Here is a 56,807-nt window from a genome sequence, read left to right on the forward strand (position 1 = left end):
ACGGCCCCGGCACCGACGCCCGCGCCCAACGGCTGCAGCTGTTCGCCGATCGCTATCTGCCCGTCGACGCCGAGGGCATTCCCTGCGCCGAGCTGACGCCGGTGGACGGCAGCGGCATGGATTTTCGTCAACCGAAAACGCTGCTGCAGGATTTCCTGCGCGATCGCGACCAACAGCGGGTCAACGGCTACGATCACGCCTTTCTGTTGCACCGCATCTGCGGCGCGCTGGAAAGCCCGGCGGCCCATTTATGGTCCGCCGACGGGCAGGTGCAAATGAGCGTGTTCACCGACGCGCCTGCGCTGCAACTCTACAGCGGCAATTTTCTGGCCGGCACGCCGGCGCGCGACGGCGGCAGCTATGCCAACCATGCCGGCGTGGCGCTGGAAAGCGAGTTTTTGCCGGACAGCCCGCACCATCCCGAGTGGCCGCAGCCGGATTGCTGGCTGCAGCCGGGGAGCCGCTACCGCAGCGCCACGCATTATCAGTTTTATCCTATCTAACCCGCCATGCCCCTCGCCGTGCGGCCGGGGGCGATTTGTTATAAATGCTTACCTTTTAGCCCTATCCCCCCGCCGGCGCCCACCTTCCCTTATTCCAAAGCGCGCACTACACTCAGGCTACCGTGATAAGCACAACGCCTTGTGCAACGTCACAATTTTCGGCCGATGGCGGCCAATCAATAGCTGAAGGAACACCTATGCGTCTGATTACTGCACTTCCATTGCTGGCGGGCTTAATGCTGAGCACCAATCTGATGGCGGCCGACGCGACGACGGCGACGAAAACGCCTTCGCCGGCGCAGGCGGCCCAACAGAAACGCATGACCGATTGCAACCAGCAGGCATCCACCAAGTCGCTGAAAGGCGCGGACCGCTCCACCTTTATGAGCACCTGTCTGAAATCCGAAGGCGCCGCTGCAACGGGCAAAACCCTGACGCCGCAGCAGCAGAAGATGAAAAGCTGCAACGCCGACGCCAAGACCAAGGATCTGAAGGGCGACGCGCGTAAAACCTTCATGAGCAACTGCCTGAAAAAATCGGCCTGATTTTCCCTCTGCCACGGCGCGTCCGAAGCGATTCCGACGCGCCGTTTCTCCCCCTTCCGCCCCAGCCTGAACGATTCAGCTTTTTCCTTTCTCCAGCCCTTACTTTGCGGCAAGAAATTGGCTATGGTTAGACACTATCGATTGCCGAGCCCCGGCCCGCGGCAATATAATGATTTTCGTTATCATTGAAATGTCAGATTATTAAGGAGTTAAGCTATGGCTGTAACTAAGCTGGTTCTGGTGCGTCACGGCGAAAGCCAGTGGAACCAAGAAAACCGCTTCACCGGTTGGTATGATGTTGATCTGTCCGACAAGGGCCGCACCGAAGCGAAAGCAGCAGGCAAGCTGTTGAAAGAAGAAGGTTTCACTTTCGACTTCGCTTACACCTCCGTACTGAAGCGCGCGATCCACACCCTGTGGAACATCCTCGACGAGCTGGATCAGGCCTGGTTGCCAACCGAAAAATCCTGGAAGCTGAACGAACGTCACTACGGCGCGCTGCAGGGTCTGAACAAAGCCGAAACCGCTGAAAAATACGGCGACGAGCAAGTGAAACAATGGCGTCGCGGCTTCGCGGTGACCCCGCCGGAGCTGACCAAAGAAGACGAACGTTACCCTGGCCACGATCCGCGCTACGCCTCGCTGAGCGAGCAAGAGCTGCCGCTGACCGAAAGCCTGGCGCTGACCATCGATCGCGTTATCCCTTACTGGGACGAAGAGATCCTGCCACGCATCAAGAGCGGCGAACGCGTGATCGTTGCGGCGCACGGCAACTCGCTGCGCGCGCTGGTGAAATACCTGGATAACCTGAGCGAAGACGAAATCCTCGAGCTGAACATCCCAACCGGCGTGCCGTTGGTGTATGAGTTCGACGAGAACTTCAAGCCAACCAAACGTTACTACCTGGGTAACGCCGATGAGATCGCTGCAAAAGCGGCGGCCGTGGCGAACCAGGGTAAAGCGAAGTAATTTCGCCGGTTCACGAAAAAGCCCCCGGTTTTCACCGGGGGCTTTTTTATTTCTGCTGCGCCATCGCCTCATTTACCGCATCCAGCCGTTCCTGCATCGCCGGATGAGTGCTGAGCCAGGCAGGCAGCGCCCAGTCATCGGTCTTTTCTCGTTCAGGCGCCTGCGCCAACGCGCGGTAGATCGCCGCCATTTCCGCCAGCGAACGCCCCTGGCGCTGCATTTCCGCTATCGCAAACGCATCCGCCTCACGCTCCATCCCGCGAGAAAACTGCATCTCATTTACGAAGGATGCGGACTGCAGCAACGTGTCGCCGATGCCGCTGACGTCACCCGTCATCCACATCAGCGTCAATGCCACCAGTGACGAGCGCACCAACATGCTCATCGGATGGCGATAAGCGTGATGCCCCATTTCGTGCAGCATCACCGCCGCCAAGCCATCGTCGTTTTTCGACAAGGTGACCAGGCTATCGCTGAGCACCAGCGTGCCGTCCGGCAACATAAAGGCGTTCGGCGCGCCGGGCGCCGCCATCAACTTCAGCGAGAGCGGCGTGCGCTCTTGGCGCATGTCGGCCGGCATCACCTGCCGGAACAGCTGCTGCAGCGCCCGTTGCCGTTCGGCCGGCAGTGCCGAGGGCGCGAAGCCACTCTGCTCCAAGAACGTCTGCGTATGTTCGCCCAGCTTCTGTTCCACCGAGGTGGGGATGCGCATGGCGATCTCGCTGCTCGCCCACGGCAGCACCACGTAAACGTAAGTCACTACCGCCAGCAGCGTCATCAGCAGCGCCAGGGCGACGCCGCGTTTATGGCGTTCCAGGCGATGCACCCAACCCGGCGAACGGCGCTGATAGAACCAGCGGCGAAAGGCCGCGTCGTCATCGGGCACAAAACGCCCGCCGCCCTTGAAGGTAAGCGTCAGCGGAATATTGCCCAGCGCGGCAGAAACGGTGATGTCCGTCAGCGGGATGTAACGCTGTTCATCCTGCCGCTGCAACGTCACGCCTTCGCCGCTTTCGTTCACCAGCAGACGAGCCGCCTCACGTGCGGCCCGCCCCGGCAACTGATAAGCGCCTTCAAGGATCATCGGCGCCTCAGAAGCTGCCGCCCAGATCCAGCGCCTGCACCGCTTCTTCGGCCACCGCGCTGTTGGCGGTTTCCTGATGCGCCGTAATGTCCAGCAGCGCCAGATCGCCTTCAACCGCCGTGCACGCCGCCAGATAACGGGCATGACGCACTTCCGCCACCGGCGCCGCCAAACCGAGCGAGAACAGGGTAATCAGGGTATTGGTGATCAACAATCCCATGTACGGCAGCGTTTTCATTGAGGAATGCAGCTTGATGTCGCCGTTCAGCCTTGCCTGGTTAAACAGGTAGTTGCGTTGGGCGACAACCTGGTAGCTGCTGGCCACCAGGGCGCCGATCAGCAGCACCACCATCATCAGCAGAAGGCTGCTGATATTGTCCAGCACCAGCACATCGATGGCTTCGTTGGTCAACATGCCCATCAATACCATCTGATAGAGGGTAAAGAAGAACGAACCGATGCACACCAGCGCGACCAACATGAACGGCAGGAATATGAGCAGGCCGATCAAGGCAAATTTGATAAAGGCCGATTTCTTCAGTTCGGCAATAAACGGCGTGTTCCCGAAAAACAGGTTATTAACGTACAAATCATGCTGCAGTGCGCTAATAATGCCGTTTACCGCCGCAAATGCCGGCACGGCCAAAATCAGCGTCAGCACCAGCATAAATGCGATGGCGTTGATGCTGCCAAGACCGCTGCCAATGCCGAGCAAGACGATCAGACCGACATACAGTCCGATAATCAGCAATAACGGGCAGAATAGCAAAGCCCAATAGGCGCGCCCGGTGCGGCAGACATAATTAAAGCGCACGCCGCGATAGCTCGACATAATCGCATTGTAGCGCCAGCTGCGGATAACGATCCACGGCAACAGGGCAAGCAATACCAGCAGCGCCAACAGCCCCAGCAATGGCGTCACCGCCAGCAGGAAATAAAATACGATGATGCCGCCGATCACCAACAGCCGTCCTTTCAGAATTTGCAGCGGCTGCGCATGATAATCGAAACGATCGCCGTCCAATTCCGTGTTGCCGTAAAAATAGCGACGACGACGCACCGTCGCCCAGGCGGAATAGATGCCCAGGGTCAGAGCGGTCAATAACGCGTTGACTAACCAAATAGCGAAGTACTCACCACCTTTCCCATGGAATTTAATCCGGTGCAGCCCCAGCGGCTGCGAGGTATTGTTTGTCATAATTCTTTCATCCTGAAAGGAATAAGGTCATACCACTCCCCACTTATTAGGCCTGCGGGGTTTATGGAATAAAAAAGCGTCTTATATAAGCACAATGCCGAGAGCGGTGACAATTATTCTTTTATTAAATAGGAATAATGCGAATACGGCCGCTTAAAGATTTAATAAGCCTATTGACTGTAGGCCTTAAATTGACAGGAGATATAAAATTTTAAGGTAAATAGAAAAAGGGCCCGCTGGCGAGCCCCTCTTTACGCGATTAACCGCGGCGCGCTTTCACCGCCGCCGCCAGATCGCGCAGCACGGTTTCGGTATCCTGCCAGCCGATGCAGCCGTCGGTGACGCTCTTGCCGTAAACCAGCGGCTCGCCGCTTTCGAGGCTCTGGTTGCCTTCCACCAGGTGGCTTTCGATCATTACACCGATAATCGCTTTTTCACCGCCGCCAATTTGCCCGCAAACATCGGCGCTCACGTCCATCTGTTTTTTGAACTGTTTGCTGCTGTTGGCATGGCTGAAGTCGATCATCACCTGCGCCGGCAGCCCCGCTTTGCTCAGACCAGCTTTGACGTCCTTCACATGCGCCGCGCTGTAGTTTGGCTCTTTGCCGCCGCGCAGGATAATGTGGCAGTCACCGTTGCCGCTGGTGTTAACGATCGCCGAGTGGCCCCATTTGGTCACCGACAGGAAGCAGTGCGGCGCGCCGGCGGCGTTGATGGCGTCGATCGCCACCTTGATGGTGCCGTCGGTGCCGTTCTTGAAGCCGACCGGGCACGAGAGACCAGAGGCCAGTTCACGGTGCACCTGCGATTCCGTGGTGCGCGCGCCGATGGCGCCCCAGCTCATCAAATCCGCCAGGTACTGCGGCGTGATCATGTCGAGGAATTCGCCGGCGGCCGGCAACCCGCTGTCGTTGATCTCCACCAGCAGCTTGCGCGCCAGGCGCAGGCCGTCGTTGATGTGGAAGCTGTTGTCCATTTGCGGATCGTTGATCAGGCCTTTCCAGCCCACGGTGGTGCGCGGTTTTTCGAAGTACACGCGCATCACCACTTCCAGCTCGCCGCTCAGTTCTTCACGCAGCGCCAGCAGGCGCCCCGCGTACTCTTTGGCGGCTTGGGTATCATGGATGGAGCAAGGGCCAATCACCACCAGCAGGCGATCGTCGCTGCCGCGGAGGATATTGTGAATTGCGCTGCGGGCCTGGGACACCGTCTTTGCCGCGCGTTCAGTGGCCGGGAATTTCTCCAGCAAAGCCACCGGCGGCAGGAGTTCCTTAATATCATTAATGCGTAAATCGTCGTTTTGGTAATTCATAGCTTTTCCATTCGGTATCGTGGGGTATTTCGCAGTGCGTAACGGTGTAGATCCCAACAATCTAGCCTGTGAGAATGGCGCTGTAAATCACCTTTGCCCCCCGCCGCTGGAACCGCCAAATTAACAGCAGATTGTGCTGTTTCATCTGGCGAGCGCAGAGCCTCCTTTTTCGCTATGCTAGCGATCAGAATATAAAGTGACCCGAGTTGAACATGCCCTCTCTGCTATTAGTTGATGACCACCCGGTGGTTCATGTCGCACTGGAAGCGGCGCTAATGAAATCATCCCGCCCCTACCGCCTGCAGGCGGCGCAGGATGACGTACAGGCGCTGGCCCTGCTGGCCGAGGCCGCTTTCGGCCTGGTGATCCTGGATATCGGCCTGCCGCAGGTCGACGGGCTGCAGCTGTTGAAAAAAATCCGCCGCCGCTATCCGCAACAAAAGATCCTGATCTATACCGCGCAGGAAGCCGATGTCTATGCGCGCATGGCGCATGCCGCCGGCGCCGACGGTTTCGTCAATAAAGGCAGCTCGCTGGCGGAGTTGGTGCAGGCGATCGAACAGGTGCTGGACGGTGAAATCAGCTTCCCCGCCGCCGCGCTGGCCGAAGAGGCGCCGACGGCGGACGGCGGGCTGCTCACCCCTAAGGAGCTCGAGGTGCTGGGCTTGCTGAGCCAGGGGCTGTCCAACCTGCAGATCGCCGACCGGCTGCACATCAGCAACAAGACTGTCAGCACGCACAAAAAAAACATCCAGCGCAAAACCGGCGCCGGCAACCTGCTGGAACTGGTGGCGGTGTTTAAAGAGCTGGCGCCATGATGCGCCGCGCCCTGCTGCTGCTGATCCTGTGGTGCGGCCTGGCGCAGGCGGCGGAGCCGGTGCGCTATCAGCTGGTCAGCAACCTGAATACCCCCGAGAATATGCTGATCGTCGGCGAGAAAAATCCCTGGCGCGATCGCACGCTGCGCGTCGGTATCATCAGTGAGAACACCAGCCCGTACAACATCATCGTGGACGACGATCTGTATGGGCTGAACGCCGACTACCTCGGCTATATCCAGCAGGTGACCGGCATCCGCTTCGCCATTTACGGCTTCGCCGATCTGACCCAGCTGGAACAGGCGCTGCACGACGGCAAGGTCGACCTGCTGTACGGCATCCCGCAGAGCGAAGCGCTGCACGGGCTGGAGATCTCCCAGCCTTACTACACCAGCAACCTGCGCGTATTGCGCGATCGCAGCAACGATAGGCCGGTGATGCTCAATTCCGCCAACGCCCGCGTCGCGATCGGCGCGCTGACCGACATGCAGTCCGGCGGCGCCCTGCAGGCGGTGGCGTCGCAGATCCAGCGCTACGACAACAACCTGCAGGCGGTCTATTCGCTGCTCAACGGCAGCAGCGACTACTTTATCGCCGACGAGGCCAGCGCCAGCTTTATCATCGACCAGCTGCAGCTCGGCCAGCTCTATCAAATTGAAAGCAACGAGAACCTGGGCAACCTGTCCTTCGTGTTCGCCGCCGCCGATCCGCGCCTGATAGACACGCTGGACACCGCCATCGCCGACGCGCCGATGGAACTGATGAATGCCCTGCAGAGCCGCTGGAGCAAAAAGATCCCCAGCTACCTCGATACCGGCAATGCCGATCTGACGACGATGGAGAAGAATTGGGTGGCGAGCCACCGCGTGGTTTACTACGCCGCCATCGAGAACAACTTCCCGTTCGCCTACCGCGGTTCCGACGGCCAGCCGCGCGGCTACGCCATCGATATTCTCAACATCATCGCGCAAAACACCGGGCTGCGTTTCGCGCCGCTGTGGGCGCGCAACGCCGAGCAGGCCGATCAGCTGGTGCAATCCGGCCAGGCCAGCTTCCGCGCCGCCCTGCCGCTGGCGCGCGGCGTCAAGGCGCGCTATGGCGCCAGCATGCCGATCCACCGTTCGCTGTGGGGCGTTTACGTCGGCCAGTATGCCAACGGCGTCTCGACCTGGAGCGATCTGGCCGGCAAGCGCATCGGCGTGCTGCAGGGCGATTTGGCGCAGGGGCTGGTGCCGGAACAGGAACAGACCGTCAGCTTCGCCGACAGCAAGTCGATGTACGACGCGCTGGCCAACGGCCAGTTGGATGCGCTGGTGGATAACGTCATTTCCGCCAACTTTTTGGCGCTGTCGCGCTATTCCGGCGCGATCAAACTGGCCTTCGCCGCCAACAACATCCCCTATCCGGTAGCGTTCGGCGTACGCCGCGATCAGCCGCTGCTGCTGGCGATCCTCGATAAGAACCTGATGCAGATCCCGGCGGATACCCTGCAATCGCTGCGCGACGAGTGGATCGTCGACCGCAGCAACCTTATCGACGCGGTGAACGACAACCGCATGCCGCCGCAGACCACCTGGCTGCTGGCGCTGTTGGCCGCCGCCACCGTGTTGCTGTTGGCGCTGACGCTGCGCCGTTTCATGCTGCAGCGCCGTGAAAAACGCGAACGCGAAGAGCTCGAGCAGGCGCGCCGCCGCGCCGAAGCGGAAAACCGCATGAAGAGCAAATTCCTCGCCACCGTCAGCCATGAACTGCGCACGCCGATGCACGCCATCCTTGGCCTGCTGGAACTGGAGCTCAAACGCCAACCGGCGCCGGAAGGCCTGCCGGTGATTTACAGTTCGGCCTCATCGCTGCTCAACCTGCTCAACGACCTGCAGGATCACGCCCGACTGGAAACCGGGTCGTTGACGTTGGCGCCAAAACCGGTGGCGCTGCGCCCCTGGGTCGCGCGCATCGACGCCCTTTACCGGCCGCTTATCGGCGAACGGCCGTTGACGTTGAAAGTGGCGGCAGATCCGGCGCTGCCGGAGGCGGTGGTCATTGATGGTGAGCGTTTACTTCAGGTGGCTAACAACCTGATAAACAATGCGATAAAGTTCACGACGCGCGGAACCATTCAGGTCGAAGTTGGCTGGCGCGCGCAGGATGAACGACGGGGAGAGTTGCAGTTAACGGTGAACGACAGCGGCTACGGCATCGCCGCCGATGAAGTAGGCAAGCTGTTTCAACCGTTTTACCGCGCGCGCGGCGCGCAACGCATCTCGGTGCAAGGTACCGGTTTGGGCCTCTCTATCTGCAAAGAAATCGTCGAACAGATGGGCGGCCGCATAGAGCTGCACTCGCAGCCGGGCGTCGGCACCCGCGTCGAGGTAGTGATACCGGTCGAGCTGAGCGGCGACGCGCCGACTGGCGCCCAGGAGGAGCACACCTTTGCTCTGCCGTCTTCCGCCTTGCGTACCGCGCTGATCGACGATCATCCCACCAATTTGTTGCTGCTGGAACGCCAACTGCGCCACTTCGGGCAGCAACCCGCCCGCTTCGAACAAGGCTATGCGCTGCTGAAGGCCCAGCGACGGCAGCCGTTTGACCTGCTGTTTATCGACTATAACATGCCGCGCCCGGACGGCCTGACGCTGGCCAGGCTGATCCGGCGCGACGAACAGCGGCTGCAGCGCCCGCCTTGCCGCATCGTGCTCTGTTCGGCGGACGTGCAGGAGTTTACCCGCATCCCGCCGGGGCTGGTGGCGATCGATCACTTCCTGACCAAGCCGATTTCGCTGACGGCGATCGGCCAGGTATTGGCTCAGCAACCGCAGGCTCAGGAAGAAAAGTCAGTCCTTACTGACCTACGGCAAACGCTGGCCGACATGGCGGGCGGCGATCGCGCCATGCTGCAGCGGCTGGCGCAGACGCTCGGCGATACGCTGCGGCAAGACCGGCAGCGGCTCGCGGACGCCGTCGCCGCGAACGACTGGCCTCGCCTGGAGCAGGCGGCACACCGCATCAAGGGCAGCCTGCTGATGCTGCAGCTGCCGGAAGCCGCGCAGCTGTGCCAACAGCTGGTGGATACCGCACGTCGGGGCGAGCTTGCCGCCGCCGCTTATACTAAATTAAAGGCGTTAGTGGCGCAGATAGAACCGGAGCTGGACGCTCTGCTCACCGCCGCCCCCTCTTTCGCTATGCATAAGGATGAATAATGTCGGACACTCCACACGTACACCTGCCGAAAGACAGTAATAGTAAACGCCTACTGACCGCTTTTTTAGTCACCGCCGTCTTTATGGTGGCCGAGGTGGTCGGCGGCCTGTTGTCCGGCTCGCTGGCGCTGTTGGCCGACGCCGGCCATATGTTGACCGACGCCGCCGCGCTGCTGGTGGCGCTGATGGCGGTGCACTTCTCCCAGCGCAAACCCAACGCGCGCCACACCTTCGGCTACCTGCGCCTGACCACGCTGGCGGCCTTCCTCAACGCCGCGGCGCTGCTGGTGATCGTGGTATTCATCCTGTGGGAGGCGATACGGCGTTTCTTCGAACCGCAGCCGGTGATGGGTACCCCGATGCTGATCATCGCCATAGCGGGGCTGCTGGCGAACCTGTTCGCCTTCTGGCTGCTGCATCGCGGCAGCGAAGAGAAAAATATCAACGTGCGCGCCGCCGCGCTGCATGTGCTGGGCGACCTGCTCGGCTCGGTGGGCGCTATCGTCGCGGCCATCGTTATTCTCGCCACCGGCTGGACGCCGATTGACCCGATCCTGTCGGTACTGGTCTCCTGTCTGGTGCTGCGCAGCGCCTGGCGGCTGCTGAAGGAGAGCTTCCACGAGCTGCTGGAAGGCACGCCGCAGGAGGTCGATATCGCCAAGCTGCAAAAAGACCTGTGCCTGAACATCCCGGAAGTGCGCAATATCCACCACGTACACGTCTGGCAGATCGGCGAACAGAAGCTGATGACGCTGCATGCGCAGGTGATCCCGCCACATGACCACGATGGGCTGTTGCAACGCATCCAGGCTTATCTATTGCAACACTACAAGATCGGCCACGTGACCATTCAGATGGAGTACCGGCACTGCGAGACGCCGGACTGCGGTATCAATCGGGCGCCGGAGCCGAGTGAACACTCACATGCCGAAGCGCATTCGCACCTGGGGCATCGCCACTAAGCCAGGAGGGCGCCATCACGGCGCCCTCTGCGTTGTTACGGAGCGGAAGATAACGGATTGGAATGGTTGCGCCCGGCGCTCTTGATCCACAGCCAGGAGCCGTTCAGCGCGATCAACGTCAGAATGACGTACTCCAGCGCCATCGCGTAAACGCCCTGGTAAGCGAAGATCGCCACGCTGATGACATCGATCACCACCCACAGCAGCCAGTTTTCCACGTACTTGCGCGTCATCAGGATCATCGCCACGATGGACAGCACCATCATCGCCGAATCCCAGAACGGGAAGGCGTCCGGCTGCAGCGTCGGCATCTGTACGTTCAGCCCCAGCCCTTGCATCACCGCCACCGCAATCTGCGTCAGCCAGGCGAACACGCGGTCGATGTTAAAGGTCATCAGGCCAATGCCGATGACGCACACCGCCGCCCAAGCCAGCGCTTTCGGCAGCGGCAGCCAGCGGATCTGCAGCTCAGCCTGATTATCCTGCGTCTGGCGGCTCCAGGCATACCAACCGTAAATGTTGGCGACGAAGAAAAACAGCTGCAGCAGCAGGCTGGCGTACAGCTGGATCTGGAAGAAAATCACCGCGAACAGCGTGACGTTGATCAGGCCGAACAGGTAGTTGACGATTTTTTCCTTGCTGGCGTACCAGATGCACAGCAACCCGAACAGCGTGCCGATGGCTTCGATCCACGACAGATCGTAACCGCCCGCGCCAAGCGGAATGTGCACCAGAATATTGCTGGTACTGAAGAAGCTCATGAGGTCATCCTTTTAAACGGTTAAGCGTTGCCTTTAACCTGCATCTTAAGCTGAGCGGCGAAATCCAGCATGCGGTTCAGCGGTACCAGCGCCTTTTCACGCAACGCAGCGTCCACGTGGATCTCATGCTGTGCACCCCCCTGCTCCAGCCCTTCGGCAATCGCCTTCAGGCCATTCATCGCCATCCACGGGCAATGCGCGCAGCTGCGGCAGGTCGCGCCTTCTCCGGCGGTCGGCGCTTCGAACAGCTCCTTGTCCGGACAGGCCTGCTGCATCTTGTAAAAGATACCGCGATCGGTGGCAACGATCAGCTGTTGATGCGGCAATGTTTTCGCCGCCTGAATCAACTGGCTGGTAGACCCCACCGCATCCGCCAGCTCGACCACCGCCTGAGGCGATTCGGGATGCACCAGGATAGCCGCCTGCGGATAGAGCGCCTTCATGCGCCGCAGCGCCTGGGTCTTGAACTCGTCATGGACAATGCAGGCGCCTTGCCAGCACAGCACGTCGGCGCCGGTCTGCTTCTGCACATAGCTGCCGAGATGGCGATCCGGCGCCCAGATAATTTTCTCGCCCAGGCTATCCAGATGCTCGATCAGTTCGACGGCGATGCTGGAGGTCACCACCCAGTCGGCGCGCGCTTTGACCGCCGCCGAGGTGTTCGCATAGACCACCACGGTGCGATCGGGATGGCTGTCGCAAAACGCATGGAACTCCTCTTCCGGGCAACCCAGGTCAAGCGAACATTCGGCAAACAGGGTCGGCATCAGCACCTGTTTTTCCGGGCTGAGGATCTTGGCGGTCTCCCCCATGAAGCGCACGCCGGCCACCAACAACGTGGAAGCCGGATGGGCGCTGCCGAAGCGCGCCATTTCCAGCGAATCCGCCACGCAGCCACCGGTTTCTTCCGCCAGCGCCTGGATTTCCGGATCGGTATAATAGTGGGCGACCATCACCGCGTTGCGCTGCTTGAGCAGGGTTTTGATCTTTTCGCGATAAAAGGCTTTTTCGGCTACGTTCAGCGGTACCGGTTTAGGCGGGAAGGGATACACCGCCGCATTGACATCAAACATTTCACTCATCGCTGCAATCTCATGCTAGGCTGGGCGCCTGCCGCTTGAATATTGCCTGCCGCAACGCCCTTCGTTTTATATACTAAACAAAATACCTAAATCAGCGCGAAAAGTCCGCTGATATTTTCAATTTTGCGCACCTATTGTTTAATAGATTAAAAACACTGGAATGAGCCGCGCAGAACACAGCGGATAATGGCCTGGCGAAGACGCATAACGCCCAGGGAAGACCCGGATGCCGATTAGCGCAGAGTTGAAACGAGAAAGCAGGGATTCAGGTTGGGGTGCTGCATAGGCGAAAAAAGCGCCAAAAGGCGCTTTTCTCTGAATGGGTGGGTCGTGCAGGATTGATTCGGCCTGTGGCCTCACCCTACGGGCAACGCTGCGCGTTGTCGTATCGCTGCGCGATGCTCGAACCTGAACGCAGGATCTCACCCGCACGACTCAGTGGGCTATGTCAGCAAGAAGATAAAGGCAGAGCCAGGTAGGCGCAGATGCGAAAAAAGCGCCAAAAGGCGCTTTTTTCTGAATTGGTGGGTCGTGCAGGATTCGAACCTGCGACCAATTGATTAAAAGTCAACTGCTCTACCAACTGAGCTAACGACCCGCAGTGTGGTGGGTGATGACGGGCTCGAACCGCCGACCCCCTCCGTGTAAAGGAGATGCTCTACCAACTGAGCTAATCACCCACTGCTGTGGTACTGCTATTTTTCACACCTTGCTCTATTAAAGAGTGGTGGGTCGTGCAGGATAACTCGGCCTTTGGCCTCGCCCTTCGGGCCATCACCTGAGTGATGTTGTCTCGCTTTGCGAGACTCGAACCTTTACGGTTCTCATCCTGACGATTTAACACCTTGCTCTATTAAAGAGTGGTGGGTCGTGCAGGATTCGAACCTGCGACCAATTGATTAAAAGTCAACTGCTCTACCAACTGAGCTAACGACCCACTGATGTGGTTTACTGCTGATGGCGAATAGGTTATTGGAACCGACTCGCGGAAAACAAGGATGGGGATGTTCAGGACAACTCGACGGGTACTCGACTCGGACCTTTACTTGCCACATCAAACCGATTCTGAAGCTGCCATTCTCAAAGAATGGTGGGTCGTGCAGGATAACTCGGCCTTTGGCCTCGCCCTTGCGGGCCATCACCGGAGTGATGTTGTCTCGCTTCGCGAGACTCGAACCTTTACGGTTCTCATCCTTTACGATTCTCTATCGCAGCCATTCTTAAAGAATGGTGGGTCGTGCAGGATTCGAACCTGCGACCAATTGATTAAAAGTCAACTGCTCTACCAACTGAGCTAACGACCCATAACAGTGGTGGGTGATGACGGGCTCGAACCGCCGACCCCCTCCGTGTAAAGGAGATGCTCTACCAACTGAGCTAATCACCCACTGTTGTGGTTACTGCTACTTCAGAAATTGGTGGGTCGTGCAGGATTCGAACCTGCGACCAATTGATTAAAAGTCAACTGCTCTACCAACTGAGCTAACGACCCAATTTCCCTGCCGCTTTAACATCTTGCAAGATGTCTTGGCAACGGCGGCATATATTACTAATTTATCTTGGCAGCGCAACCTAAATTTTTTACCGATGCGTTCAACTGCTTGTTCTTCACGCGAATGAGCCCAGAAATCGGTCAAATCGACTAACTTCTGGGCTCATTTTTCTAGCCGTTAACCGCCTACGCGACTTTTCGCCTGCTTGGCCGCCGCACTGGTTGGGTATTGTTTAATCACCTGCTGGAACACGGCCTTGGCTTTATCAGCCTGCCCTTTTTCCTGCATGATGATACCCACCTTGTACATGGCGTCCGGCGCCTTCGGTGATTTAGCGTAATTCTTCACCACCACCGCAAAATAGTAGGCCGCATCGTCTTTTTTACCCTTGTTGTAGAACAACTGGCCCAGCCAATAGTTGGCATTGGGCTGGTAAGTGGACTTCGGGTACTGTTTTACGAAGGACTGAAAGGCGGAAATCGCCTGGTCATACTGTTTTTTTTCCAGCGCCAGAGAAACAGCGGCGTTGTAGTCACTGTTCTCATCACCGCCGCTCGGCGTTGCAGAAGCGGCTGCAGGCGCGCTGCTGCCCGCATCGGAAGATGCGCCTGCGGCTGCCCCGCCGGCAGCGCCTGCTGCCGCAGAGGCGCTCTGAGCGCCGCCCTGGCTGAGGCTATCCATCTGTTGATAGATTTGCTTCTGGCGTTCAACGACCTGATTCAACTGATACTGGCTTTCCTGGATTTGTCCACGGAGAGAATCAATGTCGCGTTGATTGTCAGAGAGTTGCTGCTGGAGTTGGTTTAAAAGCTGGCCTTGAGCATTGCTGATGCGCTCAAGCGAGGTGACACGGTCTTCGACCGAGCCGGAGCCGACATTACTGATTGGCGCTTGGGCAGTAGCGGCCCAAGGGGCCGCTACGCCAACCAGTAACGACAGACTCAACAGGTGACGTCTGAAGTTACTGTTCATGCGATTCTCTTAGTAAACCAGAACGGCACGACGGTTTTTAGCATAAGCCGCTTCGTCGTGGCCCAGTACTGCTGGTTTTTCTTTACCGTAAGAAACGATAGAGATCTGGTCAGCGGAAACGCCTTTACCCTGCAGGTACATTTTAACGGCGTTAGCACGACGCTCACCCAGAGCGATGTTGTATTCCGGCGTGCCGCGTTCGTCAGCGTGGCCTTCAACGGTCACTTTGTAAGACGGGTTGTTACGCAGGAATGCAGCGTGCGCGTCCAGCATCTGAGCGAATTCGGAGCTTACGTCATACTTGTCCAGGCCGAAGTAAACGATGTTGTTCTTCTGCAGTTCTTGCATCTGCAGACGAGCTTGTTCTTCGGAAGACAGGTTGCTGCTGCCGTTTTCCATACCAGTGCCGGCGCCAGCGCCCATACCAGATTGGTCGTTGTTCGCGCTTTTGTTAGAACTACAAGCTGCTACAGCCAGAACTGGCAGTGCCAGCAGAAGCCCTTTCAGCACTTTGTTCAGTTGCATTTCTTTGATCCTTTTATAGTTTGCCATACATATTTACACATGCATCACAGATACGGCGACCAGGCAGGGAATTTGACCTGTCCATCAGTTGCCGGAAGACGCGCTTTGAAACGCCCATCAGTTGACACCAACTGCAGCACGGAGCCCATACCTTGCGTGGAGCTATAGATCACCATGGTGCCGTTTGGCGCAATACTAGGCGTTTCATCCAGGAAGGTGCCGGTCAAAACCTGAACGGCGCCTGATCCAAGATCTTGTTTGGCGATGTGTTGTGCACCACTGTTGGTGCTCACCATCACCAGGAATTTACCATCGGAGCTGACTTCAGAATCCTGGTTCTGAGAGCCTTCCCACGTCAGACGCTGTGCGGCACCGCCGCTGGCGCTGATTTTATAAATCTGCGGACGCCCGCCCTGGTCGGAGGTAAACGCCAGAGACTGGCCATCCGGGAACCAGGTCGGTTCGGTGTTGTTGTTGCGGCCATCGGTCAGCTGCGTGATCTGGCCGGAGCCGAGGTTCATCACGTACAGGTTCAGGCTGCCGCTCTTGGACAGCGCGAAGGCCAGCTTGCTGCCGTCCGGCGAGAACGCCGGCGCACCATTGTGGCGCGGGAAGGAAGCGATCTGGCGGATGGCGCCGTTAGCCAGGGTTTGCACCACCAGCGCGGAACGGCCGCTTTCGAAGGTCACGTAAGCCAGTTTGCTGCCATCCGGCGACCAGGCCGGCGACATCAGCGGCTCAGGCGAACGGTGCACCGTGAACTGGTTGTAACCGTCGTAATCCGCTACGCGCAGCTCGTACGGGAATTTCCCGCCGTTGGTCTGCACCACGTAGGCGATACGGGTGCGGAACGCGCCCTTGATGCCGGTCAGCTTCTCGAACACTTCGTCGCTGGCGGTATGGGCAGAATAACGCAACCACTGTTTGGTCACTTTATACTGGTTCTGCGCCAATACGGTGCCCGGCGAACCCGAGGTGTCCACCAACTGGTAGGAGATCAGGTAGCTGCCGTCGGCGCCAGGTTGAACCTGACCGACCACTACGGCGTCGATGCCCAATGCAGTCCAGGCCGCCGGCGTCACTTCAGACGCGGAGGTCGGTTGCTGCGGCATGCGCGCCACGTCGATCGGGTTGAATTTGCCGCTGTTGCGCAGATCCGCGCCGACAATCTTGCCGATATCTTCCGGCGGCGTGCCTGGGCCCGCCCATTTAAACGGCACCACGCCAATCGGACGAGCGGAGTCGACCCCTTGGGTGATTTCAATGCGAACTTCCGCGTGCAACACGGACGCCCACAGAATTAAAAAACCTAGCGCTACTCGAAATGCCTGCTTCATCTCATCTCCCTTATCCAGGCGGGATGCCTGCGATAAATTAGCAGAATTTTAACAAACCAACTTACGTAAAACTACATAATCCCTGTTGGTTACCTTAGTACATCCCTGTGATAACACTCACTCAATCAACCGTTATTGCGGCTTGAATTCAAGTATAGAATTCTTAAAGTGCTGATAAACGGCATCGCTCGGCGGCTTCGGTATATGCGCCAACTTGGCGGCAGACACCGCAGCTTGACACAGAGCAGGATCGCCCCCCGCTGCTTGTACGCTTATCAGCAGGCCGTCCGGCGCCAGCTTGATACGCAGGTCGCAGGTTTTGCCGGCGAACGAACTGGCGTCATAGAACTTGCTCTGAATCGCCCCTTGAATCTGCCCCATATAACCGCTGATATCCGCCCCGCTGGCGCCAGCCGTCTTGGCATTGCCCTGCCCGGCCGGTTTACCGTCGCCCTTCGATTTGGCACCGCCGCCTTTCGGCGCGTTCTTGCCATCCGCCAGGCCGCCAAACAGATCGCTAACTTCCTCCGATTGTTTCGCAGCCTCGGCGGCGGCCTTCTTCTTGGCGTCCGCAGCGGCTTTTTTGGCGGCAGCGGCTTTCTCGGCCGCCGCTTTCTTCTCTGCCTCGGCGGCAGCCTTCTTCTCGGCTTCCGCTGCAGCTTTTTTCTCGGCTTCAGCGGCCGCTTTCTTCTCCGCGGCCTCTGCGGCTTTCTTTTCTGCCGCAGCGGCGGCGGCTTTCTTCGCCTCTTCCGCCTGTTTCTTGGCGGCGGCGGCAGCTGCCGCTTCTTTCTTGGCTTCCGCTTCGGCTTTTTTCTGGGCTTCCGCCTGCGCCTTGGCGACCTTGTCCGCTTCGGCCTTCGCCTTGGCGGCGGCGGCTTCGGCGACCTTCTGTTGCTCTTTGGCCTTGGCTGCGGCGGCTTCCGCCGCTTTTTGCTGCTCGGCGGCCTGTTTCTGCTGCTCCGCCGCCTTCTGCTGTTGCTCAGCCTGCGCTTTGGCGTCCTGCGCGGCTTTCTCCTGCGCCGCCAAACGCTCTTTCTCCAGCTCTTTCAGGCGCTGCTGTTGCTCCGCCTGCTTCTGCTGAAGCTCTTCGGCCTGTTGCTCCGCTTTTTTCTGGCGCTGCTTCTCGGCACGCTGCGCATCGTTGCTCTGCTGCTGCTGGCGGTTGTACTGTTCCACCACGGCACCGGGATCGACCATCACCGCGCCCACCACGGTGCCATCGCCGCCGCCGCCGGCGCCCATGTCGACCTTTTCCTGCAGCGATCCCCAAATCAGCAGGGCAATCAGTATGAAGTGCAGAACGACCGAAACAATAACGGCGCGGTTCAGCTTATCGTTTTGCTCAGTTGCCTTTACCAAAATAGATTCCCAAAAACTGGTGTTGCTTATACGGGGTTCCTGAGCCGCAGCGCAGGAACCGGGTTGCCGTTGGCCTTACGGTCAGATCGGCTGGGTCATCAGCCCCACGGAAGCCACGCCCGCCTGATGGAGAATATTCAATGCCTTGATAATCTCATCGTAAGGGACTTCCTTCGCACCGCCGATCAAAAAGACCGTTTTCGGGTTAGCCGCCAAACGCGACTTGGCTTCGGCCGCGACTTGCTCAGGCGGCAGCAGCTCCATACGGTTGTGATCCACCACCAGGGTGTATTGACCTACGCCGGAAACCTCGAGGATCACCGGCGGATTGTCATCGCTGGACACCGTCTTGGAATCGGTGGCGTCCGGCAGGTCAACCTCCACGCTCTGCGTGATGATTGGCGCGGTTGCCATAAAGATCAGCAGCAGCACCAGCAACACGTCGAGCAGCGGAACGATGTTAATTTCGGACTTCAGCTCGCGCCGACTACGTCCACGTACTCTCGCCATGCTACCTCCTACTTATTTGCTGTCGCTGGAGAAGGCCTGACGATGCAGAATAGCGGTGAACTCTTCCATAAAGTTGTCGTAATTCTGCTCAAGCTTGTTGACGCGCTGGTTGAGACGGTTGTAGGCCATTACCGCCGGGATAGCGGCGAACAGACCGATCGCGGTGGCGATCAGCGCTTCGGCGATACCCGGCGCCACCATCTGCAGCGTGGCTTGCTTCACCGCGCCCAGCGCGATAAAGGCGTGCATGATCCCCCACACGGTGCCGAACAGGCCGATATACGGGCTGATCGAACCGACGGTGCCGAGGAACGGAATATGGGTTTCCAGCGTTTCCAGCTCGCGGTTCATCGAAATGCGCATCGCGCGCGACGCTCCTTCGATCACCGACTCCGGCGCATGGTTGTTGGCGCGGTGCAGGCGGGCGAACTCTTTGAAGCCGGAATGGAAGATCTGCTCGGAACCGGTCAGGCTATCGCGACGCGCCTGACTTTCCTGGTACAGACGGGAAAGCTCGATACCGGACCAGAATTTGTCTTCAAAGGCTTCGGCGTCACGCGTCGCCGCATTGAGGATGCGGGTGCGCTGAATGATGATCGCCCAAGAGGCTACCGAGAAGCATATCAAAATCAACATGATAAGCTTAACCAGCAGGCTCGCCTTCAAGAATAAATCTAGGATGTTCATGTCAGTCACTGCTTAAACTCCGCGACAATAGACTTAGGAAGCGCTCTTGGCTTCATTTGGTGTGGATCAATACAGGCAATCAGGACATCTGCCTGGCTCAGTAGGGCCCCGTCAGAATTGACAATGCGTTGAGCAAACGTGAGAGAAGCCCCGCGCAGAGAGGTGATTTCACTCTGGACCTCCAGTTGCTCGTCGAGACGAGCCGGAGCCAGATAATCCACCGTCATGCGCCGGACGACAAAAGCGACTTGTTCACTGAGCAGCTGCTGTTGATGAAAGTTGTGCTGACGCAGCATCTCTGTGCGCGCTCTTTCAAAAAAGGCGACGTAGCGGGCGTGATAGACCACACCACTGGCATCGGTATCCTCGTAGTAAACGCGAACCGGCCATCGAAACAACGTATTACTCACTCTACTTCCCAGCAATGCAATTTAACGCTGCTACTATACGCAAGACAGATCGGGTTGGGAATGGGTTACAAGATGGGAATGAAAATAATTATGGGCCGTGAGGGCCCATAACGTGGGGACATCGGGGAGATTATAAAGAAACGTAAAGTAATCCTGCGAACAAGATCACAATGGCGGGAAGCGGCGCGAAAAAAGCGCGCCAGACGCTGCGCTGCGGGCGGAATCCGAAGCCGTGGATCACTCCGGCGCATACGGCCCAAATCAGCAACAGCCCTTCCCAAATCTCCAGCGAGCTGGTTTTGGCGGCGAAACGCGTCGGATCCCAGAACACGCACCCCGCCAAAATCAACGCCAGCACCAGGGAAAGGGCCCGAACCGGGCCCTTGTCGGTGACAGCGTACAGCTTGTCAATCACGGACGAGCTCATTACTTACCGTCTTGCTGAGCTTTGGTCGCTTCGCTCTGCTCAAGCGCCAGCGCCGTGATGATGCCGAAGGCGCAGGCAAGAAGCGTTCCGAGAATCCAGGCAAAATACCACATGGTTTAGCTCCTTATCCTTAGTACAGCGAATGCTTGTTGTTTTCGATGTAGTTCTTGTCGAGACGACCGAACATTTTGTAGTACGACCAGCTGGTGTACGCCAAAACGATAGGCACGAAGATCGCCGCCACGACGGTCATCACTTTCAGCGTCAACAGGCTCGACGTCGCGTCCCACATGGTCAGGCTGACGTTAGGCACGGTGCTGGACGGCATCACGAACGGGAACATGGTGACCCCGGCAGTGAGGATGACGCAGGCGATGGTCAGCGACGAGGTGACGAACGCCAGCGCGCCTTTCTCCAGACGCGAGAACAGGATGGTGAACAACGGCAGCACTACGCCCAGTGCAGGCAAGGCCCACAGCAGCGGATACTTGTTGAAGTTGATCAGCCATGCGCCGGCCTGATGCGCCACTTCTTTACGCAGCGGGTTGGATTCCGCCATGGTGTCCAGCGCCGAAGTGATCACGTAGCCGTCGATGCCTTTAACCAGCCACACACCCGCCAGCAGGAAGCATACCGCCATGATCAGCGTCGCGATCTGCGCTGCGGCGCGTGACCGCAGGTGGATCTCGCCGGTGGTGCGCATCTGCAGGTAGGTCGCGCCCTGAGTGACCAGCATGGTCAGACTGACCACGCCTGCCAACAGACCGAACGGATTCAGCAGTTGGAAGAAGTTGCCGGTGTAGAACAGACGCAGGTACTCGTCCACATGGAACGGCACGCCCTGCAGCAGGTTGCCGAACGCCACGCCGAACACCAACGCAGGCACGAAGGAACCGATGAAGATGCCCCAGTCCCACATGTTGCGCCAGCGGCTGCTCTCCAGCTTGGAACGGTAGTCAAAACCGACCGGGCGGAAGAACAACGCCGCCAGCACCAGGATCATGGCGACGTAGAAGCCCGAGAAGGCCGCTGCGTAGACCATCGGCCAGGCGGCGAACAGCGCGCCGCCGGCGGTGATCAGCCACACCTGGTTACCGTCCCAGTGAGGGGCGATGGAGTTGATCATCACCCGGCGCTCGGTATCGGTTTTACCGATGATGCGCACCAGGATGCCGACGCCCATGTCGAAACCGTCGGTGACGGCGAAGCCGATCAGCAGTACGCCAACCAGCACCCACCAGATAAATCGCAGTACTTCATAGTCAAACATACGTGGACTCCTGTTTAGCGCGCTTCCTGCACGGCGGCAGTCGGTTGTTCAAAGTGGTAGCGGCCGGTTTTCAGGCTGCTTGGACCCAGACGCGCAAACTTGAACATCAGGTACATTTCAGCCACCAGGAACAGGGTGTACAAGCCGCAAATCAGCCCCATCGAGAACAGAATGTCGCCCGCGGTCAGCGAAGAGTTGGCGACTGCGGTCGGCAGCACCTCACCAATCGCCCACGGTTGACGGCCGTATTCCGCCACGAACCAGCCGGCTTCCACCGCGATCCACGGCAGCGGCAAGCCATACAGCGCCGCACGCAACAGCCATTTTTTCTGGCCGATGCGGCCGCGCACCACGCTCAGGAAGGACAGACCGATAATCAGCAGCATCAGCACGCCACAGGCCACCATGATGCGGAAGGCGAAGTACAGCGGCGCCACGCGTGGAATGGAGTCCTTGGTCGCCTGCTGGATCTGCGCTTCCGTCGCGTCGCTGACGTTCGGGGTATAACGCTTCAGCAGCATGCCGTAGCCCAGGTCTTGCTTGGTTTTGTTGAATTCCGCACGCACCGCAGGATCGGTATTGCCGCCGCGCAGCTCTTCCAGCAGCTGGTAGGCTTTCATGCCGTTGCGGATGCGCACTTCATGTTGCGCCAGCAGATCTTTCAGGCCGGTGACCTGCGTGTCGGTGGAACGCGTGGCGATCAGGCCAAGCGCATACGGGATCTGAATAGAGAAGGAGTTTTCCATCTTGTCCTGATCGGGAATGCCGAACAGGGTGAAGGACGCCGGCGCCGGCTGGGTATCCCACTCCGCTTCGATGGCGGCCAGTTTGGTTTTCTGTACGTCGCCCATTTCGTAACCGGATTCGTCACCCAGCACGATCACCGACAGCACCGCTGCCATGCCGAAGCTGGCGGCGATGGCGAAGGAGCGTTTGGCGAAAGCGATGTCGCGGCCCTTCAGCAGGTAGTAAGCGCTGATGCCCAGCACGAACATGGCGCCGGTGGTGTAGCCTGCAGCCACGGTGTGAACGAATTTCACCTGCGCAACCGGGTTAAGCACCAACTCGGAGAAGCTGACCATCTCCATGCGCATGGTTTCGAAGTTGAAATCCGACGCGATCGGGTTCTGCATCCAGCCGTTGGCGACCAGGATCCACAGCGCGGACAGGTTGGAGCCGAGGGCCACGAACCAGGTTACCGCCATGTGCTGCACCTTGCTCAGACGATCCCAGCCGAAGAAGAACAGGCCGACCAGCGTCGATTCAAGGAAGAACGCCATCAGACCTTCGATAGCCAGTGGGGCCCCGAAGATATCGCCGACGTAATGAGAGAAATATGACCAGTTAGTCCCGAACTGGAACTCCATGGTCAAACCGGTGGCCACACCCAGAGCAAAGTTAATCGCAAATAACTTTCCCCAGAATTTGGTCATGTCTTTATAGATTTGTTTGCCAGACAGGACATATACCGTTTCCATAATTGCCAGCAAGAACGCCATACCGAGCGTTAATGGGACAAATAAGAAATGGTACATCGCCGTTAAAGCAAACTGTAAGCGCGACAGTTCGACAATATCAAACATCTTGACTCCTTGCTCCTCGCAGGAAGACTCCGACACGCGGTTATCGGCACGCTTCTTTCAAAGCCGCCAGTAACGCCCCGCAGTGAATGCCCTTAAACACAACAAATTTGATCCAGCTTCTCCGCTTTCAACCGCACACTCGGCCAATAGCCCGCACGGGCCGTCGACAAGCACGCCACTGAAAACCGACAACGGGTAACAAATGCAACAAGATCAACCATCCATAATCACAACATGGATGATACTCGCCCAATCCCACACAATAAATAGGTTTTTACGTGACGTGGGTTGGACTTTTGGTTACAGGTCAAATCTTAGCCGAAAGAGGTACTTCGGCCTAATTTGATCTGAGACAATTTAAGCCTATCCGCATATTATTTCCATATTCATCAGCACATTTCGCATAATTTTCTTAGGGTCATGTTGCGCAATGGTTTAATTGTTTTTTAATGATATTTTTGTGTTAAATAAATGTAATTCAAAAGAGCCGCCATTGTATTATTACGCACTTATTATGCGACATAATTAACCTTTTATTTCCAATAAGCCGTGACAGTGATAGCAGTCACAAAACAACAAATCTCTCTCCAATATTAGTCTATTTCTCGCAATGGGATCGTAAAGGTTGCGATTTTGTAGCAAAATGACCACTTATGTTAAAATTGCATTGAGTGACAATAACTTATGAAAAAAATCATCTTTGCCTCTGTCTTGGGACTCTCGGGAAACGCCATGGCCGCCGAAACGGTAAATATCACCCTGTTGGGCACCTCCGATCTGCACGGCACTTTCGTACCTTGGGACTACGCCAGCGACACGGAAAACCTGGCGGGCAGCCTGAGCCAGATAGCCACCCAGGTCAAAAAGGTGCGCGCCGAACAGCCCAACCTGATTCTGGTGGACGCCGGCGACACCATCCAGGGCAACTTCGTCGAAACCTTCAAACAGGAGGCCATCAGCCCGATGATGCTGGGCCTCAACGCGCTTGACTACGACGTTTGGGTGATGGGCAACCACGAATTTGACTTCGGTCTGCCGGCGCTGGCCACGCCGCTCAAACAGTTTAAAGGCACGGCGCTGGCGGGCAACATCGTCTGGGACAACGGCAAACCTTATCTGCCGGCCTATACCATCCTCGAACGCCAGGGCGTGAAGATCGGCATTATCGGCATGGACACGCCGATGACTGCGGAATTCGCCAAGGGCACCGATCGCATCAAAGGGCTGAACTTCACCGATCCGGTACAGGCGGTGAAACAGGTCATCAGGCAGATCGACGGCCAGGTCGACGCGATCGTGCTGGTCGCGCATATGGGCATCGACAACGAGAACCAGCGCCCCGGCACCGGCGTGGCGGACATCGCCAACGCCAACCCGGAGCTGGCGGCGATCGTCGCCGGCCACATGCATGTGAAAATCGACAAAGCGGTGGTGAACGGCGTCATCATCACGGAGCCGGATAAGTACGGTCGCGCGCTGTCACGCATTGACCTGCAATTTGAACGCCGCGATGGCAAATTCACGCTGATCGACAAAAACAGCTACACCTATTCCATCAAGGGGCTGGCGCCGGACAGCGCCATGCAGGCTCTCTACCAGCCGTATCATGACATTTTGCGCGCCAACGCCAACCGAGTCGTGGCGAAGCTGAGCGGCAGCGATCTGGTGCCTGCCGACGAGTTCCGCGGCATTCCTCAGGTACACGTTCAGGATACCGGCATCAGTGAGTTATTCCAGCAGGCCGCCCGTCACTATGCACCGCTGGCGCAGGTGATCGCCCTGCAGATCGACAACGATCGTGCCAAACTGGATGTCGGCGACATCAAGGCCAAGGATATCGCCTTTAACTACCAATACGCCGGCGGCGAGATCACCGTTTATCAGCTCAACGGCAACGCGCTCAAACGCTACATGGAGTGGTCTGCCGATTATTTCAATCAGCTGCAGCCGGGCGACGTCACCTACAGCTTTAACCCGGCGCGGCGCTCGTCCAAATATTCCACCAACGATTTCTTCGACGGCGTCACTTACACTATCGATCTGCGTCAACCGGCCGGTTCACGTATCATCAGTCTGCGCCTGGCAGACGGCACGCCGGTCACCGACGACATGCCGATCCGCCTGGGCATGAACAGTTACCGTATGGGCCATCTGACGCAGAAGGGCGGCGCGCTGGAGGGGCAATCCTTCCCGGTGCTGTTCGACAGCAAAGCGCAATACGGTGAAGAAGAAGGCACCATTCGCAACCTGACTCTGCGCTACCTGACGGCAGTGAAACACGGCCAGTATCAGAGCGTGCCGCCGCAGCGCTGGAAGCTGGTCGGCATGGCGGGATACGAACCGCAGCGGGCGATCGTCAAACGGCTGCTCAATGAAGGCGTTATCCAGGTGCCGACCACCGACGACGGGCGCTACACCAACGTCGCCTCGATCAACGTCAAAGACGCGCTGTTCAACAATGCCGACGATTACCGCACCGCCCTCACCTCGCTGGAGCAACAGCGGCAAACCGCCGCCGATCCGGTGCGGCAGCGCCGCCTGCAGGATCGGATCGCGCTGATCAAGGCGCTTAACGACTTCTGATCTTCACCCATAAAAAAGGCCACCCAATGGGTGGCCAAACATGTCGAGATAGTGTTATTTCGTACTCAATGCTTAGCGCTTCAGCACCGCTTTTACCGCGTCGCCGATGTCCGCCAGGCTGCGAACGGTTTTCACGCCCGCCGCTTCCAGCGCAGCAAACTTCTCGTCCGCCGTGCCCTTGCCGCCTGCGATGATGGCGCCCGCGTGGCCCATACGCTTGCCTTTCGGCGCGGTTACGCCGGCGATGTAGCCGACAACCGGTTTGGTGACGTGTTCTTTGATATAAGCTGCCGCTTCTTCTTCAGCGCTGCCGCCGATCTCACCGATCATCACGATCGCTTCGGTCTGCGGATCCTGCTGGAACATCTTCAGGATATCGATGAAGTTGGAGCCCGGGATCGGGTCGCCGCCGATGCCCACGCAGGTGGACTGGCCCAGACCGGCATCGGTGGTTTGTTTCACCGCTTCATAGGTCAGGGTGCCGGAGCGGGAAACGATGCCCACTTTGCCCGGCAGGTGGATGTGGCCAGGCATGATGCCGATTTTGCACTCGCCCGGGGTGATCACGCCAGGGCAGTTCGGCCCGATCATGCGCACGCCGGCTTCGTCCAGCTTCACTTTCACGGTCAGCATGTCCAGAGTCGGGATGCCTTCGGTGATGGTGATGATCAGTTTGATGCCGGCATCGATCGCTTCCAGAATGGAGTCTTTGCAGAACGGCGCTGGAACGTAGATGACAGAGGCCGTCGCGCCGGTCGCTTCAACCGCTTCACGCACGGTGTTGAACACCGGCAGACCCAGGTGCTGAGTGCCGCCTTTGCCTGGGGTGACGCCGCCAACCATTTTGGTGCCGTAAGCGATAGCTTGTTCGGAGTGGAAAGTCCCCTGGCTACCGGTGAAGCCCTGGCAAATTACTTTGGTGTTTTTATCGATTAAGATGGACATTATTTACCCTCCACTGCTGCAACAACTTGCTGAGCCGCATCAGTCAGGCTGGTCGCAGCAATGATATTCAGACCGCTGTCCGCCAGTTTCTTGGCGCCCAGTTCGGCGTTGTTCCCTTCCAAGCGCACCACGACCGGGACGTTAACGCCCACTTCAGCCACTGCGCCGATGATGCCGTCAGCGATCAGATCGCAACGTACGATACCACCGAAGATGTTAACCAGAACCGCTTTCACCTTGTCGTCGGACAGGATGATTTTGAACGCTTCGGTCACGCGCTCTTTGGTCGCGCCGCCGCCAACGTCCAGGAAGTTGGCCGGTTCGCCGCCGTGCAGTTTAACGATGTCCATGGTGCCCATCGCCAGACCGGCGCCGTTCACCATGCAGCCGATGTTGCCGTCGAGGGCAACGTAGTTCAGCTCCCACTGAGCCGCACGGGATTCACGCTCGTCTTCCTGCGAAGGGTCACGCATTTCACGCAGTTCAGGCTGACGGAACAGGGCGTTGCCGTCGGCGCCCAGTTTGCCGTCCAGGCACACCAGATCGCCCTGCTTGGTGATCACCAGCGGGTTGATCTCAACCATCGCCAGGTCGCGCTCCAGGAACAGCGTCGCCAGACCCATGAAGATCTTGGCGAACTGGCTGACTTGCTTGCCGGTCAGGCCCAGTTTGAAGGCCAGCTCACGGCCCTGATAAGGCTGTGGACCCGCCAGCGGATCGATGGTCATTTTGTGGATCAGTTCCGGGGTTTCTTCCGCCACTTTCTCGATTTCCACGCCGCCTTCGGTAGACGCCATGAATACGATGCGACGGGTCGCGCGGTCTACAACGGCGCCCAGGTACAGCTCTTTATCGATGTCGGTCGCCGCTTCTACCAGGATCTGGTTAACCGGCTGGCCCAGCGCGTCAGTCTGGTAAGTCACCAGACGTTTGCCCAACCAGGCTTCCGCGAAGGCACGGATATCTTCTTTGCTGTTGACGACTTTAACGCCGCCCGCTTTACCGCGGCCGCCAGCATGAACCTGACATTTCACCACCCACGGGCCGGAGCCGATTTTGGATGCGGCTTCTTCTGCTTCACGCGGAGTGGTACAGGCGTAACCGGTTGGTGCCGGCATGCCATACCGAGCAAACAGCTGTTTTGCCTGATATTCGTGTAAATTCATGATGTTCTATCCATTCAGTTCTGAAGGTTTTTAGCCGGACCATTATTACGCGGTAAACCGCATGGTTTTCCGGCCACATAGCACAGAGTGCGGGCGCGGCATGCCGCGCCCGGCAAGGGTTACTAGACGTCCAGCAGCAGACGAGCCGGATCTTCCAGCATCTCTTTGACCGTCACCAGATAACCGACGGATTCTTTACCGTCGATCAGGCGGTGGTCATAAGACAGCGCCAGATACATCATCGGCTGGATCACCACCTGACCATTGACCGCCATTGGGCGATCTTTGATGGCGTGCATGCCCAGGATGGCGCTCTGCGGCGGGTTGATGATCGGGGTGGACATCAGGGAGCCGAATACGCCGCCGTTGGTAATGGTGAAGTTACCGCCGGTCAGCTCTTCCACGGTCAGTTTGCCGTCGCGGCCCTTAACGGCCAGCTCTTTGATTTTCTTCTCGATGTCAGCCATGCTCATGGCGTCCACATCGCGCAGTACCGGCGTCACCAGGCCGCGCGGAGTAGAAACCGCGATGCTGATGTCGAAGTAGTTGTGGTAAACCACGTCGGAACCGTCGATCGACGCGTTCACTTCCGGGAAACGCTTCAGCGCTTCAACCACCGCCTTGATGTAGAAGGACATGAAGCCCAGACGCACGCCGTGGCGTTTCTCGAAGGCTTCGCCGTACTGCTTGCGCAGGTCCATGATCGGCTGCATGTTGATTTCGTTGAAGGTGGTCAACATCGCGGTGCTGTTTTTCGCTTCCAGCAGACGCTCGGCGACGCGTTTGCGCAGGCGGGTCATCGGCACGCGTTTTTCGCTGCGGCCGGCCAGAGCAGGCTGCGGCGCGGCTTCAGCGGCGGCTGGTTTGGCAGCGGCGCCGCCTTTGGCCAGGTGCGCTTCCACGTCTTCACGCGTAATGCGGCCACCCACGCCGGTGCCTTTGATGGCGCCAGCATCGAGATCGTGTTCAGCAATCAGGCGGCGAATCGCCGGGCTGAGCGCGTCATTGCTTTCTTCTTCCAGGCTCGCGGTCGCGCGCTGTGCAGGCGTGGCTTCTTTCTCCTGGCTCTTCTCAGCGGTCGGCTTGCCGGAGCTGTCGCCCGGACGGATGCGGCCGAGCAGCTGGCGAGACAGTACGGTCGCGCCCTCTTCTTCCACGATAGCATCGAGAATACCCGCTTCACTGGCCGGCACTTCCAACACCACTTTGTCGGTTTCGATTTCAACCAGGACTTCGTCACGCTGAACGCTGTCGCCCGGTTTCTTGTGCCAGGTGGCTACGGTCGCATCGGCAACCGATTCAGGAAGGTCAGGAACCAGAATATCTACGCTACTCATTTAGCTTTCCCTTAAGTTTTTTATCATCTGCTTGCCGGCCCCTCGGCCGGCAAGCGAGCGAACATTAGTCAATATTCAGCGCATCATTCACCAGAGCCTGCTGCTGCTTCTGGTGTACGGACATATAACCCACCGCCGGAGAGGCGGAGGCCGGACGTCCTGCGTAACGTAAAGAAGCCCCGAACGGCACCACTTCACGGAAGTTGTGTTGGCTGCAGTACCAGGCGCCCTGGTTCAGCGGCTCTTCCTGACACCAGACGAAGTCATGCACGTGCGAGTATTGCTCCAGCACGGCCTGCACGGCCTGATGCGGGAACGGATACAGCTGCTCGATGCGCACGATGGCCACGTCTTTCTGCTCGTTCTTGCGACGCTGTTCCAGCAGGTCGTAGTAAACCTTACCGGAGCACAGCACGACGCGCTTGACCGCTTTCGGATCCAAATCGTCGATCTCGCCGATCGCCGGCAGGAAGGTGCCATTGGCCAGCTCGTCCAGCGAAGAGACCGCCAGCGGGTGACGCAGCAGCGACTTCGGCGACATCACCACCAGCGGACGACGCATACCGCGCAGCGCCTGACGACGCAGCATGTGGTAAACCTGCGCCGGCGTGGACGGGACGCACACCTGCATGTTCTGCTCAGCGCACAGCTGCAGATAACGTTCCAGACGCGCGGAGGAGTGCTCTGGGCCCTGGCCTTCATAGCCGTGCGGCAGCAGCATCACCAGGCCGCACATACGGCCCCATTTTTGCTCGCCGGAGCTGATGAACTGATCGATAACAACCTGCGCGCCGTTGGCGAAGTCGCCGAACTGCGCTTCCCAGATGGTCAGCGTGCGCGGTTCCGCCGTGGCGTAGCCGTATTCGAACGCCAGCACCGCCTCTTCAGACAGCACGGAGTCCCAGACCTTGAATTCGCCCTGGCCGCTGTGGATATTCGCCAGCGGAACATAGACCGAACCGTTTTTCTGGTTGTGCACCACCGCGTGACGGTGGAAGAAGGTGCCGCGGCCGGCGTCTTCGCCGGAGATGCGGATTGGAATGCCTTCATCCGCCATGGTGGCGTAGGCCAGCGTTTCGGCGGCGCCCCAGTCGAACGGCTTGTTGCCCGCCGCCATCTCGGCACGGTCAGCGTAGATTTTCGCCACGCGTGACTGCATTTCGATCGCTTCCGGCACGGTGCTGATGCGGCGGCCCAGTTCCTGCAGACGCTTCATCTCAACCTTGCTCGGGTACTCTTCGTCCCACTCGTGGTTCAGGTACGGCGACCAGGTGAAGGAGTGCAGATTCATCGGACGCCATTCTTCAACCACACAATCGCCGCGGTCGAGCGCATCACGATACAGGTTGACCATTTCCGTGGCATCTTCCAGGCTGGCCACTTTCTGTTCGGTCAGAATGTCAGCGTAGATTTTGCGCGGCGTAGGGTGTTTCTTGATCTTCTGATACATCACCGGCTGGGTGGCGCTCGGCTCATCGGCCTCGTTGTGCCCATGGCGACGGTAGCAGACCAGATCGATCATCACGTCACGCTTAAAGGTGTTACGGAAATCCAACGCCAGGCGAGTGACGAAGGCCACGGCTTCCGGATCGTCCGCGTTAACGTGGAAGATCGGCGCCTGAACCATTTTGGCGATGTCGGTGCAATATTCGGTAGAGCGCGCATCCAGCGGGTTGGAGGTGGTGAAGCCAACCTGGTTGTTGATGACGATGCGCACGGTGCCGCCCACTTCGTAGCCGCGAGCCTGAGACATGTTCAGGGTTTCCTGAACCACGCCCTGGCCGGTAATGGCGGCGTCGCCGTGGATGGTGATCGGCAGCACCATGTTGCTGCGCGCTTCGTCCAGACGATCGCGACGGGCGCGAACCGACCCCATGACCACCGGGCTGACGATCTCCAGGTGCGACGGGTTGAACGCCAGCGCCAGGTGAACCATGCCGCCTTCGGTTTCCACGTCGGAGGAGAAGCCCTGGTGATATTTCACGTCGCCGGTGCCGAGGTGTTCTTTATGCTTGCCGGCGAATTCGTCGAACAGGTCGGCCGGCTTTTTGCCCAGCACGTTGATCAGCACGTTCAGACGGCCGCGGTGGGCCATGCCCAACACCACTTCACGCGTGCCGTTCTTGCCGGCGTGGCGCACCATCTCTTTCAGCATCGGCACCAGCGCGTCGCCGCCTTCCAGCGAGAAGCGTTTGGCGCCCGGGAATTTGGCGCCCAGGTAGCGTTCCAGGCCTTCCGCAGCGGTCAGCTCGTTCAGGAAACGGCGTTTTTCGTCGGCGGTAAAGCTGGCGCGCCCCACCACCGACTCGATGCGCTGCTGGATCCAGCGTTTCTCTTCGGTGTTGGTGATGTGCATGTATTCAGCGCCGATCGACCCGCAATAGGTCTGCTTCAGCGCGGCGTACAGATCGCCCAGCTTCATGGTTTCTTTGCCGATGGCGAAAGAGCCCACGTTGAAGGTTTCCTGGAAATCGGCTTCGGTCAGGTTGTGGTAAGCGGGCTCAAGGTCAGGAACTTGCTCACGCTGCCACAGGCCGAGCGGATCGAGGTTGGCATGCTGATGTCCGCGGAAGCGGAAGGCGTTGATCAGCTGCAGTACCTTGACCTGTTTGGCGTCGGTTGCCGGATCGGTGATGGTGGTGTTGTAGCGCGCGGAGTCTTTCGCCAGGCGGCGGAAGTAGTCGCGCGTTTGAGAGTGGAGCTGATCGGGTTTGACACCCGCGGTTGGTAGCTGTTGAAAAATGGAACGCCAGCTATCTTCAACGGAACCCGGATCGGTTAAGAAATCTTCATAGAGCTGCTCTATGTAAGACTGGTTCGCGCCCGCCAGATAGGAGGAATCCAGCCAGGCCTTCATTGCGCCGTTCTGCATCATGATCCCTTAAGCTTTGAAGCTTTAGTTTTCGCCGTGGTTAACATAATTACCGTGATGAATACGGTTTGCCGTAAAACGGTTCACTCGACGTACTTGCGGCCATGACGGCCCGATACGTTCTGTTATGGACCTTGCGGTCCCTTACAAGGAACCTCTAAAAACCGGCGGAAGAACCAGGCTGCATAGCGCCGCAGCCGCGGGTCAGTTTTTAGAGGTTCCCTCCCCTATGGGATGTGCGCCGGAAAAGAGCCCGGCGCAGCATCTCATTCCGTTTATGCGCCGCGTTGCAGCAGCATGGACTTGATATGCCCGATCGCACGCGTCGGGTTCAAGCCTTTAGGACATACACTGACACAATTCATAATGCTATGGCAGCGGAAAACACTAAAAGCATCGTCCAGATCATCTAAACGTTCTTGCGTTTCCGTGTCACGGCTGTCGATCAGGAAGCGATACGCCGCCAACAGACCGGCAGGCCCGATGAACTTGTCCGGGTTCCACCAGAACGATGGGCACGAAGTCGAGCAGCAGGCGCACAGGATGCACTCGTACAGACCGTCCAGCTTGGCGCGCTGTTCCGGCGACTGCAGGTGCTCACGCGCCGGCGGATTCTTGCCGTCGTTCAGCAGGTATGGCTTGATCTTTTCATACTGGGTGTAGAACTGCCCCATATCCACCACCAGATCGCGCACCACCGGCAGCCCCGGCAACGGACGGATCACGATCTTGCCGTTGCCTTTGCGCAGCGACGAAACCGGAGTGATGCACGCCAGGCCGTTTTTACCGTTCATGTTCAGGCCGTCGGAACCGCACACGCCTTCGCGGCATGAGCGACGGAACGACAGGGTCGGATCTTTTTCTTTCAGCTGGATCAACGCATCCAGCAGCATCATGTCACGGCCTTCTTCCGCTTCCAGGGTGTAGTCCTGCATGTGCGGCGCGTCGTCGACATCCGGATTGTAGCGATAAATGGAAAATTCGAGTTTCATCTGTCGATCTCCGCAATTAGTAAGAACGCACTTTCGGCGGGAATGCCGGGCGCAGCTTCGGTTGCATGTTCACTTCACGACGCGTCATGCTTTCCGATTGCGGCAGATACAGCGAATGGCACAGCCAGTTGGCGTCATCGCGTTCCGGGTAGTCGAAGCGGCTGTGCGCGCCACGGCTCTCGGTACGGAAGTTGGCCGACACGGCGGTGGAATACGCGGTCTCCATCAGGTTATCCAACTCCAGGCACTCGATGCGCTGGGTGTTGAACTCGCTGGAGGTATCGTCCAGGCGTGCGTTCTTCAGACGTTCACGGATCACTTTCAGTTCTTCCAGGCCCTTGGCCATCGCATCGCCTTCGCGGAATACCGAGAAGTTGTGCTGCATGCAAGACTGCAGCGCTTTGCGAATTTCGACCGGGTCTTCGCCAGAACGGGTATTGTTCCAACGGTTCAGACGATCAAGCGAAGCTTCCACGTCGGAGTCGCTGGCGTCACGGCTCACGCCCTGCTCTTCCAACGATTCCTGCAGGTGCATGCCGGCGGAACGGCCGAATACCACCAGGTCCAGCAGCGAGTTGCCGCCCAGACGGTTGGCGCCGTGCACCGATACGCAGGCGATTTCGCCCACGGCGAACAGCCCCGGGATCACCACGTCTTCGCCTTTCTCGTTCACGGTCAGCGCCTGACCGGTCACCTTGGTCGGAATGCCGCCCATCATATAGTGACAGGTTGGGATAACCGGGATCGGCTCTTTCACCGGATCGACGTGCGCGAAGGTGCGGGACAGCTCCAGAATGCCCGGCAGACGGGATTCCAGCACCTCTTTGCCCAAGTGATCCAGCTTCAGCTTGGCGTGCGGGCCCCAAGGACCGTCGCAGCCGCGGCCTTCGCGGATTTCGATCATGATCGAACGGGCAACCACGTCGCGCCCCGCCAGATCTTTGGCGTTCGGCGCATAACGCTCCATGAAGCGCTCGCCGTGTTTGTTCAGCAGGTAACCGCCTTCGCCGCGGCAGCCTTCGGTCACCAGCACGCCCGCGCCGGCGATGCCGGTCGGGTGGAACTGCCACATTTCCATGTCCTGCACCGGCACGCCGGCGCGCAGCGCCATGCCGACACCGTCGCCGGTGTTGATGTGGGCGTTGGTGGTGGACTGGTAAATACGGCCTGCGCCGCCGGTCGCCAGCACGGTGGCCTTGGCTTTGAAGTAAACCACTTCACCGGTTTCGATGCAGATAGCCGTGGTGCCGACCACCGCGCCGTCCTGGTTTTTCACCAGATCAAGCGCATACCACTCGGAGAAGATGGTGGTGTGGTTTTTCAGGTTCTGTTGGTACAGGGTGTGCAGCAGCGCGTGGCCGGTACGGTCGGCTGCGGCTGCGGTACGCGCCGCCTGCTCGCCGCCAAAGTTCAGCGACTGGCCGCCGAACGGGCGCTGGTAGATGCGGCCGTCATCCAGACGAGAGAACGGCAGGCCCATGTGTTCCAGTTCCAGAATCGCTTCCGGGCCGGTTTTACACATATATTCGATGGCGTCCTGGTCACCGATATAGTCGGAACCTTTCACCGTGTCGTACATATGCCATTCCCAGTTGTCCTCGTGGCTGTTGCCGAGCGCGACGGTGATGCCGCCCTGTGCGGACACGGTATGGGAACGGGTCGGGAAAACTTTGGACAGCAGGGCACAGGTCGAGCCCGCTTGGGAAATTTGCAGCGCGGCACGCATGCCCGCACCGCCGGCGCCGATTACGACGGCATCAAACTCTCTGACTGGCAGTTTCATTTAAGCACCCCACACTACGATTGTTCCGTACAGTAAATAGACCAGCAACGCGACCACGACAGCCAGCTGCAACACCAGGCGAACCGCCAGCGGCTTGACGTAGTCCGTCAGCACCTGCCACAGCCCGATCCAGGCGTGCACCAGAATCGACAGCAAGGTCAGCAGAGTGAACACTTTCGTAATGGAAGTGGCGAAGAAACCGCGCCAGATGTCATAAGTGAGTTCCGGAGCCGTGACGAAGAAGCCCAGGATATACAGGACGTACAGGGTGATGATGATAGCGGAAGCGCGCAGCAGCAGCCAATCGTGCACGCCGTTGCGCCCTAATGCAGAAACGTTGTTTACCATACGAGGACTCCAGCCAGAACTGACAGCACGACGGTCAGACCGATCGCCACCTGGGCGGAACGGGTACCGGCGGCCAAACTCTCTTCGATGTAGCCAAAATCCATTAACAAGTGACGGATGCCACCGCAAATGTGATAGGCCAGCGCCGTGAGGATGCCCCAGAATATGAATTTGACGATGAAGCTATTCATGATGGCGGCCGCCTGCAGGAACCCCTCTTGGGAAGAGAGTGACAGGCCCAGCAGCCAGAGGAGGATACCCACGGCAACGAAGGTAATTACGCCAGAGACTCGGTGTAAGATAGACGCTATCGCAGTTACGGGGAACCGGATCGTTTGCAGATCCAAGTTGACAGGTCGTTGTTTTTTCACGTATTTGCCCACACAGCTCTTATTATTTTCCTTCCTCCGGGCCTGGGCGGGGATCAGACAGCGTTAAGAGCCTAAAACCCTTACACGTCACGCGCTCAAACATCAACATCCTCTGTGCTCAAACGGCGCGCATTTATAACGCTGGGTGCTCCTACTTCAGGGTAATCCGGAGACCTGGCGGCAGTATAGGAGGATCACATTCTGATTACAATTCTCATACAACCGCTTTGATAACATTTCCCCCGAACAGTGATTCAGATCACGGATTTCACAATTAGTGCAAAATTAATTATCTGATTTGACAAGAGATCAACATTTCCATTACATATAGGGGCACAAACGGTCCTATGATGCGCTATGGGTCAGCAGATACACTTCCCCCCGGGTTCGAGTTATGCAACAGTGTATTTGACGAACCTATCCCAATAGCCGTTGTTTCCCGCTCGATTTTGCCGGCGTCAAAAAGCAAATAAAGCAAATAAAAACAGATTATTGGGATAGGTTCACATCTCTTCGAACAGCTCATAGGTAAGATTAACAGACTATAACGAATTACTATGAATCGTTAACAACTGGTCACCCGTCTCGTTCGCCTGGTCAGCACTCTGTACCCTACCCGCGCACAGTTGCGCAGTCGCTCACAGAGTTAGCGTCCGCACCATTTTTTTGCGGGCAACCTGCAGAGATTTAAGGTATTTCAGTTGTTAGTGGTTTTTAAAATAAGGCGCTAAGGAGACAGTAAATGACTGATAAGAAAGCGACGCTAACCATTAACGACAGCGAAGCTCCGATCGAACTGGGCGTATTGACACCGACACTGGGCCCTGATGTCCTCGATGTCCGCGCTCTGGGTTCCAAAGGTTATTTCACATTTGATCCCGGCTTTACCTCCACCGCTTCTTGCGAATCCAAGATTACCTTCATCGACGGCGACAAAGGCGTGCTGCTGCACCGCGGCTTCCCTATCGAACAGCTGGCGAAAGAATCTTCCTACCTGGAAGTGTGCTACATCCTGCTGTACGGCGAGACCCCGACGCCGGAAGAGTTCGAGACCTTCAAAACGACCGTAACCCGTCACACCATGATCCACGACCAGATCACCCATCTGTTCCGTGGCTTCCGTCGCGACTCGCACCCGATGGCGGTGCTGTGCGGCGTGACCGGCGCGCTGGCGGCGTTCTACCACGATGCGCTGGACGTCAACAACGAGCGTCACCGTGAAATCACCGCGTTCCGTCTGCTGTCCAAAATGCCGACCGTGGCCGCGATGTGCTACAAATACTCCCTGGGCCAGCCGTTCGTTTATCCGCGCAACGATCTGTCCTATGCCGGCAACTTCCTGCACATGATGTTCGCCACCCCGTGCGAAGAGTACGTGGTGAACCCGGTATTGGAACGCGCCATGGATCGCATCCTGATCCTGCACGCCGACCATGAGCAGAACGCCTCTACCTCGACCGTGCGCACCGCCGGCTCTTCCGGCGCCAACCCGTTCGCCTGCATCGCGGCCGGCATCGCCTCCCTGTGGGGGCCGGCGCACGGCGGCGCCAACGAAGCGGCGCTGAAAATGCTGGAAGAGATCAAGACCGTCGATCACATTCCGGAATTCATCAAGCGCGCCAAGGACAAGAACGACTCCTTCCGCCTGATGGGCTTCGGCCACCGCGTGTACAAGAACTACGATCCGCGCGCCACCGTGATGCGCGAGACCTGTCACGAAGTGCTGAAAGAGCTGAACAAGAAGGACGACAACCTGCTGCAGGTGGCGATGGAGCTGGAGCACATCGCGCTGAACGACCCGTACTTCATCGAGAAGAAACTGTACCCGAACGTCGACTTTTACTCAGGCATCATCCTGAAGGCGATGGGCATTCCTTCTTCCATGTTCACCGTGATCTTCGCCATCGCGCGCACCATCGGCTGGATCGCGCACTGGAACGAAATGCACGACGAAGGCATCAAAATTGCCCGTCCGCGTCAGCTGTACACCGGCTATGCCGAGCGTGATTTCAAATCCCAGCTGAAAACCAAGTAAGCCGCTTCCCCGGCTGAAACCGCACAGCGCCGCCCCTTCGGGCGGCGTTTTTTTTGCTTATTTCTGGCAGCCCGGGCACCAATAAAACGGCCGCGACGACAGGTCGGTGCGCACAATCATCGCGCCGCAGCGCTCACAGGGCTCGCCGCTGCGATGAAACACCTTGAAGCGAAACAGCGCGCCGTGATGGCGGTTCTCATCCGCCTGCCCACGCGTCTGATAGGAAAGACGCGGCACCGCCAGCAGCGCCTCCGCCAGACGCCAAAGCGCTTCCGGCGCCAGATCCTGCGGTTTGTGCTGCGGCGCCAGTTCGGCCTGCCACAGAATTTCGGCGCGCAGATAATTGCCCAATCCGGCGAGAAACGCCTGGTCGAGCAGCATGCCGCCCAGCTGCCTGCGGCGAAAACGCGGCGTCAGCAAACGCTCCTGCACCTCATCCACCGTCAACGTCATGTCCAGCACGTCGGGGCCGATGCGTTGCAGGAACGGGTGCTGTTCTATCTCCTCGCGCGGCCCGACGGTGATGTCGGACGCGCTGTAGAGCAATATTGCGCTGCGAGCGGTTTCCAGGCGCACCCGCAGATCGCGCTTGGTCTCCGGCGTCTCTCCCGCCGCCGCCACTTTCCATACGCCGTACAGCTGGTTATGGCTGTACATCGTCAGCCCATTGGAAAAGTGGGTCAACAGCGCCTTGCCGCGCGGCTCGATGGCGACGATGCGCTCGCCGAGCAAACGCTGGCGGTAGTGCTTCAACTGGGGAAAAGCGAAATCGACGGCGGTCAGCGGCTGATCGATCACCGCCGCCGCCAGTTTGTCCGCCGCCCGGCGAATCTCCGGTCCTTCCGGCATAGACCACTCCTTGCGTAGGCCCGGCGCAGCCCGGTGCGCCGGGAGTGTTCTTGATTAATGCGTTGCGCCACCCACCACTTTCAGATCGTGTTCCACCTGCAAAGCGATGGAAACGGCCAGCTCCAATGCAAACAGCACCGTCGAAGCCGCCATGCTCGGCGCGCCGGGGTGGGCCGCCGCCTGCTCAGGCAGATACGGGATATGGATAAAACCGCCCTTCACCTCGCGTTGGCCGCTCAAACGGTGCAGCAGCCCATACATCACATGGTTGCACACGTAGGTGCCGGCAGTCTGCGAAACGGCGGCCGGAATGCCGGCCTCGCGCATCGAACTGACCATCGCTTTGATCGGCAAGGTGCTGAAATAGGCCGCCGGACCGCCGGCGACGATCGGCTCGTCCACCGGCTGCTGCCCCTGATTGTCGGGAATGCGCGCATCGTCGACGTTGATCGCCACCCGTTCAATCGTGATATCGGTGCGGCCGCCGGCCTGGCCGATAGCCAGCACCATCACCGGCTGCACCTCATCGATCGCCGCATTGAGCGCCTCCAGCGCCGCGCCGAACACGCACGGCAGCTGGCGCGCCACGATGCGCGTGCCGACCAGCTCCATATCATTGAGCTGCTTCACCACTTCCCAGGAGGGGTTAAGGCGCTCACCGCCAAACGGCTCAAAGCCGGTAATCAATACTTTTTGCATCCTTACTCCTACAGGAACATCAGGAAATACAGCAGGAACACGTTAACCAACAGCAGCAGCACGCCGGTCGGCACCTGCGCCTTGATCACCGCATTCTTGTCCGGCAACTCCAGCAGCGCCGCCGGCACAATGTTGAAGTTCGCCGCCATCGGCGTCATCAGGGTGCCGCAATAGCCGGAGAACATGCCGATCGCCGCCATCACCGCCGGGTTGCCGCCGTGCTGCAACACCAGGATCGGAATGCCGATGCCGGCGGTAACGATCGGGAAAGCGGCGAAGGCGTTGCCCATCACCATGGTCAGCACCGCCATACCGATAGCGTAGACCGCCACGGCGATAAAGCGGTTATCGACCGCCAGATATTCCTGGGTCAAATGCGAGATCGCGGTGCCGACGCCGGCGACGGTAAACAGCAGCCCCAGCGTGGCGAGGATCTGCGGCAGAATGAACGCCCAGCCGATCGAATCCAGCAGGCGCCGCGCTTCCTGTATCGGCTGCAGCGCCTTCTCATGGGTCATTGTCACCGCGATCGCCAACCCGATCAGGCAGCCGACGGTCATCGAGAACAGGGTAATTAGCGTCGCGTGGTTACCGCTGCCGAATACCGCGTTTTGCAACGCCGGCACGTTGTTGAACAGCAGCACGCCGACCACCGTCACCACCGGGATCGCCAGCGCGGGAATGAACAGCTTGTTGCCCAGGCGCTTGGCGCTCGCCTCGCGCTCCTGCGGCGTTCGCTGATGATAGCTGCCGAGGCGCACACCGCCGAAGCCGGCAATCAGGGCCATCACCACCACCACCCCGCCAACGATGATGTGCAGCATGCGTTTTTCGTTGCTGCCTTCGCCCAGTACGTCGCCCAGCAGGCGGTAAGTCCAGTCGCCGACCAGGAATACCAGGCCGTACAATCCCCAAAACAGCCCGGTGGTGATGCGGCGCGGGTTGGCGCGATCGCGCAAGGACATCACCGCCACAATCAGCAGCACCGCGCCGGCCAGCCAGTAGAGATATTGTTGCTGGAAGTTCATCGTGCCTCCCCCTTCGCCTGCAGCGCCGCCTGATTCAGCTGCGCCAGCTCGGCGCTCAGCTGTTTATCCATCCGATACAGCCGGAACGCGTGGATCAGGAAAGCGAAAATCGCGGTCGGAATGCCCCACAGCGCGATATGCAGCGGCTCGGTCTGGATGCCGCCCGATTCCAGCATAAAGTTGTGCATGAAGATGATCGCGCCGAAAGCCACGAAGATATCTTCGCCGAAGAACAGCCCGACGTTGTCGGTCGCGGCCGACATGGCGCGCAGGCGGTGGCGGGTACGCTCCGGCAGTTCGCCGTAGCGGTTTTCCGTTGCCCCTTCCGCCATCGGCGCCAGCAACGGCCGCACCATCTGCGGATGCCCGCCCAGGCTGGTCAGCCCCATCGCCGCGGTAATTTCGCGCACGAACAGGTACACGATCAGCAAACGGCCAGCGGTGGCGCTTTTGATCTTGGCGATCCACGCCTGCGCCCGCTCTTTCAGCCCGTGGCGCTCCAGCAGGCCGATCACCGCCAGCGGCAGCAGCAGGATCAGCGGCAGGTTGCGGGTGTTGAGAAAGCCCTCGCCGAGCTTTTCCAGAATGACGTCCAGCGGCATCAGCGCCGCCAGACCGGTAATGATGCCGGCGGCGATCACCACCAGCACCGGATTGAAACGCAATACAAACCCGACCACGATCGCGGCGATGCCGATCAGTGGCCAGAGATTCACGGCCTGTTCCATAGTCTTCCCTCGATATTTTCTAATAATTTTTTGTTTGTGATGTTGTGTCTTGCTTTACTGCTCTGCGCTGACGCGGATGCCCTGTTGAACAAAACTGTCCCGCAGCTTGCGCGCATACGCCAGCGCATGCTCGCCGTCCCCGTGCAGGCAAACGGTCTCCGCCTGTACGGCGGTCCAAACGCCATCGACGCTGCGCACCCGGTGATGGCGCACCATCTCCAGGGTTTGCGCCAGCGCTTGTTCATCATCCTCGATCAATGCCCCCGGCAAACCGCGCGGCACCAGCGTGCCGTCGGCCTGATAACCGCGATCGGCGAACACCTCCTGCCGGGTGGTCAGACCGAGCCGTTGCCCGGCGCGGATCAGCTCGCTGCCGGCCAGCCCCACCAGCCGCAGCGCCGGATCAACCGCCTGCACCGCCCGGGCGATGGCTTCCGCCAGCGCCGGCTCAACCGCCGCCTGGTTGTACAGCATGCCGTGCGGCTTAACGTGCACCATCACCCCGCCCTCGGCGCGGGCGATGGCCGCCAGCGCCCCGAGCTGATACACCACCTGCGCGTACACCGTTTCCGGCGGCAGCTGCATGCGAGTGCGGCCGAAATTCTCCCGGTCGGGAAAACTCGGGTGGGCGCCGATCGCCACGCCGTACTGCAATGCCCAGCGCACCGACTGACGCATGGTCTGCGCATCGCCGGCGTGGAAGCCGCAGGCGATGTTGGCCGAGCTCACCAATTGCAACAGCGCCTGGTCGTTGGCGCAGCCTTCGCCGAGATCGGCGTTCAAATCAACGATCATGTAACCCCCAGGCAATCTGTCGAAGGAAAAGATCCTGCTCGGCCTTGGCGCGCTGCGCCTCGGCCAGTGAACAGAGAACGAAATGGATCGGTTCGCCGAGACGGATCTGCGCCAAATGGTAAAGATCGGCTTCGATCACGCAGGCGATGCGCGGGTAACCGCCGGTGGTTTGCGCATCGGCCATCAGCACGATCGGCTGGCCGTTGTGCGGCACCTGCACCACGCCGGGCATCAGGCCGTGCGACAGCATCTCTCTGTCGGTGGTGCGTGCCAGCGGCGTGCCGCCGTGCAGACGGTAGCCCATGCGGTTGCTCTGCGGGCTGAGCTGCCAGGCGGCGCGCCAAAACGCATCTTGCGCCTCTTCGCTGAATTCGGCGTACTCCGGCCCCGGCAACGCACGGATGCGATTGGTAAACAGCAACTGCTTCACGCCACAGCGGGTTTGCGGTTCAGCGGCGGATTTGCCCAGCGGCAACCGATCGCCGTCCTTCAGATTACGCCCCTCGCACCCGCCAAAAGCGGCTTTCATGTCGGTGCTGCGCGAGCCCAGCATTTCCGGCACGGCGATACCGCCGGCGATCGCGAGATAACTGCGCATGCCGCGCTTCGGCGTGCCCAGCACCAGACGCTGCCCCTTTTTCACCGGGTAGCGCCAGCCGGTCCACAGCGGCTTACCGTCCAGCTGCGCGTCGCAGCCGGCGCCGGTCAGGGCGATCCAGCCGGGACGGGTAAACTCGGCGCTGAACTGGCCGAGCGTGATCTCCAGCCCGGCGGCCTCCGGCGCGTTGCCCACCAGCAGGTTGGCGATCTTCAGCGCCGGTTGATCCAACGCGCCGCCGGTACTGATGCCCAGACGGCGAAATCCTTCACGGCCCAAATCCTGCACCGTGGTATAGATGCCGGCGCGCAGAATAATCAGCATACACCCTCCTTCTGCGGCACAAAGCGTACGCTATCGCCCGGGCGCAGCAGCGTCGGCGGCATTTCATGGGGATTGAACAACGCCAGCGGCGTGCGGCCGATCAGCTGCCAGCCGCCGGGCGTCGCCAGCGGATAGATGCCGGTCTGGCCGCCACCGATACCGACGGAGCCGGCCGCCACCGCCAGACGCGGTTCGGCGCGGCGCGGCGTCGCCAGTTTTTCCGGCATGCCGCCCAAATAGGAGAAGCCCGGCTGAAAGCCGAGAAAATAGACCACGTAAGCCGCCGCCGCATGGCATTCCACCACCTGTCGCGGCGTCATGCCGGTATAGCGCGCCACCTCATCCAGATCGGGGCCCTGTTCCCCGCCGTAGACAACCGGGATCTCCACCTGACGCGACTCCGGCGTCAGGCGCTCTTTGCTTTCCCACCCCTGCTGCAGTAACGCGAGCATCGCTTCGGCGTCGGCCTGCGGCGTATGCAACAGCAGCGTCAGGTTGTTCATTCCCGGCACCACTTCCCGCACGTCGGGATGGTGATTCAGCTTTTCCGCCAGCGCCCAGATGCGCTGCTGGCTCGGCAACGTCACCGGCGGTGACAGTTCAAGCACTACCGCTCTTTCACCTAAAAGGTAATAACGCGCTTGTTGCACCCTTATTCTCCTTATTATTATCGCGCTGAAAAACACACCAGTTATGCGTGACGCAGCCCCGGCTGTCAATAGAACGCAACCATAAGGAAAATAAGGAAATAGCGCGATAAAAGGATTCAGCCGGCGCGCAGGCCGGGCTGGATCCGACGTAGAAAAAAATCAGGCGGGATTCGGGATATCGATAAAGGTCACATCAAAACCGTGGTGCTGAGCCAGCCATTCCCCCAGCGCTTTCACGCCGCCGCGCTCGGTCGCGTGGTGGCCGGCGGCAAAGAAATGCACGCCCATTTCGCGCGCGCTGTGAATGGTCTGCTCAGACACTTCACCGCTGATGAAAGCATCGACGCCGAAGCGCGCCGCGCTGTCGATAAAGCCCTGGCCGCCGCCGGTGCACCAGGCCACTCGGCGAATATGCTCAGGCGCGTTATCGCCGCAGTGCAGCACCGCGCGACCCAGTCGGCTTTCGATGCGCTGTTGCAGCGCTTCGCCGGTCAGCGGCTGTTCGAATTCCCCGTGCGGCACCAGCGGCTCGACGTCGCCAATCACCCGAATGCCCAGCGCCTGCGCCAGCTGCGCGTTGTTGCCCAGCACCGGATGCGCGTCCAGCGGCAAGTGGTAGCCGTACAGATTGATGTCGTGGGTCAACAGCGTTTTCAGGCGGTTGCGCTTCATGCCGCGCACCGCCGGCGCCTCGTTTTTCCAGAAATAGCCGTGGTGCACGATGATCGCGTCGGCCTGATGCGCCACCGCGGCGTCCAACAGCGCCTGACAGGCGGTGACGCCGGTCACGATGCGCTGCACGTGCGGGCGCCCTTCCACCTGCAATCCATTGGGGGCATAGTCCTGAAACGCCGCGGCGTTCAGTTCCGTGTTGATCAGTTGTTCCAGATCGAGGTTACGCATTCTCTTCTCTCTTCATAGTCAAAATGTCTGCCGGTCGCCCTGCGCCATCAGGATGAATTTCACCCCCAGATCGTTGCCCTGCGCCAGCTGCTGCGCAATGGCGGCGCGCGCGTCTTCGCCCTGCTTCAGGCTCGGTTTGATGTGGCTGATCACCACCGGCAGACCGTTCAGCGAGCCTTCGCCGCCGCTGTACTGCGTCAGGTTCTTCAGCTCCTTCAGCAGCCAGGCCGGCGTCAGATGGCCGTACAGATGTTTGTCCTCCACCCCGTTAGGGTAAGAGGTTTCGATAATCATGCCCTTGAGCTTTTTCTGCTCGACAAGCGGCCCCAGCACGCGCCACACGGCATCGAGATCGCGCGACTGCTCCACCTTATCCGGCCCGGTATCGCCGAAGTAGGCGAAGAACTCGTTGCCGTTGGAAATCAGCAGCATCGACGACGGGTAGCGATCGTGGCTGAGCGGGTACATCACGCCGGTCAACCCGGTCAGGCCGAGGGTAAAGCGCTGCTGCGGCCGCACCGTTTGCAGCCGGTAGGTGCCCAGCCGCGAACCGTTGCCGGCGTCGGTAAAGTTCGGCCAGGCCTTCCAGTTGAAGTAATGGTTGCGCAGGGTCAGCACGGTGTCCGCCTGGGCGTAAACGGTTTTTTTATTATCCTCGGGCGAGCCGACGATCAGCCCCGCCACGTGGTCCAGATGGCCGTGGCTGATGAAATAGCCGCCGATCAACTGCCGGAACACATAGCCCTGCGGCGTATAAGGCGCGGCCAGCTCGGGGGTCACCTGCGGGAAACTGCCCTTCTCCAGCCCTTTGGCGATGCCCGGCAGCAGCGAGCCGGCGTCCAGCGCCACATACTGCGGCTGATTATCGCTGCGGATCAGATAAGAGGTCAGGTTGCCGTCGCTGACGCCGCCGTCGACGCCCAGCGCCACCACGTCAAAGCCGGCGATCGCCAGCGCGGAATAGCCGCTCAGGCACAGGGCCAGCACCTTTTTCATCATTACGTCGCTCCTTGCAGTTGCCTCAAGACTCTCCCCGTTTCGCCGCCTCGAACGCCGCCAACGTCTCCACGCGGGCTTGTTTGTGATCGACGATCGGCAGCGGGTAGTTCAGCGTACGGCGCTGCTTTTCCGCCCAGCGGTGGGGGTAATGGATGTCATTGTCGGGCACATCCGCCAGTTCCGGCAACCATTTACGGATGAAAGTGCCTTGTGGATCAAAACGTTCACCCTGGGTGGTCGGGTTAAAGATGCGGAAATACGGCGCGGCGTCGGTGCCGGTGGAGGCCGCCCACTGCCAGCCGCCGTTATTGGCCGCCAGATCCCCGTCCAGCAGTTGCGACATGAAATAGCGCTCCCCGGCGCGCCAGTCGATCAGCAGATCCTTCACCAGAAAACTGGCGCTGATCATGCGCAGCCGGTTGTGCATCCAGCCGGTAGCGTTCAGTTGGCGCATGGCGGCATCGACGATCGGATAGCCGGTTTCGCCCCGCTGCCAGGCCTGCAGCTTCGCCGCGTCAGCGCTCCAGCGCACCTTGTCCGTCCAGGCGATAAAGGGACAATGGCGGCACAGCTCGGGGTAGGCCACCAGCAGGTGGCGATAGAACTCGCGCCAAATCAACTCGTTCAGCCAGGCGAAAGCGCCGCTCTCGCGATCTTCCAGCAGCTGCGGGCATTCGGCGCGCAGGCGGTTAAAACACTGGCGCGGCGACAGCGCGCCGATCGCCAGATAGGGTGACAGGCTGCTGGTGCCGGCGATGGCGGGCAGATCGCGCTGCCGAAGGTAATCTTGCACCTGCTCACGACAAAAGGCGCGCAGCCGCTGCAGCGCGGCCTCCTCGCCGGCGGGATAATCATCCCCGATGTCCGCCGCGGGATAATCGAACGCCGCCGGCGCTTCAGGCGCAGGCAACGCGCCATCGGCACGGATCTTCGGCGCCGGCAGGCAGCTCACGTCGGACTCAGTCAGGCGCTGAATGAAGGCGTTGCGAAACGGCGTATAAACCTTGTACATCTCGCCGCCGCCGGTTAGCACGCTGCCCGGCGGCAACAGCAGACTGTCATCAAAACCGTGGCACGTTACCCGTCCATTCAACTGCTGCTCCAGCCGCGCATCGCGTCGCCGTTCATTCAGTTCGTACTGGCGGTTGTAAAATAGCGCGTCCACCTGCTCTCGCCGGCAATACTCCGCCAGCCAGTCGATCGACGCGGCAAAGTCCGTGCCGGCATGGCAATGCAGCGCAATGCCCTTTTGCGCCAGCGCCTGCTGTACCGCCCGCAGGCTGGCGTGGATCAGCGCCGCCTGCCGCGGCGCCATCTCATGCTGCCGCCACTGCTGCGGGGTGGCGATAAACACCGCCAGCACCCGGGCTTTGGGATCGCTGCAGGCAGCGTGCAGCGCTTTGTTGTCGGTGATACGCAGATCGTTACGCAACCAGACCAGATGCGTGGTCATAAAATTCCCTTGTCAATCAATGGCCGTAACGCAAACGCAGCGCCTCCGGATAAGGTTCGAAATAGCGTTGTTCCGCCAAATAACTGTCGGGGTATTCCGCCATGTAATGCTTAAGCAAGGCGATCGGCGCCAGCAGCGGCTGCATGCCCTGCCGGTAGCGGTCGATCAGGTGCGCCAGCTCCTGGCGCTGCGCCGCGCTGAGCTGGCGGCGGAAGTAACCCTGCACGTGCATCAGCACGTTGGTATGGTTGCGGCGCGTCGCCTTGTGCGCCAACAGCGCCATCAGGCGGCTGCGGTACTCCACGGCGAAGTCTTCCAGCGAGTCCCAGCGATGAATGTCGGCGACGAAACGCCCCAGTTCGCGGTACGCCGGCTGCGAATGCGCCAGCAGCGACAGTTTGTAGCGGCTGTGAAACGCGATCAGCCCGCCGCGGGTCAGCCCCTGACGCCACAGCATGTTCAACTCATACAGCGCGTACACTCGCTCGATAAAGTTTTCCCGCAGCGCCGCATCCTGCAAACGCCCATCCTCTTCCACCGGCAGCCACGGCATCTGGCGCAGCAGCTCGGCGGTAAACAGCCCGACGCCGTTTTTACGCGAGTCCTTGCCGTTCTCGCTGTAGACCCGCACCCGCTCCAGGCCGCAGCTCGGCGACTTGGCGCAGACGATATAGCCGCACAGGTGCTGCAACGCGGCCACGCGCTGCGCGGAGAAACTGCGCATCTCCTCGGTCAGATCCACGCCGGCGTCGTTGCTGTAGCGCATCGCCGGCCACGGCTGCGCCTGTTTCACCAGGCGCAGCGCCGGGCGCGGCGTGGGCAGGCCGATCGCCATTTCCGGGCAAACGGGCTCAAAGCGCACATAGGGCGCCAACTGTTCCACCGCGAAGGCCAGCCGCTTGTGGCCACCGTCGAAACGCACCGCGTCGCCCAGTAAACAGGCGCTGATGCCTATAGGGATCTTGTCACTCATACCGTTCTCTCGTGGTGTTGGTCGATGGGGAAAGTGTAGAAGAATGGCTTGCCAAATACGACCTTGCGCTGGACGGCAGCGGGCTTGGGGCATAAAAAAACCCCCGCCGCAGGGCGAGGGTTGTTCGTGAGTCGGCAGTGACTCAGTAGAAGTCGCAGGACGCCAGTTCCGCCTGCTGCAGCCAGACCGGCTTATCGCTGGTTTTTGACCAGACGCGATGCAGGTAGCTGTAAAAACGCCCGCGATCGCTGCGGAACAGCATCACCGGCAGGGCCAAAATGCCCGCGATCACCACTGCGCTGCGGCGCAGGAGAATCCGATGCAGTGAATAAGCGTGATAGGTCGTAGACATGCGAACCTCCTTAAAAACGCCTGCCGTTGATTTGTCAGGGAAAACGGCGTGGGCGTATCAAATGAACAATCGGTAATTTGGTAACTGGACAAAATTTTAGCGCACTTGATGAAAGTTTACTACTCATCCGACCACTAAATCGCACAAAAAATCGCTAATCACCGCGGCGATTCGTAATTTTGTTACAACCAAGTTAATTTTTAACTTAACATTGGTTACGTTGTGGTTATTATCCGGTTCCTGCTTCCACGCCGCTGCCCTTGCTTATTCACTCATCAGGCGCAATCTCGCCGCCAACCTGCTGGTTGAAATGCTCAATTTTTGCTGAAATTTCAGCCATTTTTATACTTTTTTTACACCCGCCCGCGCGATTTTTTCATCTTCTTTCTACCCCGCTCCCTACACTGCCTCTATCAAAAACAACACCTCTGGAGGTGTCCCGTGAGTTTCAGCGTTATTGGTGGTGCGCTGTTGGTTCTGCTGCTGTTGGCCTATCTGGTCTACGCCCTGTTTAACGCGGAGGATTTCTGATGGCGGCTTCAGCCTTTTTACTGATCGCCAGTTTCCTGCTGGTGCTTCTGCTGCTGGCACGGCCGCTGGGCGGTTTTATGGCGCGCCTGATCGAAGGTGAGCCGCTGCCTGCGCTGCGCGCAGTGGAAGCCGGCGTCTGGCGCGCCTGCGGCATCCGCCCCACCGAGATGAATTGGTGGCAGTACGCGCTGGCGATCCTGGCGTTTAACCTGCTCGGCCTGGCGCTGCTGTTCGCCCTGCTGATGGCGCAGGGCTCGCTGCCACTCAACCCGCAAGGCTTCCCTGGCCTCTCCTGGGATCTGGCGCTCAACACCGCCGTCAGCTTCGTCACCAACACCAACTGGCAAGCCTACAGCGGTGAAAGCGCCCTCAGCTATTTCAGCCAGATGGCCGGGCTGGCGGTGCAGAACTTCGTTTCCGCCTCCACCGGCATCGCCGTGGCCTTTGCGCTGATCCGTGCCTTTACCCGCCGCGCCGGCAAGACCGTCGGCAACGCCTGGGCCGATCTGTTCCGCATCACGCTGTATGTGCTGCTGCCGATCGCGCTGCTGATCGCCCTGTTCTTCGTCAGCCAGGGCACGCTGCAAAACTTCCTGCCTTACCTACACGTCACCACGCTCGAAGGCGCGCAGCAGACGCTGCCGATGGGGCCGGTCGCCTCGCAGGAAGCGATCAAGATGCTCGGCACCAACGGCGGGGGGTTCTTCGGCGCCAACTCGGCGCACCCGTTCGAAAACCCGACCGTGCTGACCAACTTCGTGCAGATGCTGGCCATCTTCCTGATCCCTTGCGCGCTGTGCTTCTCTTTCGGACAACTGGCCGGTGAAAACCGTCAGGGCCACGCGCTGATCTGGGCGATGGCGCTGATCTTCGTGGTGGCGGTGGTGGTGGTGATGTACGCCGAGCTGGCGGGCAACCCGCACCTGAGCGCGCTGGGCGCCGACAGCAACATCAATATGGAAGGCAAAGAGTCGCGCTTCGGCATTCTCGCCACCAGCCTGTTCTCGGTGGTGACCACCGCCGCGTCCTGCGGGGCGGTCAACGCCATGCACGACTCCTTCACCGCGCTGGGCGGCATGGTGCCGATGTGGCTGATGCAGATCGGTGAAGTGGTGTTCGGCGGCGTCGGCTCCGGCCTGTACGGCATGCTGCTGTTCGTACTGCTGACGGTGTTTATCGCCGGCTTGATGATCGGCCGCACCCCGGAATACCTGGGCAAGAAGATCGACGTTTACGACATGAAGATGACCGCGCTGGCGATCCTGGTCACGCCGGCGCTGGTGTTGCTGGGCAGCGCGCTGGCCATCGGCACCGACGCGGGCCGCGCCGGCATCCTCAATCCGGGCGCCCACGGCTTCAGCGAAGTGCTGTATGCCCTGTCCTCCGCCGCCAACAACAACGGCAGCGCCTTCGCCGGGTTGAGCGTCAATACGCCGTTCTACAACCTGCTGCTGGCCTTCGCCATGTTCGTCGGCCGCTTCGGGGTGATCCTGCCGGTGCTGGCGATCGCCGGTTCGCTGAGCGCCAAGCCACGCCAGCCGGCGGGCAACGGCACCCTGCCGACCTATGGGCCGCTGTTTATCGGCCTGCTGATCGGCACCGTGCTGCTGGTGGGCGCGCTGACCTTCGTGCCGGCGCTGGCGCTGGGCCCGGTGGCCGAGCATTTGCAACTTTGGTTGGCAAACTAACAGACGTCACAGAGAGAGAATAAGAGATGACTCGCAAACAACGCGCGCTGTTTGAACCGGCTCTGGTGCGCACCGCGCTGATCGATGCGGTGAAAAAACTGGACCCTCGCGTTCAATGGCGCAACCCGGTGATGTTCGTGGTGTATATCGGCAGCCTGCTGACCACCGCCATCTGGCTGGCGATCCTCGCCGGCCAAACCGACGGTGCCGCCGCCTTTACCGGCAGCGTCTCCCTGTGGTTGTGGTTCACCGTGCTGTTCGCCAACTTCGCCGAGGCGCTGGCCGAAGGCCGCAGCAAGGCCCAGGCGGAAAGCCTGAAAGGCACCAAGAAAACCAGCTGGGCGAAAAAACTGGCCGGCCCGCGCCGCGACGGCGCCACGGAGAAAGTGGCCGCCGAGAGTCTGCGCAAAGGCGATATCGTGCTGGTGGAAGCCGGCGACACCATTCCGTGCGACGGCGAAGTGCTGGAGGGCGGCGCCTCGGTGGATGAAAGCGCCATCACCGGGGAATCCGCCCCGGTGATCCGCGAATCCGGCGGGGACTTCTCCTCGGTCACCGGCGGCACCCGCGTGCTGTCCGACTGGCTGGTGGTGCAGTGCAGCGTCAACCCGGGGGAAACCTTCCTCGATCGCATGATCGCCATGGTGGAAGGCGCTAAACGCCGCAAAACGCCGAACGAAATCGCGCTGACCATCCTGCTGGTGGCGCTGACCATCGTGTTCGTGTTGGCCACCGCCACCCTGTTCCCGTTCTCGCAATACAGCGTCGAGGCGGCCGGCAGCGGCAGCGTGGTCACCATCACCGTGCTGGTCGCCTTGCTGGTTTGCCTGATCCCCACCACCATCGGCGGTCTGCTGTCCGCCATCGGCGTGGCCGGGATGAGCCGAATGCTCGGCGCCAACGTGATCGCCACCAGCGGCCGCGCGGTGGAAGCCGCCGGCGACGTGGACGTGCTTCTGCTGGATAAAACCGGCACCATCACGCTGGGCAACCGTCAGGCTTCGGAGTTCCTGCCGGCGCCGGGCGTGAAAGAGCAAGAGCTGGCGGACGCCGCGCAGCTGGCTTCGCTGGCGGACGAAACGCCGGAAGGCCGCAGCATCGTGGTGCTGGCCAAACAGCGCTTTAACCTGCGCGAGCGCGATCTGCAGGCGCTGAACGCCACCTTCGTGCCCTTCTCCGCCCAGACTCGCATGAGCGGCGTCAACGTGCAGGAGCGCATGATCCGCAAAGGCGCGGTGGACGCCATTCGCCGTCACGTCGAAACCAATCAGGGGCATTTCCCGCGGGCGGTGGACGATCTGGTGGAAAGCGTGGCGCGCACCGGCGGCACGCCGCTGGTGGTGGCGGAAGGCGCACGGGTGCTGGGCGTGGTGGCGTTGAAGGATATCGTCAAGGGCGGCATCAAAGAGCGCTTCAATGAGCTGCGCAAGATGGGCATCAAAACGGTGATGATCACCGGCGATAACCCGCTGACCGCGGCGGCGATCGCCGCCGAAGCCGGGGTGGACGACTTCCTGTCGGAAGCCACGCCGGAAGCCAAGCTGGCGCTGATCCGCCAGTATCAGGCGGAGGGCCGTCTGGTGGCGATGACCGGCGACGGCACCAACGACGCCCCGGCGTTGGCGCAGGCCGATGTGGCGGTGGCGATGAACTCCGGCACCCAGGCCGCCAAAGAGGCGGGCAACATGGTCGATCTGGATTCCAACCCGACCAAGCTGATCGAAGTGGTGCATATCGGCAAACAGATGCTGATGACGCGCGGCTCGCTGACCACCTTCAGCATCGCCAACGATGTGGCCAAGTACTTCGCCATCATTCCGGCGGCGTTCGCGGCCACCTATCCGCAGCTGAACGCGCTGAACGTGATGCACCTGCACTCCCCCGCCTCCGCCATCATGTCGGCGGTGATCTTCAACGCCCTGGTGATCGTGTTTCTGATCCCGCTGGCGCTGAAAGGGGTGAGCTACAAACCGATGAGCGCCGCGGCTCTGCTGCGCCGCAACCTGTGGCTGTACGGGGTCGGCGGTCTGCTGGTGCCGTTCGTCGGCATCAAACTGATCGACCTGATCCTGGTCGCGCTGCACGTCGCCGGTTAACCATTGAGGGAAAAGAACATGACATATTTACGACCTGCGCTGGTGATGTTGATCCTGCTGACGCTGCTCACCGGCATCGCCTATCCGCTGCTGACCACCGGGCTGGCGCAGCTGCTGTTTTCGGGCGCGGCCAACGGTTCGCTGCTGTACCAGGGCGACAAGGCGGTCGGCTCCGCGCTGATTGGCCAGAACTTCACGCGCGCCGACTATTTCTGGGGCCGCCCGTCGGCGACCGGCGATTCAGCCTATAATCCACAGGCCTCCGCCGGCAGCAACCTGGCGGCCACCAACCCGGCGCTGGATAAGGTTATCGCCGAACGCGCGGCGCAGCTGCGCCAGGCCAATCCGGCCATGAGCGGCCCGATCCCGGTGGATCTGCTGACCGCCTCCGGCAGCGGGCTGGATCCGCAGATCTCGACCGCTGCGGCGCGGTATCAGCTGGCGCGGGTCGCGGCGGCACGTCATCTGCCGCCGGAACAGGTCGCCAAACTGATCGAAGACAACACCGATCGGGCCACGCCCAACTTCATGGGCGAATCGGTGGTCAACGTGTTGAAGCTGAACCTGGCGCTGGATGCGTTGAAGTAACGCACCGTATTCAGCATAGTGATAGGGTTCGGCGTGCCGAACCCCTTTTTGCTTGGTAACACAAGGAATTGTCATGGTCGAAGAAGAACAGCAGCGTCCCGATCCCGATAGCCTGCTGGCGCTGGCCAATGAAAAACCGCGCGGCCGGTTGAAGGTATTCTTCGGCGCCTGCGCCGGCGTAGGCAAAACCTACGCCATGCTGCAGGAGGCCCAGCGTTTGCGCGCACAGGGGCTGGATGTGCTGGTCGGCGTGGTGGAAACCCACGGCCGCAGCGAGACCGCCGCCCTGCTCGACGGCCTGGCGCTGTTGCCGCAAAAGCGCATCCAGCATCGCGGGCGACTGGTGCATGAATTCGACCTCGACGCCGCGTTGGCGCGCCATCCGGCGCTGATCCTGATGGACGAACTGGCGCACAGCAACGCCCACGGTTCGCGCCACCCCAAACGCTGGCAGGATGTGGAAGAGCTGCTGGACGCCGGCATCGACGTGCTGACTACCGTCAACGTACAACATTTGGAAAGTCTGAACGACGTGGTGGGCGGCGTGACCGGCGTGCGGGTGCGCGAAACGGTGCCCGACCACGTGTTTGACGAGGCCAGCGAAGTGGTGCTGGTCGATCTGCCGCCGGACGATCTGCGCCGACGGCTGCACGAAGGCAAAGTGTATATTCCCGGTCAGGCCGAGCGCGCCATCGAGCATTTTTTCCGTAAAGGCAACCTGATCGCCCTGCGCGAGTTGGCGCTGCGCCGCACCGCCGATCGGGTCGATGACCAGATGCGCGAGTTTCGCGACACCCAGGGGCGCGAGAAAGTGTGGCACACCCGCGACAGCATTCTGCTGTGCGTCGGCCACAACAGCGGCAACGAAAAGCTGGTGCGCATCGCCGCCCGGCTGGCGGCGCGGCTCGGCTGCCACTGGCATGCGGTCTACGTGGAAACCCCCAAGCTGCACCGGCTGCCGGAAAACCAGCGCCGCGCCATTCTGCGCGCGCTGCGGCTGGCGCAGGAGCTGGGCGCCGAAACCGCCACCCTGGCCGATCCGTCCGAAGAGCGCGCAGTGCTGCGCTACGCCCGCGAGCATAACCTCGGCAAAATCATCATCGGCCGCCGCAGCGAGCAGCGCTGGAAGCTGCGCGGCAGTTTCGCCGATCGCCTCGGCCGGCTGGGTCCGGATCTCGATCTGGTGATCGTCGCGCTGGACAGCGACGCCGCACAGCCGCCGCCGGGCAAGGAGCACGACGGCCGCAGCTTCAATGAGAAATGGCGCATGCAGCTGCGCGGCTGCGCGGTGGCGGTGGCGCTGTGCGCGCTGATCACCCTGCTCTCGCAGTGGCTGCTGCCGGGCTTCGATCAGGCCAACCTGGTGATGGTCTACCTGCTCGGCGTGGCGATCGTCGCGCTGTTCTTCGGCCGCTGGCCATCGGTGCTGGCGGCGGTGATCAACGTCGCCAGTTTCGATCTGTTCTTCGTTCAGCCCGAATGGTCGTTCGCCGTCAGCGATATGCAGTATCTGCTGACCTTCGGCGTGATGCTCGCCGTCGGCATCATCATCGGCAACCTGACCGCCGGGGTGCGTTATCAGGCCCGGGTGGCGCGCTATCGCGAGCAGCGGGCGCGCCATCTGTACGAAATGTCACGCGGGCTGAGCCGCGCGCTGACCGTGGCCGACATCGCCAACACCAGCCGTCATTTCCTCTCCAGCAGCTTCCAGGCGAAAACCGTGCTGCTGCTGCCGCAGGAAGACGGCCGGCTGCAGCAAATGATCGGCGAGGAAGGCGGGCTGCTGTCGGTAGACGAAGCCATCGCGCGCTGGAGTTTCGATAAAGGCTTGCCGGCCGGCGCCGGCACCGACACCCTGCCCGGCGTGCCTTACCAACTGCTGCCGCTCAATACCCCCAAACAGACCTTCGGCCTGTTGGCGATCGAACCCAACAACCTGCGCCAGCTGATGGTGCCGGAACAACAGCGGCTGCTGCAAACCTTCGCAGTGCTGATCGCCAGCGCGCTGGAACGGCTGCACCTGGCGCGCAGCGCCGAAGAAGCCAAGCTGGACGCCGAACGCGAACAGCTGCGCAACTCGCTGCTGGCGGCGCTGTCGCACGATCTGCGCACCCCGCTGACCGTGTTGTTCGGCCAGGCGGAAATTCTCACGCTGGACCTGGCGGCCGAAGGTTCCAATCACGCCACCCAGGCCAGCCAGATCCGCCAGCAGGTGCTGAGCACCACCCGGCTGGTGAACAACCTGCTGGATATGGCGCGCATCCAGTCCGGCGGTTTCAGCCTGCGTAAAGAGTGGCAGTCGCTGGAAGAGATCGTCGGCGCTTCGCTGCACATGCTGGAGCCGCTGCTCAGCCAGCATCCGATCGAGGTCGATCTGCCGCCGGAACAGATCCTGGTCAACTGCGACGGCAGCCTGCTGGAACGGGTGTTCACCAACCTGTTGGAAAACGCCAATAAATACGCCGGCGCCGAGGCCACCATCGGCATTCGCGCCCGCACGCTGCCCGAGTGGCTGGAAGTCGAGGTCTGGGATAACGGCCCCGGCATCCCCGCCGATCAGCTGCAGCTGATTTTCGACAAGTTTTCACGCGGCAATAAAGAGTCGGCGATCCCTGGCGTCGGCTTGGGGTTAGCGATTTGTCGTGCCATTATTGAAGTGCATGACGGCCGCATCTGGGCGGAAAACGGCGCCAACGGCGGCGCCAGCTTCCGCTTCGTGCTGCCGCTGGAAAAACCGCCCGAGATCGACGGCGACGCCTTCGATCTGTAATCAACGCAGGGGAAACGTGAGCATAACGCCAACCAACATTCTGATTGTTGAAGATGAAAAAGAGATCCGCCGCTTCGTGCGCACCGCGCTGGAGAGCGAAGGCCTGCGGGTGTTTGAAAGTGAAACGCTGCAGCGCGGGTTGATTGAAGCCGGCACGCGCAAACCGGATCTGATCATCCTGGATTTGGGCTTGCCGGACGGCGACGGGCTGAGCTACATCCGCGATCTGCGGCAGTGGAGCGCCATTCCGGTGATCGTGCTGTCGGCGCGCAACGCCGAAGAGGACAAGATCGCCGCGCTGGACGCCGGCGCCGACGACTATCTCAGCAAACCGTTCGGCATCGGTGAGCTGCTGGCGCGGGTGCGGGTCGCGCTGCGTCGCCACTCAGCTAGCCAACAGGAAAGCCCGCTGGTGAGCTTTTCGGCGATTACCGTCGATCTGGTGAATCGCCGGGTGCTGCGCAACGACGAAGATCTGCATCTGACGCCGATCGAGTTTCGCCTGTTGGCGGAGCTGCTGGCCAACGCCGGCAAGGTGATCACCCAACGCCAGCTGTTGAGCCACGTCTGGGGGCCGAACTACGTGGAGCACAGCCACTATCTGCGCATCTACATGGGCCATTTGCGGCAGAAGCTCGAAGCCGATCCGGCCCGGCCCAAACACCTGCTGACCGAAACCGGCGTCGGCTATCGCTTCATGCCTTAACCCCGGAGGGCGCGGTTTGCCGCGCCTTTACGCCGCCGGGCCCTTCTTCAATCCGACCATAAACTCCTTAAACGCCTCGCGCAGCGGAGCGAACACCGGGTGTTTGCGGTTTTCGATCATCACTTCGGAGAACAGCTTCAACCCCACGGCAAAAGCCGCGCTCTGCTCGGGGCCGAAGTTCAGATCGTCACGCGCCCGAATGCGTTCGACGATCTCGAGAATATCGTCGTGGTTGCTCACTTCAAAACTCAGCGGCGCTTTCTCGACGGGATTGCCCTGGCGATCGCTCAGGGCTTCAACGGTAATGTTAAAACGGTGGCCGGGCATCAGTTCTTCTCCTGTTGCGAAGGTTGAATCTGCATTTCGCTTTCGATCGCCGCCACGGCGGTCAGCAACGCGGCGTTGATGCGCTCCACCTGCTGCGGCGTAAGATCGGCGCGCATCACGTTGCCGCGCAGCAGGCTGCGCAGACGGTTCATGGCGTCGTAGATGCCTTCCGCCAGGTTGCCGTGCCGATGACGCTCGCGGCCGGCGCCCGCCAGACGCGCCAGAATGACCTCAACCACCTGTTGATGCTTTTGCAGCTCGCCCTCGCCCGCCGCGGTGATGCGGTAGCTTTTGCGGCCGTTGCCGGTGGTGAG

52 protein-coding genes, 6 tRNA genes and 3 other RNA genes (2 of these 61 cut by a window edge) are annotated in these 56,807 nt (G+C 60.0%); 14 read left to right on the forward strand and 47 right to left on the reverse strand.

Features of this window, described 5'->3' with window-relative positions:
- The 3 genes from galM to gpmA all read left to right on the forward strand — a co-directional run.
- A protein-coding gene (galM, locus tag ACJ8M3_RS11750) for a galactose-1-epimerase (protein WP_089194396.1) crosses the window boundary here: on the forward strand, positions 1-503 show its end. 541 nt of this gene lie to the left of the window's left edge; the window shows 503 of its 1,044 coding nt (coding positions 542-1,044); its start codon lies beyond the left edge, outside the window; the stop codon is at positions 501-503.
- A gap of 197 nt (positions 504-700) precedes the next feature.
- Positions 701-1,048 (forward strand): PsiF family protein, encoded by a 348-nt coding sequence (locus tag ACJ8M3_RS11755; protein WP_033642211.1) that lies wholly within the window; start codon positions 701-703, stop codon positions 1,046-1,048.
- A 216-nt stretch (positions 1,049-1,264) separates the two neighbouring features.
- The gene (gene gpmA, locus ACJ8M3_RS11760) at positions 1,265-2,017 is read left to right on the forward strand and encodes a 2,3-diphosphoglycerate-dependent phosphoglycerate mutase (protein WP_016928714.1); all 753 of its coding nucleotides are present in this window, start codon (positions 1,265-1,267) and stop codon (positions 2,015-2,017) included.
- 46 nt (positions 2,018-2,063) lie between these two features.
- On the opposite strand, the gene ACJ8M3_RS11765 is transcribed toward gpmA, so the two are convergent.
- The 3 genes from ACJ8M3_RS11765 to aroG all read right to left on the reverse strand — a co-directional run bounded on the left by ACJ8M3_RS11765 (position 2,064) and on the right by aroG (position 5,611).
- Positions 2,064-3,101, reverse strand: coding sequence for a M48 family metallopeptidase (locus tag ACJ8M3_RS11765; RefSeq protein ID WP_089196733.1), 1,038 nt, complete (start codon positions 3,099-3,101; stop codon positions 2,064-2,066).
- Between the two features lie 7 nt (positions 3,102-3,108).
- Complete coding sequence (locus tag ACJ8M3_RS11770; protein WP_033642207.1) at positions 3,109-4,299, reverse strand: YjgN family protein; 1,191 nt, start codon at positions 4,297-4,299, stop codon at positions 3,109-3,111.
- A gap of 259 nt (positions 4,300-4,558) precedes the next feature.
- Complete coding sequence (gene aroG, locus ACJ8M3_RS11775) at positions 4,559-5,611, reverse strand: 3-deoxy-7-phosphoheptulonate synthase AroG (RefSeq protein WP_089196732.1); 1,053 nt, start codon at positions 5,609-5,611, stop codon at positions 4,559-4,561.
- 212 nt (positions 5,612-5,823) lie between these two features.
- On the opposite strand from aroG, the gene ACJ8M3_RS11780 reads away from it, so the two are divergent.
- From ACJ8M3_RS11780 to zitB, 3 genes are read left to right on the forward strand one after another with little or no spacing between them, the layout of a single operon-like run.
- A complete protein-coding gene (locus tag ACJ8M3_RS11780; protein ID WP_033642206.1) occupies positions 5,824-6,429 on the forward strand; it encodes a response regulator in 606 nt (201 codons plus the stop codon).
- Positions 6,426-9,626, forward strand: coding sequence for an ATP-binding protein (locus tag ACJ8M3_RS11785; RefSeq protein WP_089196731.1), 3,201 nt, complete (start codon positions 6,426-6,428; stop codon positions 9,624-9,626). Before ACJ8M3_RS11780 ends, ACJ8M3_RS11785 begins: the two co-directional genes overlap by 4 nt.
- Positions 9,626-10,588: a CDF family zinc transporter ZitB gene (gene zitB / locus ACJ8M3_RS11790; protein WP_033652340.1), complete on the forward strand. Its 963-nt coding sequence runs from the start codon at positions 9,626-9,628 to the stop codon at positions 10,586-10,588. The genes ACJ8M3_RS11785 and zitB overlap by 1 nt, the downstream gene beginning before the upstream one ends.
- A gap of 35 nt (positions 10,589-10,623) precedes the next feature.
- On the opposite strand, the gene pnuC is transcribed toward zitB, so the two are convergent.
- The 22 genes from pnuC to cydA form a co-directional block, all read right to left on the reverse strand.
- On the reverse strand, positions 10,624-11,349 hold the full coding sequence (gene pnuC / locus ACJ8M3_RS11795) for a nicotinamide riboside transporter PnuC (protein ID WP_046686582.1): 726 nt from the start codon (positions 11,347-11,349) through the stop codon (positions 10,624-10,626).
- Positions 11,350-11,369: 20 nt separating this feature from the next.
- Positions 11,370-12,431 (reverse strand): quinolinate synthase NadA, encoded by a 1,062-nt coding sequence (nadA, locus tag ACJ8M3_RS11800; protein ID WP_089196730.1) that lies wholly within the window; start codon positions 12,429-12,431, stop codon positions 11,370-11,372.
- 321 nt (positions 12,432-12,752) lie between these two features.
- A non-coding RNA gene (locus ACJ8M3_RS11805) (RtT sRNA) lies at positions 12,753-12,877 on the reverse strand.
- A gap of 76 nt (positions 12,878-12,953) precedes the next feature.
- A tRNA-Lys gene (locus ACJ8M3_RS11810) sits at positions 12,954-13,029 on the reverse strand.
- A 6-nt stretch (positions 13,030-13,035) separates the two neighbouring features.
- Positions 13,036-13,111 (reverse strand) — tRNA-Val (locus ACJ8M3_RS11815).
- A gap of 45 nt (positions 13,112-13,156) precedes the next feature.
- Positions 13,157-13,279: non-coding RNA, RtT sRNA (locus ACJ8M3_RS11820), on the reverse strand.
- Positions 13,280-13,292: 13 nt separating this feature from the next.
- Positions 13,293-13,368: transfer RNA gene (locus tag ACJ8M3_RS11825), tRNA-Lys, on the reverse strand.
- A gap of 151 nt (positions 13,369-13,519) precedes the next feature.
- Positions 13,520-13,644: non-coding RNA, RtT sRNA (locus ACJ8M3_RS11830), on the reverse strand.
- A 15-nt stretch (positions 13,645-13,659) separates the two neighbouring features.
- Positions 13,660-13,735, reverse strand: a tRNA-Lys gene (locus ACJ8M3_RS11835).
- 7 nt (positions 13,736-13,742) lie between these two features.
- A tRNA-Val gene (locus ACJ8M3_RS11840) sits at positions 13,743-13,818 on the reverse strand.
- Between the two features lie 29 nt (positions 13,819-13,847).
- Positions 13,848-13,923: transfer RNA gene (locus ACJ8M3_RS11845), tRNA-Lys, on the reverse strand.
- A 178-nt stretch (positions 13,924-14,101) separates the two neighbouring features.
- Entirely contained in the window at positions 14,102-14,896 is a 795-nt protein-coding gene (gene cpoB / locus ACJ8M3_RS11850; protein ID WP_004939852.1) for a cell division protein CpoB, read from the reverse strand.
- A gap of 9 nt (positions 14,897-14,905) precedes the next feature.
- Complete coding sequence (gene pal, locus ACJ8M3_RS11855; protein ID WP_004939853.1) at positions 14,906-15,421, reverse strand: peptidoglycan-associated lipoprotein Pal; 516 nt, start codon at positions 15,419-15,421, stop codon at positions 14,906-14,908.
- A 44-nt stretch (positions 15,422-15,465) separates the two neighbouring features.
- Positions 15,466-16,758, reverse strand: coding sequence for a Tol-Pal system beta propeller repeat protein TolB (gene tolB / locus ACJ8M3_RS11860; RefSeq protein ID WP_004939856.1), 1,293 nt, complete (start codon positions 16,756-16,758; stop codon positions 15,466-15,468).
- Positions 16,759-16,890: 132 nt separating this feature from the next.
- Complete coding sequence (tolA, locus tag ACJ8M3_RS11865) at positions 16,891-18,117, reverse strand: cell envelope integrity protein TolA (RefSeq protein ID WP_033641066.1); 1,227 nt, start codon at positions 18,115-18,117, stop codon at positions 16,891-16,893.
- An 81-nt stretch (positions 18,118-18,198) separates the two neighbouring features.
- The gene (gene tolR / locus ACJ8M3_RS11870) at positions 18,199-18,627 is read right to left on the reverse strand and encodes a colicin uptake protein TolR (protein WP_004939859.1); all 429 of its coding nucleotides are present in this window, start codon (positions 18,625-18,627) and stop codon (positions 18,199-18,201) included.
- Positions 18,628-18,639: 12 nt separating this feature from the next.
- The gene (tolQ, locus tag ACJ8M3_RS11875) at positions 18,640-19,323 is read right to left on the reverse strand and encodes a Tol-Pal system protein TolQ (RefSeq protein WP_004939862.1); all 684 of its coding nucleotides are present in this window, start codon (positions 19,321-19,323) and stop codon (positions 18,640-18,642) included.
- On the reverse strand, positions 19,320-19,724 hold the full coding sequence (gene ybgC / locus ACJ8M3_RS11880) for a tol-pal system-associated acyl-CoA thioesterase (protein WP_004939863.1): 405 nt from the start codon (positions 19,722-19,724) through the stop codon (positions 19,320-19,322). The genes tolQ and ybgC overlap by 4 nt, the downstream gene beginning before the upstream one ends.
- A gap of 130 nt (positions 19,725-19,854) precedes the next feature.
- On the reverse strand, positions 19,855-20,151 hold the full coding sequence (ybgE, locus tag ACJ8M3_RS11885; RefSeq protein ID WP_033642199.1) for a cyd operon protein YbgE: 297 nt from the start codon (positions 20,149-20,151) through the stop codon (positions 19,855-19,857).
- Positions 20,151-20,264 carry a cytochrome bd-I oxidase subunit CydX gene (gene cydX, locus ACJ8M3_RS11890; protein ID WP_004939868.1) on the reverse strand — a complete coding sequence of 38 codons (114 nt, stop codon included), beginning with the start codon at positions 20,262-20,264 and terminating at the stop codon, positions 20,151-20,153. The genes ybgE and cydX overlap by 1 nt, the downstream gene beginning before the upstream one ends.
- 17 nt (positions 20,265-20,281) lie before the next feature.
- Positions 20,282-21,421, reverse strand: coding sequence for a cytochrome d ubiquinol oxidase subunit II (gene cydB / locus ACJ8M3_RS11895; protein WP_015376980.1), 1,140 nt, complete (start codon positions 21,419-21,421; stop codon positions 20,282-20,284).
- 14 nt (positions 21,422-21,435) lie between these two features.
- Positions 21,436-23,004 carry a cytochrome ubiquinol oxidase subunit I gene (cydA, locus tag ACJ8M3_RS11900; RefSeq protein ID WP_004939873.1) on the reverse strand — a complete coding sequence of 523 codons (1,569 nt, stop codon included), beginning with the start codon at positions 23,002-23,004 and terminating at the stop codon, positions 21,436-21,438.
- A 684-nt stretch (positions 23,005-23,688) separates the two neighbouring features.
- Here cydA and ACJ8M3_RS11905 point away from each other — a divergent pair.
- Positions 23,689-25,587 carry a bifunctional metallophosphatase/5'-nucleotidase gene (locus ACJ8M3_RS11905; RefSeq protein WP_089196729.1) on the forward strand — a complete coding sequence of 633 codons (1,899 nt, stop codon included), beginning with the start codon at positions 23,689-23,691 and terminating at the stop codon, positions 25,585-25,587.
- A gap of 72 nt (positions 25,588-25,659) precedes the next feature.
- Here ACJ8M3_RS11905 and sucD read toward each other — a convergent pair whose 3' ends face one another.
- The 8 genes from sucD to sdhC all read right to left on the reverse strand — a co-directional run bounded on the left by sucD (position 25,660) and on the right by sdhC (position 35,413).
- Entirely contained in the window at positions 25,660-26,532 is an 873-nt protein-coding gene (gene sucD, locus ACJ8M3_RS11910) for a succinate--CoA ligase subunit alpha (protein WP_004939878.1), read from the reverse strand.
- Positions 26,532-27,698: an ADP-forming succinate--CoA ligase subunit beta gene (sucC, locus tag ACJ8M3_RS11915; RefSeq protein ID WP_015376978.1), complete on the reverse strand. Its 1,167-nt coding sequence runs from the start codon at positions 27,696-27,698 to the stop codon at positions 26,532-26,534. The genes sucD and sucC overlap by 1 nt, the downstream gene beginning before the upstream one ends.
- A 122-nt stretch (positions 27,699-27,820) precedes the next feature.
- Complete coding sequence (gene odhB, locus ACJ8M3_RS11920; protein ID WP_033642197.1) at positions 27,821-29,035, reverse strand: 2-oxoglutarate dehydrogenase complex dihydrolipoyllysine-residue succinyltransferase; 1,215 nt, start codon at positions 29,033-29,035, stop codon at positions 27,821-27,823.
- Positions 29,036-29,099: 64 nt separating this feature from the next.
- A complete protein-coding gene (gene sucA / locus ACJ8M3_RS11925) occupies positions 29,100-31,907 on the reverse strand; it encodes a 2-oxoglutarate dehydrogenase E1 component (RefSeq protein WP_033644215.1) in 2,808 nt (935 codons plus the stop codon).
- 275 nt (positions 31,908-32,182) lie between these two features.
- Positions 32,183-32,899, reverse strand: coding sequence for a succinate dehydrogenase iron-sulfur subunit (locus ACJ8M3_RS11930; RefSeq protein ID WP_015376975.1), 717 nt, complete (start codon positions 32,897-32,899; stop codon positions 32,183-32,185).
- 16 nt (positions 32,900-32,915) lie between these two features.
- Positions 32,916-34,682, reverse strand: coding sequence for a succinate dehydrogenase flavoprotein subunit (gene sdhA, locus ACJ8M3_RS11935; protein WP_015376974.1), 1,767 nt, complete (start codon positions 34,680-34,682; stop codon positions 32,916-32,918).
- Complete coding sequence (gene sdhD, locus ACJ8M3_RS11940) at positions 34,683-35,030, reverse strand: succinate dehydrogenase membrane anchor subunit (protein ID WP_004939891.1); 348 nt, start codon at positions 35,028-35,030, stop codon at positions 34,683-34,685.
- Entirely contained in the window at positions 35,024-35,413 is a 390-nt protein-coding gene (gene sdhC, locus ACJ8M3_RS11945) for a succinate dehydrogenase cytochrome b556 subunit (RefSeq protein ID WP_004939893.1), read from the reverse strand. The genes sdhD and sdhC overlap by 7 nt, the downstream gene beginning before the upstream one ends.
- Before the next feature lie 730 nt (positions 35,414-36,143).
- Between sdhC and ACJ8M3_RS11950 the strand changes: the two genes are divergently transcribed.
- On the forward strand, positions 36,144-37,436 hold the full coding sequence (locus tag ACJ8M3_RS11950; protein ID WP_033642196.1) for a citrate synthase: 1,293 nt from the start codon (positions 36,144-36,146) through the stop codon (positions 37,434-37,436).
- Positions 37,437-37,493: 57 nt separating this feature from the next.
- Here the strand turns inward: ACJ8M3_RS11950 and nei are convergent, their stop codons facing one another.
- The 12 genes from nei to ACJ8M3_RS12010 all read right to left on the reverse strand — a co-directional run bounded on the left by nei (position 37,494) and on the right by ACJ8M3_RS12010 (position 47,787).
- Complete coding sequence (gene nei / locus ACJ8M3_RS11955) at positions 37,494-38,285, reverse strand: endonuclease VIII (RefSeq protein WP_089196728.1); 792 nt, start codon at positions 38,283-38,285, stop codon at positions 37,494-37,496.
- A 54-nt stretch (positions 38,286-38,339) separates the two neighbouring features.
- Positions 38,340-38,984, reverse strand: coding sequence for a pyroglutamyl-peptidase I (gene pcp / locus ACJ8M3_RS11960; protein WP_016928732.1), 645 nt, complete (start codon positions 38,982-38,984; stop codon positions 38,340-38,342).
- An 8-nt stretch (positions 38,985-38,992) separates the two neighbouring features.
- Positions 38,993-40,012, reverse strand: coding sequence for a DUF979 domain-containing protein (locus ACJ8M3_RS11965; protein ID WP_089196727.1), 1,020 nt, complete (start codon positions 40,010-40,012; stop codon positions 38,993-38,995).
- Positions 40,009-40,740, reverse strand: a complete 732-nt coding sequence (locus tag ACJ8M3_RS11970) for a DUF969 domain-containing protein (RefSeq protein WP_016928734.1) — start codon at positions 40,738-40,740, stop codon at positions 40,009-40,011. The genes ACJ8M3_RS11965 and ACJ8M3_RS11970 overlap by 4 nt, the downstream gene beginning before the upstream one ends.
- Before the next feature lie 54 nt (positions 40,741-40,794).
- Positions 40,795-41,535: a 5-oxoprolinase subunit PxpA gene (gene pxpA, locus ACJ8M3_RS11975; RefSeq protein ID WP_004939906.1), complete on the reverse strand. Its 741-nt coding sequence runs from the start codon at positions 41,533-41,535 to the stop codon at positions 40,795-40,797.
- Positions 41,525-42,457, reverse strand: a complete 933-nt coding sequence (gene pxpC, locus ACJ8M3_RS11980) for a 5-oxoprolinase subunit PxpC (RefSeq protein WP_047572334.1) — start codon at positions 42,455-42,457, stop codon at positions 41,525-41,527. Before pxpC ends, pxpA begins: the two co-directional genes overlap by 11 nt.
- Entirely contained in the window at positions 42,451-43,107 is a 657-nt protein-coding gene (gene pxpB / locus ACJ8M3_RS11985) for a 5-oxoprolinase subunit PxpB (RefSeq protein WP_089196726.1), read from the reverse strand. Before pxpB ends, pxpC begins: the two co-directional genes overlap by 7 nt.
- A gap of 159 nt (positions 43,108-43,266) precedes the next feature.
- Positions 43,267-44,010: a type 2 GTP cyclohydrolase I gene (locus tag ACJ8M3_RS11990; RefSeq protein ID WP_016928738.1), complete on the reverse strand. Its 744-nt coding sequence runs from the start codon at positions 44,008-44,010 to the stop codon at positions 43,267-43,269.
- A gap of 18 nt (positions 44,011-44,028) precedes the next feature.
- Positions 44,029-45,009: an MBL fold metallo-hydrolase gene (locus ACJ8M3_RS11995; RefSeq protein WP_042783859.1), complete on the reverse strand. Its 981-nt coding sequence runs from the start codon at positions 45,007-45,009 to the stop codon at positions 44,029-44,031.
- Positions 45,010-45,031: 22 nt separating this feature from the next.
- The gene (gene phrB, locus ACJ8M3_RS12000; RefSeq protein ID WP_089196725.1) at positions 45,032-46,462 is read right to left on the reverse strand and encodes a deoxyribodipyrimidine photo-lyase; all 1,431 of its coding nucleotides are present in this window, start codon (positions 46,460-46,462) and stop codon (positions 45,032-45,034) included.
- A 16-nt stretch (positions 46,463-46,478) separates the two neighbouring features.
- Positions 46,479-47,435, reverse strand: a complete 957-nt coding sequence (locus tag ACJ8M3_RS12005; RefSeq protein ID WP_033651168.1) for a YbgA family protein — start codon at positions 47,433-47,435, stop codon at positions 46,479-46,481.
- Between the two features lie 142 nt (positions 47,436-47,577).
- Positions 47,578-47,787, reverse strand: coding sequence for a YbfA family protein (locus ACJ8M3_RS12010; RefSeq protein ID WP_004939916.1), 210 nt, complete (start codon positions 47,785-47,787; stop codon positions 47,578-47,580).
- 441 nt (positions 47,788-48,228) lie between these two features.
- Here ACJ8M3_RS12010 and ACJ8M3_RS12015 point away from each other — a divergent pair, with 441 nt between their 5' ends.
- The 6 genes from ACJ8M3_RS12015 (at position 48,229) to kdpE (ending at position 56,166) form a co-directional block, all read left to right on the forward strand.
- Positions 48,229-48,318, forward strand: a complete 90-nt coding sequence (locus tag ACJ8M3_RS12015) for a K(+)-transporting ATPase subunit F (RefSeq protein WP_016928742.1) — start codon at positions 48,229-48,231, stop codon at positions 48,316-48,318.
- Entirely contained in the window at positions 48,318-50,006 is a 1,689-nt protein-coding gene (gene kdpA / locus ACJ8M3_RS12020) for a potassium-transporting ATPase subunit KdpA (RefSeq protein ID WP_072628177.1), read from the forward strand. The genes ACJ8M3_RS12015 and kdpA overlap by 1 nt, the downstream gene beginning before the upstream one ends.
- Before the next feature lie 26 nt (positions 50,007-50,032).
- Entirely contained in the window at positions 50,033-52,102 is a 2,070-nt protein-coding gene (kdpB, locus tag ACJ8M3_RS12025) for a potassium-transporting ATPase subunit KdpB (RefSeq protein ID WP_033642184.1), read from the forward strand.
- An 18-nt stretch (positions 52,103-52,120) separates the two neighbouring features.
- Positions 52,121-52,690: a potassium-transporting ATPase subunit KdpC gene (kdpC, locus tag ACJ8M3_RS12030; RefSeq protein WP_033642183.1), complete on the forward strand. Its 570-nt coding sequence runs from the start codon at positions 52,121-52,123 to the stop codon at positions 52,688-52,690.
- A gap of 73 nt (positions 52,691-52,763) precedes the next feature.
- Complete coding sequence (gene kdpD, locus ACJ8M3_RS12035) at positions 52,764-55,460, forward strand: two-component system sensor histidine kinase KdpD (protein WP_042783854.1); 2,697 nt, start codon at positions 52,764-52,766, stop codon at positions 55,458-55,460.
- Between the two features lie 16 nt (positions 55,461-55,476).
- A complete protein-coding gene (gene kdpE / locus ACJ8M3_RS12040) occupies positions 55,477-56,166 on the forward strand; it encodes a two-component system response regulator KdpE (protein ID WP_033637458.1) in 690 nt (229 codons plus the stop codon).
- 27 nt (positions 56,167-56,193) lie between these two features.
- Here the strand turns inward: kdpE and ACJ8M3_RS12045 are convergent, their stop codons facing one another.
- Together ACJ8M3_RS12045 and ACJ8M3_RS12050 are read right to left on the reverse strand one after the other, a co-directional pair.
- Complete coding sequence (locus ACJ8M3_RS12045; protein ID WP_033642181.1) at positions 56,194-56,493, reverse strand: DUF3861 domain-containing protein; 300 nt, start codon at positions 56,491-56,493, stop codon at positions 56,194-56,196.
- Positions 56,493-56,807: the final stretch of a PadR family transcriptional regulator gene (locus tag ACJ8M3_RS12050; protein ID WP_033642180.1), read on the reverse strand. It continues 324 nt past the right edge of the window; 315 of the gene's 639 nt are visible here — the last part of the coding sequence; the start codon falls outside the window, past its right edge; the stop codon is at positions 56,493-56,495. Before ACJ8M3_RS12050 ends, ACJ8M3_RS12045 begins: the two co-directional genes overlap by 1 nt.

Source organism: Serratia sp. CY55921, assembly GCF_052167655.1.
Lineage (GTDB): Bacteria > Pseudomonadota > Gammaproteobacteria > Enterobacterales > Enterobacteriaceae > Serratia > Serratia ureilytica.

What these genes read in the sequence shown, in the direction of transcription:
- ACJ8M3_RS11755 (WP_033642211.1), top strand. Translation starts at nt 701, where the DNA reads ATGCGTCTGATTACTGCACTTCCATTGCTGGCGGGCTTAATGCTGAGC.
- gpmA (WP_016928714.1), top strand. Translation starts at nt 1,265, where the DNA reads ATGGCTGTAACTAAGCTGGTTCTGGTGCGTCACGGCGAAAGCCAGTGG.
- ACJ8M3_RS11765 (WP_089196733.1), bottom strand. Translation starts at nt 3,101, where the DNA reads ATGATCCTTGAAGGCGCTTATCAGTTGCCGGGGCGGGCCGCACGTGAG.
- ACJ8M3_RS11770 (WP_033642207.1), bottom strand. Translation starts at nt 4,299, where the DNA reads ATGACAAACAATACCTCGCAGCCGCTGGGGCTGCACCGGATTAAATTC.
- aroG (WP_089196732.1), bottom strand. Translation starts at nt 5,611, where the DNA reads ATGAATTACCAAAACGACGATTTACGCATTAATGATATTAAGGAACTC.
- ACJ8M3_RS11780 (WP_033642206.1), top strand. Translation starts at nt 5,824, where the DNA reads ATGCCCTCTCTGCTATTAGTTGATGACCACCCGGTGGTTCATGTCGCA.
- ACJ8M3_RS11785 (WP_089196731.1), top strand. Translation starts at nt 6,426, where the DNA reads ATGATGCGCCGCGCCCTGCTGCTGCTGATCCTGTGGTGCGGCCTGGCG.
- zitB (WP_033652340.1), top strand. Translation starts at nt 9,626, where the DNA reads ATGTCGGACACTCCACACGTACACCTGCCGAAAGACAGTAATAGTAAA.
- pnuC (WP_046686582.1), bottom strand. Translation starts at nt 11,349, where the DNA reads ATGAGCTTCTTCAGTACCAGCAATATTCTGGTGCACATTCCGCTTGGC.
- nadA (WP_089196730.1), bottom strand. Translation starts at nt 12,431, where the DNA reads ATGAGTGAAATGTTTGATGTCAATGCGGCGGTGTATCCCTTCCCGCCT.
- cpoB (WP_004939852.1), bottom strand. Translation starts at nt 14,896, where the DNA reads ATGAACAGTAACTTCAGACGTCACCTGTTGAGTCTGTCGTTACTGGTT.
- pal (WP_004939853.1), bottom strand. Translation starts at nt 15,421, where the DNA reads ATGCAACTGAACAAAGTGCTGAAAGGGCTTCTGCTGGCACTGCCAGTT.
- tolB (WP_004939856.1), bottom strand. Translation starts at nt 16,758, where the DNA reads ATGAAGCAGGCATTTCGAGTAGCGCTAGGTTTTTTAATTCTGTGGGCG.
- tolR (WP_004939859.1), bottom strand. Translation starts at nt 18,627, where the DNA reads ATGGCGAGAGTACGTGGACGTAGTCGGCGCGAGCTGAAGTCCGAAATT.
- ybgE (WP_033642199.1), bottom strand. Translation starts at nt 20,151, where the DNA reads ATGAGCTCGTCCGTGATTGACAAGCTGTACGCTGTCACCGACAAGGGC.
- cydX (WP_004939868.1), bottom strand. Translation starts at nt 20,264, where the DNA reads ATGTGGTATTTTGCCTGGATTCTCGGAACGCTTCTTGCCTGCGCCTTC.
- cydB (WP_015376980.1), bottom strand. Translation starts at nt 21,421, where the DNA reads ATGTTTGACTATGAAGTACTGCGATTTATCTGGTGGGTGCTGGTTGGC.
- cydA (WP_004939873.1), bottom strand. Translation starts at nt 23,004, where the DNA reads ATGTTTGATATTGTCGAACTGTCGCGCTTACAGTTTGCTTTAACGGCG.
- ACJ8M3_RS11905 (WP_089196729.1), top strand. Translation starts at nt 23,689, where the DNA reads ATGAAAAAAATCATCTTTGCCTCTGTCTTGGGACTCTCGGGAAACGCC.
- sucD (WP_004939878.1), bottom strand. Translation starts at nt 26,532, where the DNA reads ATGTCCATCTTAATCGATAAAAACACCAAAGTAATTTGCCAGGGCTTC.
- sucC (WP_015376978.1), bottom strand. Translation starts at nt 27,698, where the DNA reads ATGAATTTACACGAATATCAGGCAAAACAGCTGTTTGCTCGGTATGGC.
- odhB (WP_033642197.1), bottom strand. Translation starts at nt 29,035, where the DNA reads ATGAGTAGCGTAGATATTCTGGTTCCTGACCTTCCTGAATCGGTTGCC.
- sucA (WP_033644215.1), bottom strand. Translation starts at nt 31,907, where the DNA reads ATGCAGAACGGCGCAATGAAGGCCTGGCTGGATTCCTCCTATCTGGCG.
- ACJ8M3_RS11930 (WP_015376975.1), bottom strand. Translation starts at nt 32,899, where the DNA reads ATGAAACTCGAATTTTCCATTTATCGCTACAATCCGGATGTCGACGAC.
- sdhA (WP_015376974.1), bottom strand. Translation starts at nt 34,682, where the DNA reads ATGAAACTGCCAGTCAGAGAGTTTGATGCCGTCGTAATCGGCGCCGGC.
- sdhD (WP_004939891.1), bottom strand. Translation starts at nt 35,030, where the DNA reads ATGGTAAACAACGTTTCTGCATTAGGGCGCAACGGCGTGCACGATTGG.
- ACJ8M3_RS11950 (WP_033642196.1), top strand. Translation starts at nt 36,144, where the DNA reads ATGACTGATAAGAAAGCGACGCTAACCATTAACGACAGCGAAGCTCCG.
- nei (WP_089196728.1), bottom strand. Translation starts at nt 38,285, where the DNA reads ATGCCGGAAGGACCGGAGATTCGCCGGGCGGCGGACAAACTGGCGGCG.
- pcp (WP_016928732.1), bottom strand. Translation starts at nt 38,984, where the DNA reads ATGCAAAAAGTATTGATTACCGGCTTTGAGCCGTTTGGCGGTGAGCGC.
- ACJ8M3_RS11965 (WP_089196727.1), bottom strand. Translation starts at nt 40,012, where the DNA reads ATGAACTTCCAGCAACAATATCTCTACTGGCTGGCCGGCGCGGTGCTG.
- ACJ8M3_RS11970 (WP_016928734.1), bottom strand. Translation starts at nt 40,740, where the DNA reads ATGGAACAGGCCGTGAATCTCTGGCCACTGATCGGCATCGCCGCGATC.
- pxpA (WP_004939906.1), bottom strand. Translation starts at nt 41,535, where the DNA reads ATGATCGTTGATTTGAACGCCGATCTCGGCGAAGGCTGCGCCAACGAC.
- pxpC (WP_047572334.1), bottom strand. Translation starts at nt 42,457, where the DNA reads ATGCTGATTATTCTGCGCGCCGGCATCTATACCACGGTGCAGGATTTG.
- ACJ8M3_RS11990 (WP_016928738.1), bottom strand. Translation starts at nt 44,010, where the DNA reads ATGCGTAACCTCGATCTGGAACAACTGATCAACACGGAACTGAACGCC.
- ACJ8M3_RS11995 (WP_042783859.1), bottom strand. Translation starts at nt 45,009, where the DNA reads ATGATGAAAAAGGTGCTGGCCCTGTGCCTGAGCGGCTATTCCGCGCTG.
- phrB (WP_089196725.1), bottom strand. Translation starts at nt 46,462, where the DNA reads ATGACCACGCATCTGGTCTGGTTGCGTAACGATCTGCGTATCACCGAC.
- ACJ8M3_RS12005 (WP_033651168.1), bottom strand. Translation starts at nt 47,435, where the DNA reads ATGAGTGACAAGATCCCTATAGGCATCAGCGCCTGTTTACTGGGCGAC.
- ACJ8M3_RS12010 (WP_004939916.1), bottom strand. Translation starts at nt 47,787, where the DNA reads ATGTCTACGACCTATCACGCTTATTCACTGCATCGGATTCTCCTGCGC.
- kdpA (WP_072628177.1), top strand. Translation starts at nt 48,318, where the DNA reads ATGGCGGCTTCAGCCTTTTTACTGATCGCCAGTTTCCTGCTGGTGCTT.
- kdpB (WP_033642184.1), top strand. Translation starts at nt 50,033, where the DNA reads ATGACTCGCAAACAACGCGCGCTGTTTGAACCGGCTCTGGTGCGCACC.
- kdpC (WP_033642183.1), top strand. Translation starts at nt 52,121, where the DNA reads ATGACATATTTACGACCTGCGCTGGTGATGTTGATCCTGCTGACGCTG.
- kdpD (WP_042783854.1), top strand. Translation starts at nt 52,764, where the DNA reads ATGGTCGAAGAAGAACAGCAGCGTCCCGATCCCGATAGCCTGCTGGCG.
- ACJ8M3_RS12045 (WP_033642181.1), bottom strand. Translation starts at nt 56,493, where the DNA reads ATGCCCGGCCACCGTTTTAACATTACCGTTGAAGCCCTGAGCGATCGC.